At 42.3% G+C, this 57,671-nt stretch carries 52 protein-coding genes and 4 tRNA genes (1 of these 56 running past the window's edge); 39 read left to right on the top strand and 17 right to left on the bottom strand.

All coding sequences use genetic code 11. The features are described from left to right. From nadA to F988_RS10730, 5 genes are all read left to right on the top strand, one after another. A protein-coding gene (nadA, locus tag F988_RS10750; protein WP_004682970.1) for a quinolinate synthase NadA crosses the window boundary here: on the top strand, positions 1 to 333 show its final stretch. The gene continues 732 nt to the left of window position 1, outside the view; 333 of the gene's 1,065 nt are visible here — the last part of the coding sequence; its start codon lies off the left edge, out of view; it ends in the stop codon at positions 331 to 333. 130 nt (positions 334 to 463) lie between these two features. Then, positions 464 to 540 (top strand) — tRNA-Pro (locus tag F988_RS10745). A 69-nt stretch (positions 541 to 609) separates the two neighbouring features. Next, positions 610 to 686, top strand: a tRNA-Arg gene (locus tag F988_RS10740). A gap of 38 nt (positions 687 to 724) precedes the next feature. Further along, positions 725 to 800: transfer RNA gene (locus tag F988_RS10735), tRNA-His, on the top strand. Between the two features lie 4 nt (positions 801 to 804). Beyond that, positions 805 to 881, top strand: a tRNA-Pro gene (locus F988_RS10730). A gap of 453 nt (positions 882 to 1,334) precedes the next feature. On the opposite strand, the gene F988_RS10725 is transcribed toward F988_RS10730, so the two are convergent. The 4 genes from F988_RS10725 to F988_RS10715 all read right to left on the bottom strand — a co-directional run bounded on the left by F988_RS10725 (position 1,335) and on the right by F988_RS10715 (position 6,183). Next, a complete protein-coding gene (locus tag F988_RS10725) occupies positions 1,335 to 2,618 on the bottom strand; it encodes a ribonucleotide-diphosphate reductase subunit beta (protein ID WP_004682968.1) in 1,284 nt (427 codons plus the stop codon). A gap of 41 nt (positions 2,619 to 2,659) precedes the next feature. Further along, positions 2,660 to 3,124 (bottom strand): hypothetical protein, encoded by a 465-nt coding sequence (locus tag F988_RS10720; protein ID WP_004682967.1) that lies wholly within the window; start codon positions 3,122 to 3,124, stop codon positions 2,660 to 2,662. A gap of 24 nt (positions 3,125 to 3,148) precedes the next feature. Continuing rightward, positions 3,149 to 3,277 carry a hypothetical protein gene (locus F988_RS14765; RefSeq protein ID WP_004682965.1) on the bottom strand — a complete coding sequence of 43 codons (129 nt, stop codon included), beginning with the start codon at positions 3,275 to 3,277 and terminating at the stop codon, positions 3,149 to 3,151. Positions 3,278 to 3,348: 71 nt separating this feature from the next. Continuing rightward, entirely contained in the window at positions 3,349 to 6,183 is a 2,835-nt protein-coding gene (locus tag F988_RS10715) for a ribonucleoside-diphosphate reductase subunit alpha (protein WP_004682964.1), read from the bottom strand. Positions 6,184 to 6,705: 522 nt separating this feature from the next. On the opposite strand from F988_RS10715, the gene bfmR reads away from it, so the two are divergent. Continuing rightward, entirely contained in the window at positions 6,706 to 7,422 is a 717-nt protein-coding gene (bfmR, locus tag F988_RS10710) for a response regulator transcription factor BfmR (RefSeq protein ID WP_004682962.1), read from the top strand. A gap of 100 nt (positions 7,423 to 7,522) precedes the next feature. Continuing rightward, positions 7,523 to 9,169: a sensor histidine kinase BfmS gene (gene bfmS, locus F988_RS10705; RefSeq protein ID WP_004682960.1), complete on the top strand. Its 1,647-nt coding sequence runs from the start codon at positions 7,523 to 7,525 to the stop codon at positions 9,167 to 9,169. Positions 9,170 to 9,259: 90 nt separating this feature from the next. Here bfmS and F988_RS10700 read toward each other — a convergent pair whose 3' ends face one another. Further along, a complete protein-coding gene (locus tag F988_RS10700; protein ID WP_004682958.1) occupies positions 9,260 to 9,616 on the bottom strand; it encodes a hypothetical protein in 357 nt (118 codons plus the stop codon). A gap of 92 nt (positions 9,617 to 9,708) precedes the next feature. After that, positions 9,709 to 10,107 (bottom strand): GGDEF domain-containing protein, encoded by a 399-nt coding sequence (locus F988_RS10695; protein ID WP_228127130.1) that lies wholly within the window; start codon positions 10,105 to 10,107, stop codon positions 9,709 to 9,711. A 448-nt stretch (positions 10,108 to 10,555) separates the two neighbouring features. Between F988_RS10695 and ndhC the strand changes: the two genes are divergently transcribed. The 16 genes from ndhC to F988_RS10615 all read left to right on the top strand — a co-directional run bounded on the left by ndhC (position 10,556) and on the right by F988_RS10615 (position 27,626). Further along, complete coding sequence (ndhC, locus tag F988_RS10690) at positions 10,556 to 11,107, top strand: NADH-quinone oxidoreductase subunit A (protein ID WP_004638048.1); 552 nt, start codon at positions 10,556 to 10,558, stop codon at positions 11,105 to 11,107. Positions 11,108 to 11,113: 6 nt separating this feature from the next. Further along, positions 11,114 to 11,791 carry a NuoB/complex I 20 kDa subunit family protein gene (locus tag F988_RS10685; RefSeq protein ID WP_004638049.1) on the top strand — a complete coding sequence of 226 codons (678 nt, stop codon included), beginning with the start codon at positions 11,114 to 11,116 and terminating at the stop codon, positions 11,789 to 11,791. A gap of 88 nt (positions 11,792 to 11,879) precedes the next feature. After that, positions 11,880 to 13,667: an NADH-quinone oxidoreductase subunit C/D gene (gene nuoC / locus F988_RS10680; RefSeq protein ID WP_004682955.1), complete on the top strand. Its 1,788-nt coding sequence runs from the start codon at positions 11,880 to 11,882 to the stop codon at positions 13,665 to 13,667. A gap of 12 nt (positions 13,668 to 13,679) precedes the next feature. Continuing rightward, positions 13,680 to 14,189, top strand: coding sequence for an NADH-quinone oxidoreductase subunit NuoE (gene nuoE, locus F988_RS10675; protein ID WP_004682954.1), 510 nt, complete (start codon positions 13,680 to 13,682; stop codon positions 14,187 to 14,189). Then, on the top strand, positions 14,186 to 15,511 hold the full coding sequence (gene nuoF, locus F988_RS10670; protein ID WP_004682953.1) for an NADH-quinone oxidoreductase subunit NuoF: 1,326 nt from the start codon (positions 14,186 to 14,188) through the stop codon (positions 15,509 to 15,511). Before nuoE ends, nuoF begins: the two co-directional genes overlap by 4 nt. Before the next feature lie 11 nt (positions 15,512 to 15,522). After that, positions 15,523 to 18,207 carry an NADH-quinone oxidoreductase subunit NuoG gene (gene nuoG / locus F988_RS10665; RefSeq protein ID WP_004682952.1) on the top strand — a complete coding sequence of 895 codons (2,685 nt, stop codon included), beginning with the start codon at positions 15,523 to 15,525 and terminating at the stop codon, positions 18,205 to 18,207. A gap of 3 nt (positions 18,208 to 18,210) precedes the next feature. Beyond that, positions 18,211 to 19,227: an NADH-quinone oxidoreductase subunit NuoH gene (nuoH, locus tag F988_RS10660; RefSeq protein WP_004663752.1), complete on the top strand. Its 1,017-nt coding sequence runs from the start codon at positions 18,211 to 18,213 to the stop codon at positions 19,225 to 19,227. Between the two features lie 18 nt (positions 19,228 to 19,245). After that, entirely contained in the window at positions 19,246 to 19,788 is a 543-nt protein-coding gene (gene nuoI / locus F988_RS10655) for an NADH-quinone oxidoreductase subunit NuoI (RefSeq protein WP_004663751.1), read from the top strand. Beyond that, complete coding sequence (gene nuoJ / locus F988_RS10650; RefSeq protein WP_171055684.1) at positions 19,788 to 20,306, top strand: NADH-quinone oxidoreductase subunit J; 519 nt, start codon at positions 19,788 to 19,790, stop codon at positions 20,304 to 20,306. The genes nuoI and nuoJ overlap by 1 nt, the downstream gene beginning before the upstream one ends. Continuing rightward, positions 20,306 to 20,614 (top strand): NADH-quinone oxidoreductase subunit NuoK, encoded by a 309-nt coding sequence (nuoK, locus tag F988_RS10645; RefSeq protein WP_004638057.1) that lies wholly within the window; start codon positions 20,306 to 20,308, stop codon positions 20,612 to 20,614. The genes nuoJ and nuoK overlap by 1 nt, the downstream gene beginning before the upstream one ends. Beyond that, positions 20,611 to 22,506, top strand: coding sequence for an NADH-quinone oxidoreductase subunit L (nuoL, locus tag F988_RS10640; RefSeq protein ID WP_004663747.1), 1,896 nt, complete (start codon positions 20,611 to 20,613; stop codon positions 22,504 to 22,506). Before nuoK ends, nuoL begins: the two co-directional genes overlap by 4 nt. 1 nt (position 22,507) lies before the next feature. After that, the gene (gene nuoM / locus F988_RS10635) at positions 22,508 to 24,106 is read left to right on the top strand and encodes an NADH-quinone oxidoreductase subunit M (RefSeq protein ID WP_004682949.1); all 1,599 of its coding nucleotides are present in this window, start codon (positions 22,508 to 22,510) and stop codon (positions 24,104 to 24,106) included. Between the two features lie 3 nt (positions 24,107 to 24,109). After that, complete coding sequence (nuoN, locus tag F988_RS10630) at positions 24,110 to 25,606, top strand: NADH-quinone oxidoreductase subunit NuoN (protein ID WP_004682948.1); 1,497 nt, start codon at positions 24,110 to 24,112, stop codon at positions 25,604 to 25,606. 107 nt (positions 25,607 to 25,713) lie between these two features. Beyond that, positions 25,714 to 26,349, top strand: a complete 636-nt coding sequence (gene upp / locus F988_RS10625) for a uracil phosphoribosyltransferase (protein ID WP_004663741.1) — start codon at positions 25,714 to 25,716, stop codon at positions 26,347 to 26,349. A 117-nt stretch (positions 26,350 to 26,466) separates the two neighbouring features. After that, entirely contained in the window at positions 26,467 to 26,760 is a 294-nt protein-coding gene (locus F988_RS10620) for a cold shock domain-containing protein (RefSeq protein WP_004663739.1), read from the top strand. Between the two features lie 188 nt (positions 26,761 to 26,948). Then, positions 26,949 to 27,626, top strand: a complete 678-nt coding sequence (locus tag F988_RS10615) for an excalibur calcium-binding domain-containing protein (RefSeq protein WP_004682946.1) — start codon at positions 26,949 to 26,951, stop codon at positions 27,624 to 27,626. Positions 27,627 to 27,639: 13 nt separating this feature from the next. Here F988_RS10615 and gigC read toward each other — a convergent pair whose 3' ends face one another. Further along, positions 27,640 to 28,524, bottom strand: a complete 885-nt coding sequence (gene gigC, locus F988_RS10610) for a LysR family transcriptional regulator GigC (RefSeq protein WP_004675077.1) — start codon at positions 28,522 to 28,524, stop codon at positions 27,640 to 27,642. Between the two features lie 90 nt (positions 28,525 to 28,614). Between gigC and F988_RS10605 the strand changes: the two genes are divergently transcribed. Continuing rightward, a complete protein-coding gene (locus F988_RS10605; protein ID WP_004682945.1) occupies positions 28,615 to 29,376 on the top strand; it encodes a ferredoxin--NADP reductase in 762 nt (253 codons plus the stop codon). 22 nt (positions 29,377 to 29,398) lie between these two features. Here the strand turns inward: F988_RS10605 and F988_RS10600 are convergent, their stop codons facing one another. Then, entirely contained in the window at positions 29,399 to 29,821 is a 423-nt protein-coding gene (locus tag F988_RS10600; protein ID WP_004682944.1) for a hypothetical protein, read from the bottom strand. 207 nt (positions 29,822 to 30,028) lie between these two features. Here F988_RS10600 and F988_RS10595 point away from each other — a divergent pair, with 207 nt between their 5' ends. The 3 genes from F988_RS10595 to F988_RS10585 all read left to right on the top strand — a co-directional run bounded on the left by F988_RS10595 (position 30,029) and on the right by F988_RS10585 (position 32,488). Further along, positions 30,029 to 30,229, top strand: coding sequence for a hypothetical protein (locus F988_RS10595; RefSeq protein WP_004682941.1), 201 nt, complete (start codon positions 30,029 to 30,031; stop codon positions 30,227 to 30,229). Positions 30,230 to 30,457: 228 nt separating this feature from the next. Further along, the gene (locus F988_RS10590) at positions 30,458 to 32,086 is read left to right on the top strand and encodes a mechanosensitive ion channel (RefSeq protein ID WP_004682939.1); all 1,629 of its coding nucleotides are present in this window, start codon (positions 30,458 to 30,460) and stop codon (positions 32,084 to 32,086) included. Between the two features lie 222 nt (positions 32,087 to 32,308). Further along, positions 32,309 to 32,488: a hypothetical protein gene (locus tag F988_RS10585; RefSeq protein ID WP_004675071.1), complete on the top strand. Its 180-nt coding sequence runs from the start codon at positions 32,309 to 32,311 to the stop codon at positions 32,486 to 32,488. Between the two features lie 46 nt (positions 32,489 to 32,534). Here the strand turns inward: F988_RS10585 and F988_RS10580 are convergent, their stop codons facing one another. The 3 genes from F988_RS10580 to metG all read right to left on the bottom strand — a co-directional run bounded on the left by F988_RS10580 (position 32,535) and on the right by metG (position 36,806). Continuing rightward, positions 32,535 to 33,731, bottom strand: a complete 1,197-nt coding sequence (locus tag F988_RS10580) for a BaiN/RdsA family NAD(P)/FAD-dependent oxidoreductase (RefSeq protein ID WP_004682937.1) — start codon at positions 33,729 to 33,731, stop codon at positions 32,535 to 32,537. A gap of 53 nt (positions 33,732 to 33,784) precedes the next feature. Continuing rightward, entirely contained in the window at positions 33,785 to 34,657 is an 873-nt protein-coding gene (locus tag F988_RS10575; RefSeq protein ID WP_004682936.1) for a 1-aminocyclopropane-1-carboxylate deaminase/D-cysteine desulfhydrase, read from the bottom strand. A gap of 91 nt (positions 34,658 to 34,748) precedes the next feature. Beyond that, a complete protein-coding gene (metG, locus tag F988_RS10570; RefSeq protein ID WP_004682934.1) occupies positions 34,749 to 36,806 on the bottom strand; it encodes a methionine--tRNA ligase in 2,058 nt (685 codons plus the stop codon). A 476-nt stretch (positions 36,807 to 37,282) separates the two neighbouring features. On the opposite strand from metG, the gene F988_RS10565 reads away from it, so the two are divergent. From F988_RS10565 to F988_RS10520, 10 genes are all read left to right on the top strand, one after another. Beyond that, positions 37,283 to 37,819, top strand: a complete 537-nt coding sequence (locus F988_RS10565; protein WP_004682932.1) for a hypothetical protein — start codon at positions 37,283 to 37,285, stop codon at positions 37,817 to 37,819. A gap of 158 nt (positions 37,820 to 37,977) precedes the next feature. Next, entirely contained in the window at positions 37,978 to 39,207 is a 1,230-nt protein-coding gene (gene apbC / locus F988_RS10560) for an iron-sulfur cluster carrier protein ApbC (RefSeq protein ID WP_004682931.1), read from the top strand. 263 nt (positions 39,208 to 39,470) lie between these two features. Next, complete coding sequence (locus F988_RS10555; RefSeq protein WP_004682930.1) at positions 39,471 to 40,064, top strand: LysE family translocator; 594 nt, start codon at positions 39,471 to 39,473, stop codon at positions 40,062 to 40,064. A gap of 115 nt (positions 40,065 to 40,179) precedes the next feature. Then, positions 40,180 to 40,749, top strand: coding sequence for a dCTP deaminase (dcd, locus tag F988_RS10550; protein ID WP_004682928.1), 570 nt, complete (start codon positions 40,180 to 40,182; stop codon positions 40,747 to 40,749). Positions 40,750 to 41,078: 329 nt separating this feature from the next. After that, entirely contained in the window at positions 41,079 to 42,458 is a 1,380-nt protein-coding gene (locus tag F988_RS10545) for a hypothetical protein (protein ID WP_004682926.1), read from the top strand. 178 nt (positions 42,459 to 42,636) lie between these two features. Further along, positions 42,637 to 44,913 carry a hypothetical protein gene (locus tag F988_RS10540; protein WP_004682924.1) on the top strand — a complete coding sequence of 759 codons (2,277 nt, stop codon included), beginning with the start codon at positions 42,637 to 42,639 and terminating at the stop codon, positions 44,911 to 44,913. A gap of 10 nt (positions 44,914 to 44,923) precedes the next feature. Then, the gene (locus F988_RS10535) at positions 44,924 to 45,667 is read left to right on the top strand and encodes a hypothetical protein (protein WP_004682923.1); all 744 of its coding nucleotides are present in this window, start codon (positions 44,924 to 44,926) and stop codon (positions 45,665 to 45,667) included. 26 nt (positions 45,668 to 45,693) lie between these two features. Next, positions 45,694 to 48,060, top strand: coding sequence for a DUF6160 family protein (locus F988_RS10530; RefSeq protein WP_004682922.1), 2,367 nt, complete (start codon positions 45,694 to 45,696; stop codon positions 48,058 to 48,060). A 159-nt stretch (positions 48,061 to 48,219) separates the two neighbouring features. After that, on the top strand, positions 48,220 to 49,269 hold the full coding sequence (locus tag F988_RS10525) for a DUF6160 family protein (RefSeq protein ID WP_004682920.1): 1,050 nt from the start codon (positions 48,220 to 48,222) through the stop codon (positions 49,267 to 49,269). 101 nt (positions 49,270 to 49,370) lie between these two features. Further along, positions 49,371 to 49,973 (top strand): Uma2 family endonuclease, encoded by a 603-nt coding sequence (locus tag F988_RS10520; RefSeq protein WP_004682918.1) that lies wholly within the window; start codon positions 49,371 to 49,373, stop codon positions 49,971 to 49,973. Positions 49,974 to 49,975: 2 nt separating this feature from the next. On the opposite strand, the gene F988_RS10515 is transcribed toward F988_RS10520, so the two are convergent. Together F988_RS10515 and F988_RS10510 are read right to left on the bottom strand one after the other, a co-directional pair. Beyond that, a complete protein-coding gene (locus tag F988_RS10515; RefSeq protein ID WP_010589208.1) occupies positions 49,976 to 50,902 on the bottom strand; it encodes a tRNA dihydrouridine synthase in 927 nt (308 codons plus the stop codon). Positions 50,903 to 50,979: 77 nt separating this feature from the next. Then, positions 50,980 to 51,789 (bottom strand): cytochrome C assembly family protein, encoded by an 810-nt coding sequence (locus F988_RS10510; protein ID WP_004682914.1) that lies wholly within the window; start codon positions 51,787 to 51,789, stop codon positions 50,980 to 50,982. 146 nt (positions 51,790 to 51,935) lie between these two features. Between F988_RS10510 and ffh the strand changes: the two genes are divergently transcribed. Beyond that, on the top strand, positions 51,936 to 53,342 hold the full coding sequence (ffh, locus tag F988_RS10505; protein WP_004682913.1) for a signal recognition particle protein: 1,407 nt from the start codon (positions 51,936 to 51,938) through the stop codon (positions 53,340 to 53,342). Positions 53,343 to 53,636: 294 nt separating this feature from the next. On the opposite strand, the gene F988_RS10500 is transcribed toward ffh, so the two are convergent. Further along, a complete protein-coding gene (locus F988_RS10500) occupies positions 53,637 to 54,380 on the bottom strand; it encodes a pantothenate kinase (protein WP_004682911.1) in 744 nt (247 codons plus the stop codon). A 14-nt stretch (positions 54,381 to 54,394) separates the two neighbouring features. Continuing rightward, positions 54,395 to 55,171 carry a biotin--[acetyl-CoA-carboxylase] ligase gene (locus tag F988_RS10495; RefSeq protein ID WP_004682910.1) on the bottom strand — a complete coding sequence of 259 codons (777 nt, stop codon included), beginning with the start codon at positions 55,169 to 55,171 and terminating at the stop codon, positions 54,395 to 54,397. A gap of 6 nt (positions 55,172 to 55,177) precedes the next feature. Between F988_RS10495 and F988_RS10490 the strand changes: the two genes are divergently transcribed. Further along, positions 55,178 to 55,978: a sulfite exporter TauE/SafE family protein gene (locus tag F988_RS10490; protein ID WP_004682908.1), complete on the top strand. Its 801-nt coding sequence runs from the start codon at positions 55,178 to 55,180 to the stop codon at positions 55,976 to 55,978. Between the two features lie 5 nt (positions 55,979 to 55,983). On the opposite strand, the gene F988_RS10485 is transcribed toward F988_RS10490, so the two are convergent. Beyond that, a complete protein-coding gene (locus tag F988_RS10485; protein WP_004682907.1) occupies positions 55,984 to 56,526 on the bottom strand; it encodes a GTP-binding protein in 543 nt (180 codons plus the stop codon). Positions 56,527 to 56,540: 14 nt separating this feature from the next. Further along, complete coding sequence (locus F988_RS10480) at positions 56,541 to 57,506, bottom strand: hypothetical protein (RefSeq protein WP_004682906.1); 966 nt, start codon at positions 57,504 to 57,506, stop codon at positions 56,541 to 56,543. Positions 57,507 to 57,671 lie beyond the last annotated feature (165 nt).

Below are 57,671 nucleotides of genomic sequence, written 5' to 3'. Positions count from 1 at the left end.
ATTGCCGATGCTGTTGGGAGTACCTCGCAATTGATCAAGGCTGCGCAGACACTTCCACATAAACAAATGATCGTGGCAACTGACCGTGGCATTTTCTATAAGATGCAGCAGGCCGCACCTGATAAGGAATTATTTGAAGCACCGACCGCAGGCGAGGGTGCAACCTGCCGTTCATGTGCACATTGTCCGTGGATGGCAATGAACGAACTGGATGGGATTTTGCATGTGTTACAGCATGGTGATCAGGAAATACACGTTGATCCAGCCCTGGCTGAACGTGCCAAATTACCTTTAGATCGAATGTTGAACTTTAGCGCTTCGCTAAAGCGTTAAAATGCTTGTTAAATATACATTTGATAAGGAAAAATCATTTTTTTTAAAACTAGGTGTTGACGTGATGCAACGTCAAGCCTAGAATGCACACCGTACCGCACGATGTGCGATACAATAAAAGCTGAGAAATCGGAGCATAGCACAGCCTGGTAGTGCACCTGGTTTGGGACCAGGGGGTCGTAGGTTCGAATCCTACTGCTCCGACCATTTAAAAGATGTTGAAAAACATTATTTTAATATCGGCGAAGTATCGCTTGATAATATTATCATCGTTATGCGCCTGTAGCTCAGTTGGATAGAGCATCCGCCTTCTAAGCGGATGGTCACAGGTTCGAATCCTGTCAGGCGCGCCATTTGGCAGCTTGGTATATAGAATCAAAAATATGTTATGGTGGATGTAGCTCAGTTGGTAGAGCCCTGGATTGTGATTCCAGTTGTCGCGGGTTCGAATCCCGTCATTCACCCCACATTCGGAGCATAGCACAGCCTGGTAGTGCACCTGGTTTGGGACCAGGGGGTCGTAGGTTCGAATCCTACTGCTCCGACCATCATCCTAGAGATGAGATAAAATACCGCTAATAAAGCGGTTTTTTTACGTCTGAATTTTAATATAGCTGAATACGTAATTTATCATTACACCTAAAACCATAGGAAATCAGGTTTTACAGATGTTTCCATGTACTAATATTTTTAGAATTTAGCTATACATCGCAGAGCATGACAAGTTTGGTGTAGTGGAAAGGTTGGGAGAGGTGTCGTGAAGTTTGAGTTTATGAGCTATTCGGTGATTGCCATGAGGCTTCAAGCAGACTAAGAAAAATGGCAGAAAACTCAATAGGAATTGATGGTGATATTTTGCTTGAATGCGACCAAAATTAAAAAATAGGCATGGGGTTCAGTGGACGCTTACAATGCACTTGTGTTTATTAAACAAGAAAACCGCCACTAATGGCGGTTTTCTTATCAATGACAACTTATGTGTCGCGTGGTGTAGATTAAACTTACCAGCTTAACGCACCACCAGTCTGATAATCCGTTACCCGCGTTTCAAAGAAGTTCTTCTCTTTACGCAAGTCCATCATCTCAGACATCCACGCAAATGGATTGTTCACGCCAGCAAACTGCTCTGGTAAACCAAGCTGAGATAAACGACGGTTACAGATGAACTTCAAGTATTCTTCCATCATGCTGGCATTCATGCCCAATACACCACGCGGCATAGTGTCACGCGCATACTCGATTTCAAGCATGGTACCCTCAAGAATCATTTGAATCACTTCCTGTTGGAACTCATTTGTCCAAAGGTGAGGGTTCTCAATCTTAATCTGGTTGATCATGTCGATACCAAAGTTCAGGTGCATTGACTCATCACGCAAAATGTACTGGAACTGTTCAGCAACACCGTTCATCTTGTTACGGCGGCCCATACTCAAAATCTGGGTAAAGCCACAGTAGAAGAAAATGCCTTCAAGCACGCAGTAGAATGCGATCAGGTTACGCAATAAACGCTGGTCGTTTTCAGGTGTGCCTGTGTGGAAATTAGGATCAGTCAATGATTGTGTATATTTCAAGCCCCATGATGCTTTACGTGCAACACTTGGAATCTCACGATACATGTTGAAGACTTCACCTTCGTCCATACCTAAAGATTCGATACAGTATTGGTAAGCATGCGTGTGAATCGCTTCTTCAAATGCTTGACGCAAAATGTATTGGCGGCATTCAGGATTTGTAATATGACGATAAATCGCCAAAACTAAGTTGTTCGCAACCAATGAATCTGCTGTTGAGAAGAAACCTAAAGAACGCATAACAATCGTACGCTCATCTTCGGTCAAGCCATTTTCAGACTTCCAAAGTGCGATATCGTGGTTCATGTTCACTTCTTGAGGCATCCAGTGGTTGGCACACCCGTCCAAGTATTTCTGCCAAGCCCACTCATATTTGAATGGCACAAGCTGGTTTAAATCCGCACGGCAGTTGATCATGGCCTTGTCATCAACCTGTACACGCTGTGCGCCCATTTCCAGTTCTTCCAGACCTGGCGCAACGTCAAGATGTTCTAGGGCTTCAGATGCTCTAGCCAGCGAATCGGTTGGATTTGTTGATCGCACGGTACTGGTTCCAGCGGATTGTGGAGCTGCCATACGCGGTGATGATGGCTCTGCATCAGGTACCACTTGCGTATCAACCGTTTTTTGCGATTCGAGGGACGCAGACTTGTGTTCAGGTGCAGTCGGTTTTTGCGTATCATCTTCAAAATCGTCCCAACTTAGGATAGACATATTTAATCTCACTATAATCTTAATTTATTTACATTGCAGTTTTAAAAAATGAAAATGGCGCATAAGAAACACAGCAAAACAAAAAGGGTAATAATCAATCCCATCATCGCTAAACGTTTGAGATTGATAGTTGCAGGAAGTGAGTTTGGCGTTAATAATTTGCCTGTTTCATCATAAATGGCAATCGCTCTTGCCCCGCTACTTAGCCCTAGCTCTTGTAATGCTCGTATTTCTACTTGTGTTAAACCAAATTCCATTCGCTCCATTGCTTGAATAAACATATAAGGAGCTAAATACTTAAAACCGCCACCACCACGTTTGAGTAACTGCGTTAATGTAGTTTCAGCGATACTAAAATCACCTAATAACGAACGTGGATGTGAAAACTGTGCACATTCAGTTAGATATTCTGTAGAAGATGGATAATGAAGTACTATCCGATCGACATAAATCTGTACTAAAACAGCAGGAGCATTAGCATATCGTTCTAAATCAGTTTGAAGCATAGTTCTACTTCCCAATAAAGCACTTTATTGACCTTGCTTTTGCTGCTGTTTCCGAATGGCTAAAAATGCATACACCATTGGTACATAAAAGAAAATAAAGGCAAAGATTAAAACACCTAGGCCTAACATGTAGTTATGGCTAATATTCAACATAATCTTTGCCTCTTTCCTTTAAATCTTAAATAAACCCTACTTTATTTAAGAAGGGTTTTTCCAGGATCTAATTACTGACAAGCTTCACAATCTGGATTGTCGATTGAACACGCCAATGGTACAGGTGCAGCCGTAGCAAAATCCTCTTCAACTTGTACGTCAGGTTTTTTCTCTACAACCACTGCCTGTGCCGCAACAACAGGTGCTTCAACCGATGCTGGTTTAACTGCGTTCAATGCACCTGTATTGATTGTTGATTTCTCCGCAGAGGTCGCACCCAAAGCACGGAGGTAATAAGTCGTTTTAAGACCACGTAACCATGCCATCTTATAGGTAATGTCCAGTTTCTTACCATTTGCACCAGCAATGTAAAGATTAAGCGACTGCGCCTGATCAATCCATTTTTGACGGCGTGATGCAGCATCAACGATCCAACGTGTATCTACTTCAAACGCAGTTGCGAAGATTGCTTTCAATTCCTCAGGAATACGTGCAATCTTTTGTACTGAACCTTCAAAGTGTTTCAGGTCATTTACCATCACGGTATCCCACAGACCACGTTCTTTTAATGCACGAACAAGGTAAGGGTTGATTACTGTGAATTCACCTGAAAGGTTAGATTTTACATACAAGTTTTGGAATGTCGGCTCAATCGACTGAGACACACCACAAATGTTTGAAATGGTTGCGGTTGGTGCAATCGCCATTACATTTGAGTTACGCATACCATCTTTTTGAACTTTGGCACGTAAGCTATCCCAATCCAAACGTTGAGTACGATCAACTTCGAACATACGTTCAGGACGTGATTTAGCAACTAACTCTAAAGAGTCGATTGGTAGGATGCCTTGATCCCACAATGAACCTTTAAATGTTGAGTAAGCACCACGTTCAAGCGCAAGATCGCTTGATGTTTGAATTGCGTAGTAACTGATCACTTCCATAGATTCATCGGCAAAGTCAACTGCTGCATCTGAACCGTAGGCGATGCCCATTTCATAAAGTGCATCCTGGAAGCCCATGATACCCATACCGACAGGGCGATGCTTTAAATTCGAGTTTTTCGCTTGTGGTACAGCGTAGTAGTTAATGTCGATTACGTTATCGAGCATGCGTACCGCAGTTTTAATCGTGCGAGCTAATTTCTCACGATCTAACACTCCACCTTGAACGTGTTGTACTAGGTTAATCGAACCCAAGTTACAAACAGCGATTTCATCTTGGCTTGTGTTCAATGTAATTTCAGTACACAAGTTTGATGAGTGCACCACGCCAACATGTTGTTGTGGTGAACGTAAGTTACATACGTCTTTGAATGTGATCCACGGATGGCCTGTTTCAAATAACATGGAAAGCATTTTGCGCCACAAATCTTTTGCACGGATTTTCTTGTGCAACATGTTTTGTTCTTTTGCTACTGCTTCGTAATGCGTATAACGTTCAGCAAACTCAGCACCTGTTAGATCGTGTAGATCAGGTGTTTCTGAAGGTGTAAATAATGTCCATTCAGCATCTTCAAATACACGTTGCATGAATAAATCAGGAACCCAGTTCGCTGTATTCATGTCGTGAGTACGACGGCGGTCATCCCCTGTGTTTTTACGTAACTCTAGGAATTCTTCAATGTCTAAGTGCCAGGTTTCTAAGTACGCACAAACCGCACCTTTACGCTTACCACCTTGGTTGACCGCAACAGCGGTATCATTCGCTACTTTAAGGAATGGAACAACACCTTGAGACTTACCATTTGTGCCCTTGATATAAGAGTTCAAAGCACGTACAGGTGTCCAGTCATTACCTAAACCGCCTGCCCATTTAGACAGCATGGCGTTGTCACGCATCGCACCATAAATGTCATATAGGTCATCACCAATTGTTGTTAAATAACAGCTGGATAATTGTGGGCGTAATGTACCAGAGTTAAATAGCGTTGGCGTAGAGGCCATGTAATCGAAGCTAGATAATAAGTTATAGAACTCGATTGCACGGTCTTCTTTGTTTTCTTCATTGAGTGCGAGACCCATTGACACACGCATAAAGAATAATTGTGGTAATTCAAAACGTACGCCATTTGAATGAATGAAGTAACGATCGAATAAAGTTTGTAGACCTAGATAGGTAAATTGATTTGAGCGTTCAGGTTGAATCGCTGCTGACAATTTAGCAAGGTCAAAATTAAGAAGATCAGGAGATAAAAGATCAAGCTCGATCCCTTTCTTCAAGAAAGGTTCTAAAGCATCGCTTTCCAGGGTATCTGTTGATAAACCTAAGAATTCTAATCCAGTACCAACAAGCTCATTACACAACAAACGTGCAGTCACATAAGTATAGTTTGGCTCTTGTTCAATACGGGTACGGGTTGCCATCATCATGGTGGTAGCAATGTCGCTTTCCTTTACACCGTTATAGAGGTTCTTAACGGTTTCATCGACAATGGCCTGAACATCAATCCCTTCAAGACCCGCACTTGCAGTTTCAATGGTGGCTGTAAGCGCACTCAGGTCCAATGGCTGGAGCTGACCATTAGCATCAGTAATCTGTAGGGTAGGATGATGGTTCGCACCTGCCTGCTGACGGGCGGTGGCACGCTGTTCACGGTAAATCACGTAGGCACGGGCAACCTTTTGCTCGCCTGTGCGCATCAACGCCAATTCAACCTGGTCCTGAATCTCTTCAATATGAATTGTGCCGCCTGACGGTAAACGGCGATTAAAGGTATTCAGCACCATCTCTGTGAGTTGCTCAATACGGTCATGGATACGACTTGAGTCGGCTCCCTGCTGACCTTCAACAGCTAAAAAGGCTTTTCCAATCGCAACAGAAATCTTCTCGGCATTAAATGTCGCGATTTCTCCAGTGCGCTTAATAACCTGAATTTGGCCAGGTGTGGAAGTGATGATGCTCATGTCAGCATAGCTCCATTATCATCTATTTTTATGTTCATAGACCGTTTGAATCGTGCACAAAATATGCCACGATGTTTGAGGGATAAACACAATACTTAGTGGTTAAAGATTATTTTCAACACAAGATACGGGATTTTTAACAGCATATCAATCTTGACATTTTACTAAAGTTTTTTTTGTGTTTTAACTGCTGTATTCACAGACACATAGCATAGCAAAGGGCTTTAAAAAGACGTATAGATAACTCTGTGGATAACTCAAAAAACAGACACTTAAATTATTTCGGAAGCGCAAAGAAACAAATTGTTTAATACTGGTACAAAATTTATACTCAATATCTATGTTGTTTATAACAAGCATGCAATTCTGAAAAAGACATTAAAATTCATAATATTAATAAAAATATAACAAAACTGGGTGGACGTGTATCAGTTTGGTGAACGACCACTTGTTTACAATGTAAACGTGTGTATATTGCAAATCATAAACCAATGTATCTGTAAAATTATTAGGGGCAAATAAATGAGCCAAGAAGAAAAGTTACCAAAGATTTTGATCGTTGAAGATGACGAACGTTTAGCACGCTTAACCCAGGAGTATTTAATCCGTAACGGTTTGGAAGTTGGGGTTGAAACTGATGGTAATCGTGCCATTCGTCGTATTACCAGTGAGCAGCCTGATTTAGTGGTATTGGATGTGATGTTGCCTGGGGCGGATGGTCTAACCGTTTGTCGTGAAGTGCGTCCACATTATCATCAACCGATCCTGATGCTGACTGCGCGTACTGAAGATATGGATCAGGTGCTAGGTCTGGAAATGGGTGCAGATGACTATGTTGCCAAGCCTGTGCAGCCACGTGTCTTGCTTGCACGTATCCGTGCGTTATTACGCCGTACCGACAAGACGGTTGAGGATGAAGTGGCGCAACGTATCGAGTTTGATGATCTGGTGATTGATAACGGTGGTCGTTCTGTGACCCTGAATGGTGAACTGGTTGATTTCACCAGCGCGGAATATGACCTGTTATGGTTGTTGGCTTCAAATGCGGGCCGTATCCTTTCCCGTGAAGACATCTTTGAGCGTTTACGTGGCATTGAATACGATGGTCAGGACCGTTCAATTGATGTGCGTATCTCCCGTATCCGTCCAAAAATTGGTGATGATCCAGAAAATCCAAAGCGTATCAAGACCGTTCGTAGCAAGGGTTATTTGTTCGTCAAGCAAACCCATGGTATGTAATTCCATTCATCATTGAAACTTGGGTAGGGGCGAACTGTGTTCGCCTAATATTCATTTTGATATTGAGTCAGCGCATTAATTCACTCGGGCTATTTTCTTTATGGTAAGTCGAGTACTGAAAAACAGCATATTCTTGCGTATTTATGCTGGACTGGTGGTTTTGGTCGTTGTTGTGGCGGTATTCTGTTATTTGCTGGTGCAGATCATCAACTACCAACGGGCGCAGGAATATCGTGAATCCCTGACAGATGGTATTTCCTATGTCATCAGTGAGGGCGTGGCTCGCCAACCAGAAAAACAGCAAAAGCTGGACTGGATTTCAGATGCTTCGGATTTGCTGGAGCTTCCGATCTACTATGTTGATGCGGCGCGGGTGGAACTTTCCCGTACCGAGCGAAAGCGGATTGCCGAACAAAAGTCTGTGGTTCGTTACGATGCCAATAATGGTATTGGTTATGTGATTATTGGGCTGAAAGACGATCCCAAACATTTTCTCTACATTAAGGTGGATAAAATAGGTGAACGGCAGATGAAAGCGCTGCCGATTTTTGTGCTGGACTACCTGATCTTTTATCCAGGTCAAGAGCGCGAATATCTGGAAAAAATTAAAAAGCACTTCTATTATCCCATTGAAATTGCCGATATCCGAGACATTAACCTCGACTCTGAGCAGATTGGCCGTTTGCGTCAGGACCAGAGCGTGCTGCTTTATAAAGACAGCGCCAGTATACGTGGCACCACCATCTCGATTGTGTCTCCCATGCCTAACCACCCTGCACAGGTATTGGTTCTAGGCCCAGTGCCCATGTTCAACTGGATGCCTTTCCAGCTTGCGGCTGGTATCACCCTGTTCAGCCTGTTTTTATTGAGCTTGGGTGTTTATGGTTTGATTCTACCGCTTGAACGTAAAATCCGTCAGGTTCGTCATGCCCTGAATAAAATGAAGTCAGGCGACCTGTCATTGCGTGTCCCGATAGAGGGGACCGATGAAATGGCAAATCTGGCATCAAGTTATAACAATATGTCAGACCATATCCAGCGCCTGATTGAGGCACAGCGGGAATTGATGCGCGCGGTTTCGCATGAGCTGAGAACGCCTGTGGCCCGTATCCGCTTTGGTATGGAGATGCTGGCGGAAGAGGACGACTACAGTTACCGTATTCAGCAGGTGGAAATGATTGACAAGGATATTGAGGCGCTCAATACCCTGATTGATGAGATCATGACCTATGCCAAACTGGAGCAGGGCACACCATCGCTTGATTTTGAAGACCTTGTGTTGGTCGAGGTGCTGGATCAGGTGGTAATGGAGACTGAGGCACTCAAAACCCAGAAAGAAATTGAACTGATTGCGCCGCCTTTGACATTGCGTGTTGATGCCGAGCGCCGTTACCTGCACCGTGTGGTACAGAACCTTGTGGGCAATGCAGTGCGCTACTGTGACAACAAGGTGCGTATCAGTGGTGGTGTGCGTGCTGATGGCAAGGCTTATGTGTGTGTGGAGGATGATGGTCCAGGGATTCCAGAGCAGGAGCGCTCTCGCATTTTTGAGGCGTTTGCGCGTCTGGACGATAGCCGTACCCGTGCATCGGGTGGCTATGGTTTAGGCCTTTCGATCGTAAGTCGTATCGCCTACTGGTTTGGTGGTGAGATTCAGGTTGACCAAAGCCCAAACTTGGGTGGGGCGCGTTTTGTCATGACCTGGCCAGCCAAACGTTATAAACAAAGCGGTAAAAATAAAATCTAGATTTCGGGCATTAGGATTTTATAAGAAACCAAAGCCATTATGGCTTTGGTAAAGTGTATGGCTTAAAACTTGGATAGATTGACTTACTCTTTATTCATGCACAGATGGGTCGGGTTCAATCAATGGCTGTCCTGAGCGTAAACCATTAAGCGCATCCGTATTAAAGTCAATCAACAGTGAATTGTTCTTAATATCAATTTTATAGCTTTTGATGAGTGCCTGATCTCCATTGAGGGTTTCTACCTTGTAACTATCGGCAATATTGAGAATACTTTCTAGATTGGTTGTGGTCGCCGCAAAATCCTCTCTAAATACTTCGTATATGTCTCTTAAATCAAAAATCGCGTTGTCAGCATCTGGATGTTTTCGAACATAATTTTCTATATGGCGCATCAGTAGTTGTGAAAAAAAGAAATAATCCGAGTCGTGGGTGTATTCTAGATGCATATTTTTCTCCTTGTTTGCTTCTTTTAGAATACTCATCTATTGCGTCGGCTGTGTATAAAGATAATTAAAGTATTTTGCTGAATTGCAACATATTATGTCGAAATGACCACCCAATTTCGGCCCTGTCTTTTTGCCTGATAAAATGCATCATCCGCTTGATTGAATAAATGCTTCATCGCTTGATGGTTCTTAGGCATGCAAATACACAGGCTAATGCTGAGCTGGATGAAAAAATGCCGTTGTTGATCAATTGAAATAGCGGTTTGGCTCATGTGTTGGCGAATCTGTTCAGCACAGGCGTAGGCAGCCTTAAGGCTGGTGTCTGCCATAAAAATGGTGAGCTCCTCGCCACCCAAACGTCCGAGCAGGTTATTCGGTCTAAGCTGTACCTGAATGGTTTGGGGTTTAAACGCTTTAAGTCGTTGCCTGAACGCTGCAAAGGCGGGTACGCTTAGCCAACAATCGCACCGATAAAGCTGGTGGGGCGTCATGTTTGTGGAGGACGCTTCAGTAACTCTAGCAAAACCGAGTTGGCAGGTTTAAATGAAGCCAGAAAAGTTAAGTGTGGTGTGGCACTATTATATAAAATTTGTTTAAATTTTCATCATAAATTTATCGCAATGCAATGATTTAGTTCATGCTGCAATATTTTTGCGCATAGGGTGCGAAAGGCGGATGTTTTTGGCGCACGAGTAAAGAAAAAAATGATTAACTTCTGGTGTTTGATTAGTTAATTCGATTTTTGAGGGTGAATTAACCATGTTATTGGATATATTTGTAAATTTAAGGACAAAATCATCCGAAAGACTAAAGCGCTTCAACTAGCATGAGAAATTAGAAATCAGGTACAATTGGCGGAATTAATTTTGTGTTTGGTGTATTTGAAGGCCAATACATACATTCTTTGTTAAAAATAGGCCTGCCAGGAGTTATCCCCGCATGAGTGCCATTACTCCATACGATTGGGCGATTATTGCCTTCGTGATCGGCGTTACATTTCTTTGCGTTTTTATGCTGACCGTTCCTTTACTCCTTGGGGGTAAAGCATGGGGACGTGCCAAGCAAGAACAGTTTGAATCAGGTGTAGTGAGTGCGGGTGGTGCCCGTATTCGCTTGTCAGCCAAATTCTATTTAGTTGCAATTTTCTTTGTCGTTTTTGATTTAGAAGCACTTTACCTCTACGCGTGGGCAACTTCTGTGCGTGAAGTAGGTTGGGTTGGCTTTGCAGCTGCTGCAATTTTTATTTTGATTTTATTGATTGGTTTGATTTACGAACTTTCAACTGGTGGACTGAATTGGGCACCTTCGGATCGTCGTAAAGCAGCAGGGATCAAAACAAAAATTGGTTCACCAAATATGAATATCGCTGACATTACTCGATTCAATAATATCGAAGAACTCGTTGTCGATCCTACTGGTCAAATTCCAGCACAGTCTTCTGGTCGTGTTAAATCTAAAACACCGACTACATCATCATTTGAACAGGAGTAAGTCGGGATGAAATATACTTTAACCCGTGCGAATCCGGATGCCGATCAATATCCATTACAAGATCGTCAAATCGTCACTGATCCACTTGAGGAAGAAGTGAATAAAAGTGTGATGATGACACGTCTTGAAGATGTGTTGCATACCGCAGTCAACTGGGGACGTAAAAACTCATTATGGCCATTTAACTTTGGTACATCATGCTGCTACGTTGAATATGCAACAACTTTGACAGGCGTACATGACTTATCACGTTTTGGTGCTGAGGTTATTCGTGCTTCACCACGTCAGGCTGACTTGATGATTGTTGCAGGGACTTGCTTCGTTAAAATGGCACCTGTTATTCAGCGTTTGTACGAACAAATGTTGGAACCAAAATGGGTGATCTCAATGGGTGCTTGTGCTAACTCAGGTGGTATGTACGACATCTATTCAGTGGTTCAAGGTGTAGACAAAATTATTCCTGTTGATGTGTACATCCCAGGTTGCCCACCACGTCCAGAAGCATTGATTCAAGCATTGATGTTACTTCAAGACCAAATTCAACTAGAGCGCCGTCCACTTTCAGCGGTTATTGGTGATGATCTTCAGCCTGTGTATAAGCCAAAGATGATGCCAGAACGTGACCGTAAAAATGCTGAACGTATTGCGGTGAAAAACTTACGCTCTATGGATGAAATTAAATAATTTTAACGATGAGTTTTTGACATATCCCTGATGGATATGGTCATCGGAAAGAATTGCCAGAATTTGTATTAAATAGGAAGCCAAGCCAATGGCTGAAACTGACATTGCTATGCCAGAATCGACTCAAGTCGATTCACGCCCAGCATTTGCAATTGTAGAAGAGCTCAAAACCAAATTTGGTGAGAACTTTTACGTGCAGACGACTTGTGAAGAGTTTCCAACAGTCTGGGTTGAGCGCGCACGCGTGCAAGAAGTCCTTATGTTCCTCCGTAAAGTGGAACGTCCTTATGTGATGTTGTTTGACTTATCTGCGGTAGATGAGCGTTTGCGTGTTCACCGTGATGGTTTACCAGCATCAGACTTTACTGTGTTCTATCATTTGTTATCGCTTGAGCGTAATAGTGATATCCGTATCAAAGTTGCATTAAATGAAAGTGATTTAAGCATCCCAACCGCAACCAATATTTGGCCAAATGCCAACTGGTACGAGCGTGAAGCTTACGATATGTTTGGTATCGATTTCGCAGGGCATCCGATGCTCCGTCGTATCTTGCTGCCGACTTATTGGGAAGGTCATCCGTTGCGTAAAGAATATTCTGCGCGTGCGACAGAATATACGCCATATATGCAAGATCAAGCGAAACAAGATTTCGAACAAGAACACTTACGCTTTGTCCCTGAAGACTGGGGTCTAAAACGCGGTAACGCTGATGAAGACTTCATGTTCCTCAACTTAGGTCCTAACCACCCATCTGCACATGGTGCGTTCCGTGTCGTATTGCAATTGGACGGTGAAGAAGTGAAAGACTGTGTGCCTGATATTGGTTATCACCACCGTGGTGTGGAAAAGATGGCTGAACGTCAGACATGGCATTCATTTATTCCTTATACCGATCGTGTTGACTACTTAGGCGGTTGTGCGCAAAACATGCCTTATGTGATGGCGGTTGAACAGCTTGCTGGTATTAAAGTACCTGAGCGTGCGCAAGTCATTCGTGTGATGTTAAACGAATTATTCCGAATCAATAACCACTTATTATTCTGTGGTACAGCGATTCAGGATGCGGGTGGTATGACTCCTGTATTCTATATGTTCGCAGACCGTCAAAAAGTCTATGACATCGTTGAAGCGATCACGGGTTACCGTATGCATCCAGCATGGTTCCGTATCGGTGGTACGGCGCATGACCTTCCAAACAATTGGCAAAAACTTGTTAAAGAGTTGCTAGAGTGGATGCCAAAACGTTTGAACGAGTACTATACTGCGGCACTTAAAAACTCAGTATTTATCGGTCGTACCCGCAATGTTGCGCAATACGATGCTAAATCTGCGTTGGCGTGGGGTGTGACGGGTACTGGTTTACGTGCGACGGGTATTGACTTTGATGTTCGAAAATATCGTCCATACAGTGGTTATGAAAACTTCGACTTTGATATTCCAGTGGAATATGAAGGCGATGCATATGCACGTGTCTTGGTTCACTTCCGTGAAATTACTGAGTCGTTGAAAATTATTCAACAGTGCTTGGACAACATGCCATCTGGTCCTTATAAAGCGGATCATCCACTGGCTGTCCCACCACCAAAAGATAAGACATTACAAGATATTGAAACCTTGATTACGCACTTCTTGAGCGTGTCTTGGGGTCCTGTCATGCCTGCAGGTGAGTCATCATTTATGACTGAAGTAGTGAAAGGTGCGAGTACTTATTACTTGACTTCAGACAAGTCAACCATGAGTTACCGTACTCGTATTCGTACACCGACTTTCACGCATTTGCAGCAAATGCCTTCTGTGATTAATGGCAGTTTGGTTTCTGACTTGATCATTTATTTGGCGACCATTGACGTGGTTATGGCTGACGTGGATCGCTAGAGGTAAACGATTATGATGATTTTGACTGATAAAAAACCTCGTGTGAATGTTGAAGGGATTTTGACCGCTGAAGAAATCCATGACATTGAACATCATATTGATCACTATCCATATCCACGTGCGGCATCATTGGATGCATTAAAATGCGTACAACGTCGTAATGGCTGGGTAGATGACGCTCAAATGAATGCGATTGCGCAATTGTTGACAATCAGTGTGGCGGATTTAGAGGGTGTAGCAACGTTCTATAACCGTATTTATCGCCAACCTGTAGGTCGTCATGTGATTTTGTTATGTGACTCGATTGCATGCTTCTTGATGGGTGCAGAAACTTTAGCAGAAGCATTTCAGCGAGAGTTAGGCATCCAGTATGGACAAACCACTCCAGATGGTCGTTTCACCTTGCTCCCAATTTGCTGTTTAGGCAATTGTGATAAAGGCCCAACGTTAATGATTGATGAAGATACTCACGGTTTAGTGGATGTGTCATCAGTTAAACAGTTATTGGAGAAGTATGTATGAATACTGAACCAAAACCAATTTATGGCGACGGTAATCCAGAAACTCATCCACTCACTTGGCGTTTGAGTAAGCAAGATGCTGTACGCAATGCTGATGAATACGAAGCTTTAGAAGGTTATGCAGGCTTCAAAAAAGCGCTCAGCATGCCACCAAAAGATGTACTTGACGTGATTAAAGCTGCGACGGTTAAAGGTCGTGGTGGTGCAGGTTTCCCAGCTGGAATTAAATGGTCGTTGATGGCGCCAAATGATGGTGGTCCACGCTATTTAATTTGTAATGCTGATGAAATGGAACCAGGGACCTTTAAAGACCGTTTGTTGATGGAAAAACTTCCACATCAATTGATCGAAGGGATGTTGATTGCAGGTTATACCCTTGAAGCAACGCATGGTTATATCTTCATTCGTGGTGAATATATCGAAGCTGCTCAATACTTGAATGAAGCATTAGAGCAAGTTCGTGCCAAAGGTTACTTGGGTGAAAACATCCTCGGTACTGGTTGGAACTTTGAGATGTATGTTCACACGGGTGCAGGGCGTTATATCTGTGGTGAAGAAACTGCATTAATCAACTCGCTTGAAGGCCGTCGTGCCAATCCGCGTACCAAGCCACCATTTCCACAGGTGGCAGGGGCATGGGGTCGTCCAACGATTGTCAACAACGTTGAAACCTACAACAACCTGCCTGCAATTATGCTGCGTGGTCCTGAATGGTACATCAACCTGTCAGCGCACAAGTCCAAAGACCCAGGCACCAAGATTTATGGTGCGTCAGGCAAGGTCAAGTTCCCAGGTCTTTGGGAATTGCCATTTGGTACAACTGCGCGTGAAGTGATTGAAGACCATGCAGGTGGTATGCGTGACGGTCTAACACTGAAAGCATGGTTACCGGGTGGCGCATCAACAGATTTCTTGGCGGCTGAACATATTGACTTGCCAATGGACGCTGAAAGCATCATGAAAGCAGGTTCACGTTTAGGAACCTGTTTGTTGATGGTGGTTGATGAAACCCAATGTATGGTCTCTGCAACGCGTAACTTAGAAGAGTTCTTTGCACGTGAATCATGTGGTTTCTGTACACCGTGCCGTGATGGTTTACCTTGGGCAGTCAAAGCGCTGAAAGCACTCGAAACAGGTACAGGTAAGAAAGAAGATATCGATCATTTACAAGAACTGACGCGTAAATTATGGATCGGTAAAACTTTCTGTGCTCACGCACCGGGTGCGATGGAGCCGCTTATGGGCGCATTAAAATATTTCCGCCATGAGTTTGAAGCAAAGGTTAAAACCCATGCTGCTGCTCTTGACGTAGAACAAGCTTAAGGAATTCGACTATGGCTACAATTCATGTCGATGGAAAATCGTATGAAGTCAATGGCTCTGAAAACTTGCTGCAAGCATGTCTCAGCCTTGGTATCGACATCCCGTATTTTTGTTGGCACCCATCCTTAGGTTCTGTTGGTTCTTGTCGTCAATGTGCTGTTACGCAATATAATAATGCGGAAGATACACGTGGGCGCTTAGTCATGTCTTGTATGACACCAGCTGCTGACAATACCTTTATTTCCATTGAAGACAAAGAAGCAACGGATTTTCGTGCATCAATCGTTGAATTCTTGATGACCAATCACCCACATGACTGTCCAGTCTGTGAAGAAGGTGGTCACTGTCATTTACAAGATATGACGGTGATGACACAACACGATCGTCGTCGCTATCGCTTCACGAAGCGTACCCATCATAATCAAGAGTTGGGTTCGTTTATTGCACACGAAATGAACCGCTGTATCGCGTGCTATCGTTGTGTGCGTTACTACAAAGATTATGCTGGTGGTACCGACTTTGGTGTTTATGCGAATGCATCACGTGTTTATTTCGGTCGTCCAGAATCAGGAACTCTAGAGTCTGAATTTTCTGGTAACTTGACTGAAGTCTGCCCGACTGGTGTGTTTACTGATAAGACGCATTCAGCACGTTATAACCGTAAGTGGGACATGCAATATGCACCAAGCGTATGCCAAGGCTGTTCTTCAGGTTGTAACATCTCACCAGGTGAGCGTTATGGCGAAATCCGTCGTGTTGAAAACCGTTTCAATGGTTCAGTCAATCAATACTTCTTGTGTGATAAAGGTCGTTTCGGTACAGGTTATGTGAATCGTGCAGATCGTCCACGTCAACCACAGTTCCGTAATGGTGACGCTGTTACAACCGTGAGTGTGGATCAAGCACTTGATCAAGTCATTGCTCAACTAAAAGGCAAAAAAGTATTAGGTATTGGTTCACCACGCGCAAGCTTGGAATCAAACTATGTGCTACGTCAATTGGTTGGACAAGACAACTATTCAACTGGATTGTCTCAAAAAGAGCAAAATCTGGTTGAATTGGCTGCTTCAATCATGCAAACACAGGGTATTTACAACCCGAATATGCGTGAAATTGAAAGTTACGATGCGGTGTTGATCTTGGGTGAAGACTTAACTCAAACTGCGCCACGTATGGCTTTATCGGTTCGCCAAGCAGCGAAAAATAAAGCCAAAGAAATGGCTGCTGCTACTCGTACACCAGACTGGTTAGCAGAACCTGTACAACGTATTGGTCAAGAAGCAAAATCACCGATTTATATTCTTGCTGCAACACAAACGCGTTTAGCGGATGTTGCAACAGGTGAAGTTGTTGCATCGCCAAATGACATCGCACGTTTAGGTTTTGCTGTCGCTGCTGCTGTAAAAGGTGAAACAGTATCTGGTCTTGACGATGATGCAAAAGCATTTGCACAAACCATTGCTGACACTTTAAAAGCGGCGAAAAAACCATTGATTATCTCTGGTACAAGCTTGCAAGACTCAGCGATTATGGAAGCTGCTGCACAAGTTGCACAGAATCTTGGTGAAAATGCTGGTTTATCTTTGACGGTTCCTGAAGTGAACTCAATGGGTCTAGCATTATTCGGTGGTTTAAGCTTAGAACAGGCATTTGCTCAAGAGTATGATGCTGTTGTTGTGGTTGAAAATGACTTAACTCGTCGTTTACCAGTTGCACAAGTCAAAGCTGCACTTGAGAAAGCTGAGGCTGTAATTGTATTGGATCATAGTGAAACAGAAACTCTGAAACTAGCAGATATCGTTCTTTCTGCTGCAAGTTTTGCTGAAGGTGATGGCACTGTAGTGAGTCAAGAAGGCCGTGCACAACGTTTCTATCAAGTGTATGACCCAAGCTACTACAAGCCTGAATATGCGATCAAAGAATCATGGCGTTGGTTACATGCTGTTGAGACAGGTCTTAAAGGTAAAGCAGTCGATTGGACATTGCTTGATGATGTAATTGATGACATCGTGAAGAATGTACCAGTACTTGAAGCGATTCAAGATGTTGCACCAGATGCAGGTTATCGTGTTCATGGTTTGAAAATTGCACGTGAGCCACGTCGTTACTCAGGTCGTACTGCAATGCGTGCACCATTATCTGTTCATGAACCTAAACAGCCAACTGATCTAGATTCAGCATTAACGTTCTCGATGGAAGGTTATGTCGGTAATCAGACAGCTTCTTCGCTAGTACCTTTCGCATGGGCTGCCGGTTGGAACTCGCCACAAGCTTGGAATAAATACCAAGATGAAGTGGGTGGTCACTTAAAAGGCGGTGATTCAGGTGTGCGTCTATTTGATCGTTTAGCTAAACGTCCTGCACGTAGCTATGTTGCACCGACTGCCGTGGTTGTGAATCCTGAAAGCTTCCGTCTTGTGCCAATGCACCATATCTTTGGTTCAGGTGAATTCACCATTAAAACACCAGCAATGGAATCACGTATTCCTGAAGCGATGTTTGCCGTGGGTGAACAAGATGCGACGCGCTTAAATGTTCAAGATGGTCAACGTATTACCGTGAAAGCAGGCGAAACGAGCATCAGCTTACCTGTACAGGTCATCGAATATTTACCAACAGGCTATATTGGTTATCCAATTGGTCTAGCACCAACCGTTTCATTGGCAGAGCCTGTGTCTGTGGCAGTAGGAGTGTAATTCATGAATCAAGAAATTATACGTCAAACGCCACTTTGGGCTGAGAACTGGCCAATCGCTTATTCAGTGATTCAAGCAGTTGTGATCCTGTTGGTGGTGGTTTTGGTTGCTGCGTTAATGTCATTTATTGAGCGTCGTCTCCTGGCATTATGGCAAGACCGTTATGGTCCAAACCGTGTTGGCCCAGGTGGTATGTTCCAGATCGTTGCCGACATGCTCAAGATCATGTTTAAAGAAGACTGGACACCAAAGTTTGCCGACAAGCTGACTTTTCGTTTAGCACCAGCAGTTGCCATGGCAACTGCGGTACTTTCGTTTATGGTCATCCCAGTAAGTCCTACACTGGGCGTTGCGGATATGAGTATCGGTCTATTGTTCTTTATGGCAATGGCAGGTATCGCAGTTTATGCAGTGCTATTTGGTGGTTGGGCGTCTAACAACAAATACTCATTACTCGGTGGTCTTCGTTCTGCTGCTCAAACTATTTCTTATGAAGTGTTCTTGGGTATCTCATTGATGGGTGTAGTTGCGATTGCAGGCTCATTCAACCTACGTGAAATCGTTGAAGCTCAACGTGATGTTTGGTTTGTTATTCCACAATTCATTGGTTTCATTATCTTTGTTATTGCTGGTGTTGCAGTGACGCATCGTCATCCATTTGACCAACCAGAAGCTGAGCAAGAATTGGCGGAAGGTTATCACGTTGAATATGGTGGGATGAAGTGGGGGATGTTCTTCGTTGCGGAATATGTGAACGTGGTTTTAATCTCTGCACTGATCGTAACGTTATTCTTCGGCGGATGGCTTGCACCATTTAACTTAGAAATTCCATTTGTTCCACCCGTTTTTTGGTTCGTGATTAAAACAGCATTCTTTGTAATGATGTTTGTATTGGCGCGTGGTTCTTTAATGCGTCCACGTTATGACCAAGTGATGAATTTTGGTTGGAAAGTTTGTTTGCCATTGGCGTTGGTCAACTTGTTAGTGACTGGTGCTGTGATTCTGATGAATCAGGCCTAGGACAGCAGGGAGTACAAAATGTATAAAATTCTAGCTGGATTTGGATCGATTGTCCGTTCGTTGTGGATGGTGTTTAGCCATGTAACACGTAAACGTGACACGATTTTATATCCAGAAGTACCAGCTGAACAAATTGTGCCTCCACGCTTTCGTGGTCGTATCATCTTGACGCGTGATCCAGATGGTGAAGAGCGTTGTGTGGCATGTAACCTGTGTGCGGTTGCATGTCCTGTTGGCTGTATTTCATTACAAAAAGCGGAAAAAGAAGATGGACGTTGGTATCCAGAATTTTTCCGTATTAACTTTTCACGCTGCATTTTCTGCGGTATGTGTGAAGAAGCTTGTCCTACAACTGCAATTCAGATGACTCCAGATTTTGAACTTGCTGAATATGTACGCCAAGACTTGGTTTATGAAAAAGAAAACTTATTGATTTCTGGCCCAGGCAAATATCCTGACTATAACTTCTACCGTGTCACTGGTATGGCAGTAAATGGTAAGGAAAAAGGTCAAGCACAAAAAGAAAGTGCACCAGTTGATGTACGGAGCTTATTACCATGATGTGGCCATTTTATTTGATGGCACTTGTGGCCATCGTATCGACAATTCGTGTTGTGACAAATGCGAATCCCGTACATGCTCTTTTAAGTTTAATCGTTTCTTTACTTGCTGTTGCTGGTATTTTCATGATCGTAGGTGCGCCTTTTGCGGGTGCACTTGAGATTATTGTTTATGCTGGTGCAATCATGGTGTTGTTCGTCTTCGTGGTCATGATGTTGAACCTTGGACAAGATACCATTGAACAAGAACGTAAATGGTTAACCTCTGATGCATGGGCATATCCTGCATTAATGAGTTTCTTATTGGGCTTGGTTCTGGTTTGGATGTTGGGTGGAGAATACACCACGATTTCTGCACCATTAGGTACAGAAATTGTAGGTCCTAAAGCAGTCGGTCAAGCATTATTTACGCATTATCTATTATTGGTAGAAGTTGCCGCGATGTTATTGCTTGCAGCCTTAGTTGCTGCATATCACCTTGGCAAACGTGAACCAAGTGCAGAAGAGGATAAAGAATAATGGGACACATCCCTTTAGAACATGGTTTGATTGTTGCAACCATCCTTTTTGCACTCGGTTTTTACGGTGTAATGGTGCGACGCAACCTATTATTTATGCTAATGAGCCTTGAAGTCATGATGAATGCTGCTGCATTGGCATTTGTTTTGGCAGGTAGTGTTTGGGCTCAACCAGATGGACAAGTGATGTTCATTTTGATCCTAACGCTTGCTGCTGCCGAGGCGTGTATTGGTCTTGCGATCGTCCTTCAGTTTTATCATCGCTTCCATCACTTGGATGTGGATGCTGCTAGTGAGATGCGCGGATGAGTACATTATATTTAACCGTTTTATTCCCGCTCATTGGTTTTATCCTGTTAGCGGCAGGGCGTAACAAACTGTCTGAAAATGTCGCTGCCATTATTGGTGTCGGTTCAGTGGGTTTATCTGCCTTATTTGCTTTAATCGCAGGCCTTGCATTTACTAGCAGTGGCCAAACTGTTTTTGTTCAACACTTATGGACGTGGTTCAGTGTTGGCGGTTTTGAGCCAGGCATCAGCTTGCACCTCGATGGTTTGTCATTATTGATGACAGGTATGATCACAGGTGTTGGTTTCCTGATTCACATCTTTGCATCATGGTATATGCGTGGTGAAGAAGATTACGCACGTTTCTTCTCTTATTTCAACCTGTTCGTTGCCAGCATGTTGTTGTTGGTACTCGGCGATAACTTGGCGTTATTGTTCTTGGGTTGGGAAGGCGTAGGTCTGTGTTCATACCTCTTGATTGGTTTCTACTACTCAAACCCTGCAAATGGTTGGGCAGCAATCAAAGCATTCACCGTAACCCGTGTGGGTGATGTTTTCTTACTCATCGCATTGTTCTTGCTCTATCAACAGTTTGGTACGTTGAATACACAGTACATTGTTGAGCATGCAGCGACTGTGATGACGCAAAGCTCATCATTGTCGATTTGGACAGCATTGATGTTGTTCTTAGGTGCAGCAGGTAAATCAGCGCAAATTCCATTACAAACTTGGTTAGCTGATGCGATGGCTGGTCCTACGCCAGTATCTGCATTGATCCACGCTGCAACGATGGTGACAGCGGGTGTGTACTTATGTTGCCGTATGTTCTCTGTGATGGAAATGGCACCAGAAGTAATGCAGTTCATCTCGATTACAGGTGCAGTAACCTTACTTGTAGCTGGTTTTGCCGCATTGGTTCAAACCGATATCAAACGTATTTTGGCTTACTCAACTATGAGTCAGCTCGGTTATATGTTTATGGCGGTGGGTGCTGAGGCGTATCAAGCTGGTTTGTTCCATATGCTTGCTCACGCATTCTTCAAAGCGTTATTGTTCCTTTCTTCGGGTGCCGTAATTCTTGCATGTCATCACGAACAAAACATTTTCAAAATGGGTGGATTACGTAAAAAGATTCCATTTGTATTCTGGTGTTTCGTCATCGGTGGTGGTGCGTTAGCTGCACTTCCAATCGTAACAGTTGGCTTCTTCTCTAAAGATGCCATCTTAGGTGCAGTATATGCACAGTCTACGATCGCAAACCTTCCACTTTATAATACGTTGTATTGGGTGGGTGTAGCGGGTGCATTCTTAACGTCTATCTATACGTTCCGTTTAATCTGGGTGGTATTCTTTGGCGAAGAAAAAACCCATGCACATGCCATTCATGGTGTGACTTACTGGGCACCGCTTGCAATTCTTGCGACCTTATCAACAGGTGTTGGTTATTTCTTGCAAGCACCTGTTGCAAAATTATTGACTGCTGCAAGTATTCCAAGCTTTGTTGTTCCTGAAGCTTTAGAAGAAGCGGTTGCACATGCAGAACATTTAGCAAGTGGTGTTGCCCTTGTTGGTTTGGTTGTTGGTATTTTCTTATTTGCCTTTGCGTATGGTGCGGTTAAATCATTTGCTCAAACATCTTTGGGTTCTGGTTTAGCACATATTTGCCGTACCGCATTTGGTTTTGATGCTTTGTATGACATCGTTTTTGTAAAACCATATTTATTGATTGCGAAAATCTTAGGTCGTGATCCAATTGATGGTTTATGGTTAGTGCTACCTGCACTTGTGAAAGGTGGGAATAGCTTTACAAGTTCGCGTCAAACAGGTTCATTGCGTGAATACGCATCAAGTATGTCACTCGGTGTAGTGGTATTATTGATGATCTTGATCGTGATTCAGGTTGTGGGGAAATAAAATGGAAAATAATTTAATTTTACCCGCACTGATTTTAGTTCCTTTCATTGCTGGTTTTATTTGTTGGTTGGTTGATAAATTTGACCAACATTTGCCACGCTGGATTGCCTTGATTGGTATGCTCATTACCTTTGGTTTGGGTATTGCACTATGGCAAACTGGTACATATAGCTATGAGTTGGGCGGAAAGGTTCCAACCTGGGCAGCTGAATTCCATCTTCCATGGATTCAGACTTTAGGGATTAGTATTCACTTGGCTGTGGATGGCTTATCTTTACTCATGGTTTTACTGACTGCATTACTAGGTGTGATTGCTGTTGGTTGTTCATGGGGTGAAATTCAAAAGAATGTTGGTTTCTTCCACTTAAACCTCCTTTGGAGTTTAGGTGGGGTCATCGGTGTATTCCTTGCAATTGACTTATTCTTGTTCTTCTTCTTCTGGGAGATGATGCTTGTACCAGTCTATTTCTTGATTGCGTTATGGGGACATTCAGGTTCGAATGGTCGTTCACGTGTTTACGCTGCAACCAAGTTCTTCCTGTATACGCAAATTGCTGGCTTGATCATGTTGATCGGTATCTTAGGCTTGGTGGTCTATGGATACATGATGACAGGTATGATTGGTTTCGATTACAACTATTTATTGGCTGTTGCGAACCACTTGCCGCCTGAAGTTGCCTATGCATTCATGCTGTGTTTCTTCATTGGTTTTGCGGTGAAATTACCAGTATTCCCATTACACGGTTGGTTACCTGATGCGCATGCACAAGCACCAACAGCGGGTTCTGTGGACTTGGCGGGTATTTTGATTAAAACCGCAGCGTATGGTCTGCTTCGTTTTGTGATTCCATTCTTCCCAGCAGCATCAGCACAGTTTGCTGATATTGCAATCATTTTGGGTCTGATTGGTATTTTCTACGGTGCATTCTTAGCCTACCAACAAACAGACATGAAACGTCTGCTTGCGTATACGTCTATTTCACACATGGGTTTCATTTTACTTGCAATCTATGCAGGTAATATTCTGACTTTCCAAGGTCTGATGATCATGATGTTGGCACATGGCTTGTCATCTGCTGCATTGTTCATTATGTCTGGTCAGGTCTATGAACGTTTACATACCCGTGATTTACGTTTAATGGGTGGTCTTCGTGGCCAACTGCAATACTTGCCATTCTTCCTGATGTTCTTTGTTGCAGCGCTTGTCGGTGTACCAGGTCTAGGTAACTTTATTGGTGAATTCCTGATTCTTATGGGTTCATTTAAAGCTTTTCCAGCCTTTACCATCATTGCTGCAGTAAGTTTAGTATTTGCAGGTCTTTACGGTCTGATTCTGATTCACAAAGCACTTTTCGGCGAACCAAATGCTGAACAAAAGCAACACTATACGAGCCCACTGAAAGATTTGTCATTACGTGAAGTGAGCATTTTGATGATCTGTGTGATTGGTTTACTTTGGTTAGGACTTTACCCACAGACATTCTTGGATATGTCACATTCAAGTATGCAGTGGTTAGTCAATAGTTATATGCCAGTACAAGAAGTTGTCGAAACTGTTCAACAGACTGCGACTCAACTTGAACAAGTGGAGATGCGATAAACCATGAACTTCACACTTTCTTTTTCTGAGCTTATGCCACTTGCCCCAGCGATGATTGTGGCATTGACTGCAGTTGTTGTGATGTTATTGATTGCGATTAAACGTAATCATAATCTGATTGCAACAACGACAGTTGTGGGTCTAAACCTTTCTGTAATTCTAATTGCATATACCATGTTTAGCGGGCACTTTGTCCCTGCGAACGTGATGGGCATGTTTATGGTTGATTCATTTACCATGCTCTACCAATTCCTGATTTTGATTGCTGCTTTGGCTTGTAGCACACTTTCACATGCCTACATTGAAACGTATAAAGATAATCGTGAAGAACTTTATATCTTGTTACTTTGTTCTGTAGCAGGTGCAATGCTATTGGTTGCAAGTTCTCATTACGCTGCTTTCTTCATTAGCTTAGAGTTAATGTCAATTCCTGTGTATGGTATGTTGGCTTACACGCATCAACGTAGCCAATCTTTAGAAGCGGGAATTAAGTATCTTGTACTCTCAGCAACTGCATCTGCGATGTTGTTGATGGGTATGGCATATATCTATGCGTATACAGGTTCATTGTCATTCTATGATTCTGTTCAAACTTTGATGACTGCGATCAAGCAACCAATGGTGCTATTAGGTCTAGGTCTCATTATCTTTGCTGTTGCATTTAAGCTTTCACTTGCACCATTCCATAAATGGACGCCTGATGTGTATGCGGGTGCACCAGCACCTATGGCGACATTCCTGGCAACGGCTGCCAAAGTTGCAACGATTGGTTTATTTGTACGTTACTTATTAAGTTCTGGTGCAATCTTAGTTGAACCAATAGTGACTGTTTTGACAGTTATTGCTGTGTTATCAATTTTGGTCGGTAACTTACTTGCAGTACGTCAAGTTAACTTAAAACGCATCCTTGGTTATTCATCAATTGCACACTTTGGTTATTTGTTGATTGCTTTGATTAGTATGACGTATGCAAGTTTAGGCAGTGTAACGGTTTATGTGATTACTTATGTATTTACAACAATCGGTGCATTTGGTGCAGTTGCGTTAATGTCTAGTCCATATAACAACGTTGATGAAGCACAAAGTCTTGCAGACTACCGTGGTTTGTTCTGGCGTCGTCCGATCTTGACTGCAACATTGACCGTGATGATGTTGTCATTAGCAGGGATTCCATTAACTGCAGGTTTTATTGGTAAATTCCTTGTGATAATGGCTGCTGTAACAACTCAACATTGGTTCTTAGCTGCAATGGTCGTTGTAGGAAGTGGTATAGGCTTATACTACTACTTACGTGTCATGGTGGTGATGTATATGACACCGCCAGATGTTCCACGTATTGATGCTGATGCACATTGGGGAACCAAGGTCGGTGGTATCATGGTACTCGGTGCCGCATTACTTGTACTAATTCTGGGCATCTATCCAGACCCAATGATCAATTTGGCATTGAAATCAGAGATTCTTTCTCCATTACATTTCATGTTATCTCAGCAACAATAATGATTTGATTTGTACAAAAAAGCCTCCAAAAATTGGGGGCTTTTTTATTGAAGAGTAAAAAAACGCTTTATAATAGGCAAAGATTAATATTAGTTAGGTACTTACTCGTGTCTATTCAGGAAATTCGCCATCCGTTGATTCGCCATAAACTTGGTCTGCTCCGTCGTTCAGACATCAGCACAAAGAACTTCCGTGAATTGGCGCAAGAAGTCACGATGTTACTGACTTATGAAGCAACTAAGGACCTTCCTGTTGTCGATCATGAAATTGATGGTTGGGCAGGTAAAGTTTCGACTCAACGTATCGCAGGTAAGAAGATTACCATTGTACCGATTCTACGTGCTGGAATTGGTATGCTTGAAGGCGTACTGAGCTTGATTCCAAGTGCCAAAGTGAGTGTCTTGGGTTTAGAGCGTGATGAGGCGACTTTAGAAGTTCGTACTTACTATAAAAAATTAGTACCTGATGTTGCGAATCGCTTAGCGATGATTATTGATCCAATGCTGGCAACGGGTAATTCACTTATTGCGGCAATTGATGTGCTTAAAGCAAGTGGTTGTAAAGATATACGTGTTATGGTTTTGGTTGCTGCACCTGAAGGTGTTGCAAAAGTAGAAGCTGCGCACCCTGATGTGCGTATCTATACGGCATCGATTGACCAAGGTTTGAATGAGGATGGCTATATCGTTCCAGGTCTTGGTGATGCGGGTGATAAGATTTTTGGTAGTGTTCAAAAAGATTAATTTTTGAAAATATGCTTAAAACAGAGACTTAATCCAACCGTATGGTTTTCAGGGGAGGATTTAAAGTCTCTTTTTTTATATACTGAAATACATTACTTGCAAAATTAGGTGAATGTCATGAAAAAAGAATTTTATCAGGGAAAAGTTAAACAATATAATCCAGACAAAGGGTTTGGTTTTATTGCAACTGCTGAAGGCGAAATCTTTTTTCATATTTCAGATTTTCCTGCATCGGAAGGTGAGCCGAAACGAAATGAAAAAGTAAAATTTGTAGCCCTAGAAAATAATGGAAAATTTAAAGCAGTACAAATTGAACGAGTAGATCCGAATCCTGCAAAAACTAAAAAAAATAAAATATTGGCTCATAATGAATCGATTACATCAGAATTGTTATCAAACTTTCGGCGTTAGGAGAATGCATGATGAATCGCTCATCAGCAAATAAAAATACTTGCTTTGGCTTTATCGCTGTCCAACAGCGCAGCATTATTTTTTGTGATGATGTCAAATTTGATATATTACGTTGTGAATTTTTTAGGGTAATGTGATGCTAAAAACTGGAACAATTAAAAAATCTAATAAAGAGTGGGGTTTCCGTTATGCAAAGTGATATTGATATTGTAGTTACTCAAAGTAAGACTTTGGAAGCATTGCTAGAGCAAAAATTTGGTGCTACTGGGCGTGGGTTGCATGAAAAATTAAGTAGTATTGAATATCAGCTTGAAGCTGGGCTGGTGAAGAATATACGTTGGATAGCCACTATGCGTAATAAAGTGGTACATGAAAATTTCCAATTGACCAATCAAAATGACTTTTTAAGAAGTTGTCAGCGTGCTTTAGAGGGCTTACAAAACTCGCAGCATACAACGTCGGAACGTGTAAATTCCTCATCACGAAATTCATATAACACAACACCCAAACGTATCGTATCTCATTCAAGAAGAAAAACTAAACGAAAGAGTGAATCAGGTGGTTTTTTTGGGACAATCATTACAGTCATTATTTTTGGCATAATCGGCTATTTTGTGTATGGTTTTATTCAAGACTTTTTGCATCGTAATGAATTGACAAATCAACCTGTAATACAGGAAACCTTAAAAATAGCAAATACTCAAGCAGTAAGTAGCAATCCCAATCATTTTCAATGTGATGGGCGAACTCACTGTTCTCAAATGCGATCACTTGAAGAGGCACGTTGGTTTGTAAGAAATTGTCCAAATACACAAATGGATGGAAATAATGATGGTGAACCATGTGAAAATGATTCACGTTGGTAAAAAAAGATCAGGCTTAAACCTGATCTTCACAAAACTGCAAGAATGCCTTTAAACCAGGTCCCTGATACTTCTGACGATGTACCAGCATAAACAGGGGACGGGTGAGTTCCCAGAAAGGTGTATCCAGAATGACCAATTGACCCTTTTCCTGAAGCGGTTCAATCGCAAGCCGTGATACACAGGTTATCCCCAGACCATTGGCAACAATTTTCAGGATGGCTTCATTGTGACCTAGGGTAAGGCGAATGTTGGCATCAGGTAGGTCTTTTAATATAGCGTTGTCAAAGACTTCACGTGTGCCTGAACCCTCTTCACGTAAAATCCATTCCACATCATTAAAGTCTGCTGGAGTGAGGGGATGGTTTAACTGGGTTAAGGGATGTTGTGGAGCGCAACACACCGCGAGTTCATCATCACGCCAATGGATGCACTGTAACTGGGGCAAATGGCATGAGCCCTCAATCAGGGCCAGATCAAGCTGAAACTGGTTTACCGCCTCAATCATTTGACGGGTATTGCCCACCTGTAACTGTAAATGTGCCTGTGGATGACGTTGTAAAAAATCTGCCATAAGGTCAGGCATCAGGTAGTCGCTTATAGTCAGGGTTGCACCTAGACGGAGATCGATACTTTGTAATTCACCCTTGGCGGCCTGTTCAAACGATTCGCAACGACCTAAAATTTCCAGGGCCTGCGGCAACAAAAAACGGCCCAGATCATTTAACTGCAAGCGCTTGCCCAAGCGGTCAAATAACGGTGCGCCAAGACCATCTTCCAAATCGGCCAGGGCCATGCTTGCCGCACTTTGGGTGAGTCGGACAGCATCACTCGCCTTGGTTACAGTTCCCTCTTGAGCGACCGCCACGAAAACAGCCAATTGGCGTAATGTCATGCGCATGTTAAAAGCCTTACCGTTCGAGTTTAAAAGTATTCATGAATTATCTGATCATGCTAACATGAGCTCACTGTTTCGTGCCACGTTCAAATCATGTCAATTGAAAAATTTAGCGTAGAAAAGGTTTTATCTGTACATCGCTGGGCCCACAATCTGTTTAGCTTCACCATGACCCGACCAGCGCATTTTAAATTTACTGCAGGGCAGTTTGCCCGTATTGGTTTAATGGTTGGTGATGAACTGGTGGTGCGTGCTTACTCAGTGGTGTCTTCGCCATTTGATGAAACGCTGGAATTCTTTTCAATTGTCGTTCCCGATGGGGCTTTTACCTCAAACCTGCAACATTTAAAGGTGGGTGATGAGCTGTATCTTGAAAAAATATCTTATGGCTATTTAACGCTGGCACGTTATCAGCAGCCTTTACCACAGGATTTATGGCTGTTGGCAACGGGAACGGGTTTGGCACCATTTTTATCAATGCTGCAAGACTTTGAGACCTGGAATAAATATCAACAAATCAATTTGGTCTACAGTGTTCGTACCGCATCCGAACTGGCCTATGTTGACCGTATTCAGGAAATCGCCAAGCTATTTGGTGAGGGGCATTCAGGCTTTAGATTTATTCCAATTATCACCCGTGATCCAAATGCGGCTTTACATGACCGTTTACCAGTTCTGATTGCAAATGGTGAGCTGGAAAAGGCGGCAGGATCAGAATTGAGTCCAGCAAGCAGCCATGTCATGTTGTGTGGCAATCCACAAATGGTGGAAGATACCAAGGAAGCATTAAAACAGCGTGGCTTGACCATGAACCGCCGTGGTGAGGGGAATATTGCGGTGGAGAATTATTGGTAATATTGGGTGGACTGGATATGTTTTAGTGTACGAACATATCCATAAATTCACGGATTTCCTGAATCGCGGTATCAACATCGGTGGTGAGCCATGTGGGTTCAAACAGTCCTGCATAGTGTTCCAGACGTTCCTGTGGAACAACAAGGCGAACAGGGCATTCTTCCTCAAGCAAACGCCACGGCAGAATCGGAACCTCATTGTCCAGAAAAGCCTGAACATCGCGGATATCCACAATCATCGCATTGATGCATTCAGGAAAAGGCATCACTGAAAGTTCTTCGGTACGGCGGCGGAAATATTCAAGATCGCCCCATTTCAGGGTATAGCTGGGTTTGTTGAACTCAATCAGTCCAATCAAATGCTCATCTCGTGTGTAATGTAGAAAACACTGATGGGTTACATCCGTATCTAGATCAAGTGAGACACTTTGCTGTTGGTAGGACATAAAGCAGAACATTTAGGAATTGAGGGCGCGTAGTATAGCCTATTTTTAGTGTTTTCTAAACCGCGTATATTTTAAACAAAAAATAAGGAAGAAACAGTAGAGTTTTGCAACAGAAACAACGATAGTGCGAAGCTTTTTCACACAATGCAACATAAGCAGTTGCTAAGATAAGAGCCTGAGAAATAAAAATTATGAGGGCTAGCTATCATGCATGATTTTAGTAAGCCACAGCCTCATGTGGCAAGTCAGGAGGAAGTTGCAAAGAAAAGGAAATTACCCATTTACATATTGGTCATTGTGGGGATTTTCCTGATTGCACTTCTTGTTTATATGGTCGCGGATCATTCAGCGAATCCAACTGCACAGGCAATGTTGTCTCATATGCAGTCGGTACTTTTGGATGCCTAGATCATTTATTTTTAGACCAAAACCTGTTGAATTGAAAAAGCTCATTGGTGTGAATCAATGAGCTTTTTTGCAAAATTATGCGGACTTTTTGTTGTATTAGTGCTGCCGTTTATTGATTGTAAAATAGACAAAAATTAAGGTTGAGACATCCATAAGTTATGTTCTTGGTTATAGAGCGATCATGGGTGGTTTGATTAATTTTAAAACACAACATAAGGATAACAACACATGAATGAATATTTTACTGATCCCTCCCTCAGAGGAGGATTCGATGCAATGTATTATTGGGACCAGTTTCACCCAATTTTAGCGGCAATTGTTATCTTACTTTTAGGTTGGATTATTGCATTGATTGTTGCTGCTGGCGTGAAAAAGTTACTCCAGAAACTGAACACCAATCATAGATTGTCTTCTGCCACTGGTCATAAACCAAATATTGAAAACCTGCTTTCCAAACTGGTTTTCTGGTTTGTGATTATCCTTGCCGTTGTCGGGGCATTGAATGTGCTGAACATCAGTGGCGTGAGTGATCCATTCAGCAATATGGTTGGTCGGATTCTGGCCTTTATTCCAAACCTGCTGGCGGCCGTTGCAGTCGGTTTTATTGGCTGGATATTGGCAGGGCTGGTCAAGGCAGGACTAACCAATGTGCTTGCCAGAACGGAAATGGACGAGAAGCTCAGCAATGAGGTGGGTGTAGGCTCACTCAGCAGTAATATTGGTGAAATTTTCTACTGGCTGGTGTTGTTGCTGTTCCTGCCGATTGTGCTGTCTATTCTGGGGCTAACAGGCCTGTTGATTCCTGTACAGAATATGGTGAATGAGGCGGTTGCTTATTTGCCGAACCTGTTTATTGCGGGCGTCATCATTTTTGTGGGCTACATTTTGGCAAAAATTGTGCGTGGCATTGTCGAAGGGTTGAGTAACAGCCTTGGCTTACAGACACAGGCAGAAAAAATAGGTTTGTTTAAGAACTCCAATGTATCCAAATTTCTGGGTTCGTTTGTTTTTGCCATCATTATTATCACCGCCTTGATTGTGGCATTTGAGGCACTGGGTATAGAAGCAATTTCTCAACCTGCCACAGCAATGCTCAATCAAATCATGTATGCAATTCCACAAATTATTGCTGCTGGTCTGATCTTGATTGTGGCGTATGTAGTTTCCCGTTTTGTTGGACGTTTGGTGGCCGAACTGGTTTCAGGAGCGGGTGTTGATGAAATTCCAATGAAGCTGGATATGCAACGCTTCCTTGGAAAAACCCGTGTTTCAGATATCATCGGTTGCTTGATTGTGTTCTTTACCATGTTGTTTGCGGTTTCAGAGGCTGCTGACCGACTTGGATTGGAACAGATCAGTGTGCTGATTGCAATGTTTATCCAGTTTGGTGCCAGTATCCTGCTTGGTGCAGTAATCCTGGTTGTCGGTTTCTGGCTGGCCAATGTGGTTGCCAATGTGATTCAACGTGGTGAATACAATAGCTCACGCTGGTTGGGCAATCTGGTTCGTATTTTAATTATGGGCTTGGTGATTGCGATGGGATTAAGGGCAATGGGTATTGCTGACTCTATTGTGAACCTCGCATTTGGCTTAACCCTCGGTTCAGTTGCTGTCGCGTTTGCTCTGGCTTTTGGTCTAGGTGGTCGTCAACCTGCGGAACGTTTACTTAGTGATCTGTTGGATAAAGCAAAAACTGAGGCAAAACAGCCAAATCCGTTGCGTCAAAATGAGATGATGCCAAACAATCCAGTGAGTCCAGCAACTCCTGCGCCAGCCAATCCAGTGAATCCGATAGCGCCAACACCAATCAATCCAGAGAATCCAAAACCACCGACTCCTCCATATTCGGATGAATAGTAAAAATAATCTTTGATTTTTTTGGTCAATTCGACCACTCTAGGCAGGGTGGTCGTTTTGTTTGTATAGTGGCTAAAATCCCCTCATACTTCGTTATGAAACTTGCCAATAGATTTGCTATTACCTACGTTTCATGCCTAGTCTGATGAAATTTTAGCCTACAACGCAATTCATTTATAAAATATCAACCGCCCCAAAATAAAAAGTCTATAGGAGGATAAAATGAAGAGGCCAAATCGTGTATTCGCACCCATTATTATTGCAGGCATCACTGTAGGCTTTTTGGCCAGTGCGTATAAGTTTGTGGTTGCCAAGTCGGGTTCAGTGAAAGAGAAACCGATTGAAAATACTCAGCAGGCACTTTCCTCAGAGGCAGCAAACTCTTCAGATGAACGAAGTTAAAATATTTCAAGGGTAGTGCAAAACACTATTCTGTACTGCAAAACAGCTAGACAAACTGGGCTGCGGCTTGGGCAGATGACCATGCCCACTGGAAATTATATCCCCCTAGATGACCTGTCACATCGAGCACTTCACCAATAAAATACAAGCCTTTCTGTTTCTTGCTTTCCATTGTTTTTGAGGATACTTCGCTGGTATCCACTCCTCCAAGCGTGACCTCGGCAGTACGATAACCCTCCGTTCCCGATGGCTTCACTGTAAATGCATGCAGTTGCGCTGCAATCTGTTCAAGTTGAAGATCGCTGATATTTCCAATCGCTGTCTCACTTAGCTCCGCCCAAATCAGTTGCTGTAGTTCCAGCACGATACTTTTTGCAGTGAATTCATTTAACAGGGTACGCAGTAATACCTTAGGCTGTGCTTTTTTCTTTTCCTTAAAAAATTGCACGAAATCCTGACCTGGAAAGAAATCAATGTTGAAGCTTTCCCCTACATGCCAGTAATTTGAAAGCTGCAATGAGCTTGGGCCACTTAAACCACGATGGGTAAATAGCAGGGCCTCGGTAAATTGATGGCGGTCATTGATTAAGGTGGCATCTAGGGCATTGCCGCTTAGTCGTGTCGTGACTTCCTTAAAATGGTCTGAAAAGGTAAAGGGGACCAGACCTGCACGGGTAGGGAAAACATGATGGCCAAACTGCTCTGCAAGTTCATAGCCAAATCCTGAACCGCCTAGGGTTGGAATGGATAAGCCACCTGTTGCTACAACCAGTGATTCACAATGATAAGTTCCTTGGCTGGTTTCAATGACAAAACCTGAATCAGTCTGGGATCTTATCTGCTGAACTTCGCAGTGGGTTTGAATTTTGACCTGTTTGGCCTTGTCACATTCTGAGAGTAACATTTCCAGAATTTCCTTGGCCCCGTTCAGGGTAAACAGTTGTCCGTGCTTGCGTTCTTCGTATTCAATGCCATATTCACAGACCAAGCCAATAAAGTCCCAGTTGGTATAACGGCTAAGGGCCGAAATCACGAAATGTGGATTTTCGGAAATATAGTTGGAGGGCTCAACATCCAGATTGGTAAAGTTGCATTTACCTCCCCCTGACATCAGAATTTTTTTACCGATCTTATTGGCCTTTTCCAGTACCACAACCGAACGCCCACGTTTGCCTGCTTCAGCAGCCAACATCAGGCCTGATGCACCCGCACCTAAAACAATAACATCAACCTGATGAACCATGAGTATTACTCGGTAGACGAAAAGCGGGCAATTATAAAAGATTTAAACAGCTTTTAGTATGTTTTGAGTTTCCCTTGCAACCCACCTGTATGAATGACCAGGATTCGAGTGTGGGCAGGGAAATGACTGTGCTGGATTAAATCAAGAAGTCCCATCATCATTTTAGCGGTGTACACCTGTTCCAAGGGGATATCATATTGTTGTTCAAATTGCTGCATAAATTGCAGCAGTTCAAGCGTGGTTTTGGCATAACCACCACAACAATAGGCATCAGTTAAAGACCAATTGCTTTTATCAGTCCATTGTTGAATGTCATGTTTGAGAAAATCACCTTTTAATGCAGAAAAGCCTAAAACATGCTGTAGCTCTGAGCTGCTTTCAATAATGCCTGCAAGGGTTCCACCTGTACCCACAGCACAACAAATTACGTCATAATTTTCTAAATCATCAGGGGAGAGGATTTCCTGTGTCCCTTGAATGGCAAGGGCATTGCTTCCGCCCTCTGGAATAATAAAGGCTTGAGGGTATTGTTGCTGCAACTGTTGTAGATACTCAGCTTGATGGCGTAAACGATATTCGAAACGACTGAGAAAATGTAGTTGCATCCCTAAATCCTGCGCTGTTTGTAGCGTTGGATTGAATGGTTGCGAAGCCAGTTCTTCACCACGAATCATGCCAATACTTTGAAAACCAAAATGCTGTGCTGCAAAGGCTGTTGCGGCAATATGATTGGAAAATGCACCACCAAAAGTGAGGACTTGAGAAAAACCTTGCTGTTGTGCTGCCAAGAGGTTGTATTTCAGTTTAAAAAACTTGTTGCCCGAAATCTGGGGATGAATCAGATCAAGGCGTTTGATGGTCAGTTGAACAGGCTGGGGAAGCTGCAATGTTTGATAAGGAATGGGAAAGGCAATGTGATCAAACATTTTTTGCGAACGAGAAATGAATTTGACCACATTGTAAATGTATTTGATTGAGAATGTCAGTAGAGGTTTTTTCTCATCTCAGATCTAAATCTTAAGACACTTTATCACCCGCTTTAGCCCCAGATTCAGGTGAAATCACCCAAACACCTTCACCATTACCCGCCGCAAGTACCATGCCGTTAGAAATACCAAAACGCATTTTACGCGGTGCAAGGTTAGCCACCATCACCACTAATTTGCCTTTTAAATCTTCTGGCTGATAAAACTCACGAATACCACTGAATACGTTGCGTGGTTCAGCTTCACCGACGTTTAAAGTGAGTTGAAGTAATTTATCAGAACCCTCAACGGTTGCTGCTTCTAAAACTTCTGCCACACGAAGATCAATTTTCATAAAATCTTCGATACCAATAATTTCAGCTTCACCCACTTTTGGCTCAGGCTTTTTCTCGGATTTCTTCTCTTTTTTCTTCTCGGCTTTTGGCGCTTCTGCCGCAGCAGCCAAAGAATCTTTAGACGCATCTACCATTGCTGCAACTGCTTTAGGATCCACACGCTGCATAAGCGGTTGGAATTGAGTAATTTCATGTGCCACTAAAATCTGCTTGCGAGATTCAAAATCAAAGCTTTCAAGCTGCAAGAATGCCTGAACTTGAGCCGCAAGTGTAGGAAGCACTGGAGCCAAGTAAATCGCAAGTTGACGGAATAAGTTAATACCGACTGAGCAAACATCATGAACTTGTTGTTCTTGACCTTCTTGTTTTGCAAGTGCCCACGGTTTTTTCTCATCAATATATTGATTCGCTTTGTCCGCAAGTGCCATGATCTCACGAACTGCCGCAGAAAACTCGCGTGCCTCGTATGCCTTGGCAATCGAATCACCCGCATCAATAAAGCTTTGAACCAGCTCAGGTTCAGCACAGGTACTGGATAAAGTATTATTGAAATTGCTATTAATGAATTTTGCACAACGGCTAGCAATATTCACTACTTTACCAACCAGGTCCGAATTTACTTTCTGAACGAAGTCATCCAAATTCAAATCTGAATCTTCAACTTTGTCAGAAAGCTTAGACGCAAAGTAATAGCGTAAATATTCAGGATTTAAATGCTGTAAATAGGTCTCAGCTTTAATGAATGTACCACGAGACTTTGACATCTTCTGACCATTCACCGTTAAGAAGCCATTTACGAATAAACCTGATGGCGTGCGGTAGTTCGCACCTTCAAGCATTGCAGGCCAGAACAATGCATGGAAGTAAACGATGTCTTTACCAATGAAGTGATAGACTTCTTTGTCAGAGTCTTTTTTCCAGAAATCATCAAAACTTAAATCTGGACGTTTAGTTTTGATGTAGTTTTCAAAACTCGACATATAACCAATCGGTGCGTCTACCCAAACATAGAAATATTTGTTTGGTGCATCTGGAATTTCAAAACCAAAATAAGGTGCATCACGGGAAATATCCCAATCAGATAAACCAGCATCGAACCATTCATCCAGCTTATTGGCAATCGAAACAGGTAAACGACCTTGATCACGCGTCCATTTCTGTAAGTATTCTGAGAAATTCGGAAGTTTAAAGAAATAGTGATCTGACGATTTCTCAACAGGCGTCGCACCACTCAAAGTTGAGCGTGGGTTTAATAACTCAGTCGCGTTATAGGTTGTACCGCAGACTTCGCAAGCATCGCCGTATTGATCTTCGGCTTTACATTTCGGGCACGTGCCTTTAATGAAACGGTCAGACAAGAACATGCCTTTTTCAGGATCGAATAATTGTGTGACAGGCCGAACAGCGATATTGCCTGCTTCACGGTTTTTAATATAAATCTCAGATGCACGTGCTTTGTTTGCATCGCTATGAGTTGAATCATAATGATCGAAATGCACACCAAAACCATCAAAATCACGAATGTGTTCTTTCTGAACATTGGCAATTTGCGCTTCAGGACTGATGCCATTGGCTTCAGCACGTAACATGATCGCTGTACCGTGAGCATCATCCGCACAAACGTAAGTCACGTCATGACCCATTGCACGCATCGCACGAACCCAAATATCTGCCTGGATATAACCGAGTAAGTGTCCCATATGGATTGGACCATTGGCATAAGGGAGGGCATTGGTGACTAAAATTTTACGCACGGATATTGTTCTCTCATTCGTATTTACAAGGTGGATGATTTTACATGACTTAAGACAGACTTGCACAAGGGAATCGGTGAAATCTTTTTAATCGGATTAGACTGCCTATGTTAGTTTTAAACTTCATCAAAACTTCACTTTGGCTTCAATCAAAGTACGTCTATTTAAATGAAAATAAACACGGCATCAAATCGCTGGAGAGAAAAATGCGATCTTGGAATTTAGTCTCTGCATCGTTATTGGCATGTTTTATATGAAATCTTCAAAAAAGAGTTTCCAGCCTAAAATTGACTTGATTCATTGATAGGATTTTTATATCCAAAAATTCAAAAAGTTATCCATCAGCAATGATTTGAAGCTTACTGTATTCCAATTGTTTCAATTTGCAGCAATTTCGCCACGCTTTGCCAGAACGTTGTATAAGTATAGCCAGAAAAAAATTGTAGCTTTCACGACATAACAAGAGGAATAACACCATGAGTAATGACAAAATTGATCAGTTAAAAGATTTTGCCGCGAAAGACTTGGCACAGACCAAGGCAGACTTCCAGCAGGCAAAAGATAAGGTCAGTGAGGTGGGCAAAGACATTAAACAAAAAGGTCAGGAAACTGTCGAAGATGTTAAAAACTTTGCATCAAAAGACCATGAGCAAACCAAAACTGACTTGCAGCAGGCAAAAGACAAAGCGAGTGAATTGAAACAAAAAGGGGAACAAACTCTGGATGACTTAAAGAGCAATGCAAGTGAAAAGTATGATGAAACTAAGGCAGCTTTATCAAGCAAGGCGGATGAACTAAAAGATAAATTAGCCGATACTCAACAAGCAGCAAAAGAGAAGTTTGATCACTTTAAGGAAGAGGCCAGCCATAAACTTGATGATGCAAAGGCAAAAGCTGCTGAGTTAAAAGATGAGGCTGCTGCAAAACTTGATGAAATGAAAGCTCAGGCGAGTACTAAGCTGGATGATTTAAAGAAAGCGGCAACCGATGCTGTAAATAAACTCAAAGGTTAATCGTTGCTAAAATTCTAAATCATGGACGTTCATATTGAGAGAAGAAAATACGCTATAAAAAATGAGCAATTATCTTCGTAGATGTGAGCGTCTATTCTGCAATACTGCTAAACTAGCCAAACTCAGTGATATGTTGATCTGTTTTTGGAGTAAACAAAATGTCGTGGCTTTCTTCCTTAAAATCTGTTTTTTCACCAGCGCAAGAAGTCAAGGAAGATGACATCCAAACCGTTCTACAAAACTATAACCTGCCCTATTCAGAGAATCGCTTAAAAGACCGTATTAGTCAGGTCAACGTACAAGAGCATGTTTTACAACTGACCATCAATACCTTTCCACAAGAAAAAGACCATTTACAACAGATTCACGATGAGCTTGCCGAAGCCTTGGAAAAGTGTGGGATTCAGGAACTCAATCTTCATATCATCCAGCAAAAACATGCAGCACATGGCGAAGCTGCGCATAGCTGCTCACCCAAGCCTAAAGCGGAAAATAGCAATTTACCGCCAGTCATGGATGCCTCAGCTAAAGCTGAAACTGATCCGAATAATCCACCAATTCAAAAAGCTGCGCCGCAGCAACGCGATGTGGCAGCCCATCCACGTATCCAGAATGTGATTCTGGTATCGTCGGGTAAAGGTGGGGTGGGTAAATCCACCACTACGGTCAACCTTGCGCTTGCCTTGCAGCAATTGGGTTTAAAAGTTGGGGTCTTGGATGCAGACATTTATGGCCCAAGTATTCCAACCATGCTGGGTAATGCGGGTAGAACCCCCCTGATTGAAAATGAACACTTTGTTCCACTGGATGCTTACGGCATGGCGGTACTTTCGATTGGGCACCTGATTGGGGCGAACAATACCCCAGTGGCTTGGCGAGGACCAAAAGCAACAGGCGCACTCATGCAATTGTTTAATCAAACCTTGTGGCCTGATCTGGATGTGTTGGTGATTGATATGCCACCAGGCACTGGAGACATTCAACTTACGTTGGCACAGCGTATTCCAGTCACAGGTGCCGTCATTGTGACCACACCGCAAAATGTTGCGCTCATGGATGCGGTAAAAGGCATTGAATTATTTAATAAAGTGAACATCCCTGTATTGGGTGTGATTGAAAATATGTCCACCCATATCTGCTCTAACTGTGGACATGAAGAGCAGATTTTTGGTACAGGAGGTGGCGATCAGTTATCTGGGCAATACCATATTCCATTGCTTGGACGCTTGCCTCTGGATGCTAAAATTCGTGAGCATGCAGATAACGGTAAGCCGAGCGTGATTGCACAGGATAGCGCGGCGCAAAGCTATATCAATATTGCCCAAGCTGTAATACAACACATGGAAAAGCTGCCTAAACGCCAAAGAGATGACAAACGAATCTTCTAAAGTAAAAGACCTCTAAATTTAGAGGTCTTTTTTTATAAACCAGAGCTGTTTTACAAACATGATTTAAGCAATACGTTATATTTAACCTATTTAAAATTACCAATTTTTATGCAGTGACTTTAGAGTAAAGTGGACTTGAAATTATAAAAATATAAATAAAACATGTGCTTAAATAATATGCCGTCATAAGTGCTTACAGTTAAAATTTTGCTATGGATGAGCAATTGGATTAATGTAAAAACATCTTTTAGTGAGGTCATTCAATGATTTCATGGTTTTTTATTGGTTTAGTCATCACCATTTTGCTTACTCCTGGCCCAACCAACACCCTGCTTGCATCTTCAGGTATTCAGGTGGGGTTGCGTAAATCATTATTACTCATTCCAGCAGAGGCAATTGGTTATATCATTGCAATCAGTGCATGGGGAATGCTGATCGGCAAAGTTTCTACTACACTACCTTTATTACCCACTTTTCTTAAATTATTGAGCGCAGGCTATATTGTTTTTCTGGCTGTAAAATTATGGCGTACTGCCGATCAGAAAGTGGCGTTAAACCAACCGACCATTCGCCCGCGTGAGTTATTGTGTGCGACTTTACTCAATCCTAAAGCGTTATTATTTGCCTCAGCTATTTTTCCAGCAGTGGCATGGAACAGTCAGCAAATCTACATGGCGCATATGGGTACATTTGTTGCACTGATTCTCCCGATTGCATTGTTCTGGATTTCTGTTGGTGCAGCGCTCGCCACCAATAAAGTAAAATGGCTGTCGCAATCCAAATTACAACGTACCGCATCAGTTGTCTTGGTCAGCTTCTCAATTCCAATTAGCTACTCAGCTCTGATCAATCTCTAATTCTAATTTTCTGCTGCTTTGAACAATCTAGGTAGCAGGGTTCTGTTATTTCCATTGATGTCATTTTGCGTTAAAGTACCTGCCAATCATTCACTTCGTCTTTGGATAAAAAGTCATGGCAATAAAATCTGATCGTTGGATTCGTGAAATGAGCGAAAAACACGGCATGATTGAACCTTATGCAGAGAATCAAGTTCGTTTCGATGCAAACGGAGAAAAACTGATTTCCTATGGGGTATCCAGCTATGGCTATGATGTCCGCTGCGCACGTGAATTTAAAGTTTTTACCAATGTTCACTCTGCCATTGTCGATCCAAAAAACTTTGATGACAGAAGTTTTATTGATATTGAGTCTGATGTTTGCATTATTCCACCAAACTCCTTTGCGCTAGCACGTACTATTGAATACTTCCGTATCCCACGCAATGTATTGACAGTTTGCCTTGGTAAATCGACTTATGCGCGTTGTGGCATTATTGTGAATGTAACGCCACTAGAACCTGAGTGGGAAGGTCATGTGACGCTTGAGTTTTCCAATACAACCAATTTGCCAGCACGTATTTATGCAGGCGAAGGTGTTGCACAAATGCTGTTCTTTGAAAGTGATGAAGTGTGTGAAATATCCTATAAAGACCGTGGCGGAAAATATCAGGGGCAAACGGGTGTGACCTTGCCGAAAACATGATTTGTAAATTACATTTTGCAACAATCATAAAGTTTTTTGGTTGTTGCAATACAAACCTTATATTTAAGGAATAAAAATATAATATTCAGACATATATTTAAAAGAAATTATTTAAGAACAATAATTCATTCATCGGAAAATAAAACGTTTACCTAATATATTTTGCATTTGTGTAAATATTCGGCATAATGGAGAATAGAATTGTCTGCTAAAAACGCCTGAAATTTAAGTGTGCGTGTCCACACAATGGTCAGTGCGAGATGGTGGGCATTAGGCAAAAGTTGCAATAAAAATAAACATAGATGGATGTTTTAAACAAGGAGGTCGTTATGCGACGGTTTAAGTCTCTTCATTTGGCAATGCTGACATTGGGTAGCCTATGCTTAAATTCGGCGTATGCCTCTGATACTTTACACAGTCTTACGGATAGTGAAATGTCTGCGACGACAGGTCAGTCATTATTTACCCTGCAATACCTTGCCCCTAGCGATACTGGTAATTCCTATAACAGCACCAATGGCAATATTGGCTTCTATAAATTTGGTATGGAGGCTGAACTTCAGCTCAACGCAAATATTAAAAAGTTGCAACTGGGTTGTGGTGGTGTAAATGGTGCAAATGCCTGTGATATTGATATTGATAACGTGAGTCTAAGTGGTCTTGGAAATTCATCGACATCAAACACAGATTCCGATGCTGATAGGGCTGCTCGTGTGGGTTCCTCAGCTATTCTGAACAACCCATTTATGCAGCTTGCAATCAAGAATCCTGACAGTGCATCGACTCGACAGCTTGTGGGGGTGAATTTCAGTGCTGAATCCATTCAAGGTTTGTTAACCTTTGGTGAGGAAAACTCTAGTACTAAAAATGGGATTAATTCATTAAGTGGTTATATGGTCACAGCTGCCACCAAAGGTGAGTCAAATGTTAATGGTTTTGGCACGAGCTTGGTGTCTGGTGAGGCAGCAAGAGGTACCCTCAATCAGTCTGACGGTTACGATCCGATTACGGGGAAGGTGTGTTGTTTGCTCTTTGGTGCTGGAACATTAGACTTTGAGACCGAGTCTTATGCATTGAATTTGCGTGACAAGGCGACTGGAAGTAATATTTTAAAAGCTGATTTAACACTACCAGAGCAGGTGATTACGGGTAAGCGAATTACCAGTGCGGCACTGACGGCCAATGCAAAAGTGAGAGATATTGATTTGACTGGTAATATTGTTGCAGTGGCGGGTGGGCTTATAACGTTAGATAGAGAGCTTACGGGCACCTTGCAAAACCTAAACGTAGATGTTGCTATTAATGAGAATCTAGGATTTTTCCATAAAGCGAACTTAAATGGTACAGCGGCTTCTCTTTCAGTGCAGTCACAAAAACTACAATGGCCAGGTAATAAGTCGCTTGCACAAACAGGTTGGTGGTTGGAATTATCTAATCCGATAGACATTGGTTATATTAAAACATCTCAGTCTGTAGATATTCCTAAGTCGACACTGAACCAGACTTTCGGGCAGGTGGGTAGTTACTTAACAGATAATCCAATTTTTTGTGGTAATAACTTGGCTTCAGAATGTTTAACAGGTACTACTATTGCTTCGGGAAATCTTAACCTGATCAATGCAACACGTCCACAAATGACGCTAACGGATTTGCAATTGGCGACACAAAATTTTACTCCTAACTGCTACGGTACCTTAAAATTTTGCTAGACACCGTTGTGGTTTTTTGTTTGTGTAATTATCTTGCAGGCATGATTGATAAAGGTTGTAACTGGCATGCTTATAGCAAAGCTAGCATGATAAAGAAACTATTTGAATTCTGTTTGTTTGATAAAAAATGTCTAAGTTAAATGGATTTTTACGGATAGCAGGAGCAGGAAGAAAGACTATGGAATATAATCATAAAATAACCACGCTAGCACGTTCGATAAGCCTGATTGTGGTTTCTTCAATCTGTATGCCTGCTTATGCCTTGCAGCCTTTAGATGATAGTAGCCTCACAGAAGTTACGGGTGAGGGTATAGCATTTACGCTCAATGACTTTAGTATGCAGTTTAACGGTGCAAATGATAATGCAGGTATAGGTTATACCCGAATTATTCCAGTGGGACCATTAAGCTCAACGATTGACACTTACAACACGAACAATCCAACAACTAAAATTGGCAAAGCTGACTTATGGTTATATGGGCTTTCCATTTCAGGAAATGACGGCGATTCCACAAAACAGTTTAGTGGCAATACTGTCAATATAGGCACAGCAGATAATCCGTGGTTAATCAGTGTGAACACTGTGACCACACCTAACTTTGCAGGTGTTGATAGCTCATTAAGTATCTTAAATATTGAAGCACCTTTATTGACCAATTTACTCACAAGTGATGGCACATTACTGGGAACTGACCCGAATAGCTATGACCTTAAGCTGGGTACATGGGCAGACGCATTTGTTCGTGACCTGAGTAAAACAGAAAATCTTACCGCCACTGACAATCAATTTGGGCTGAATAGTATCGATGCAAATGGGAATCGTTATGTGAATGGCGCGAGTGGGGCAACTACACTACGTGAAAACCGTTTGCGTTTACAGGCGATTATGAATGGAGTGAGTTTAAACGGCACTAATCTTAAACTGTTCCAAACGCTAGATGGGGCGGAAACTGCGACTGGTTTAGGTTCAGCCTACTCAAGTTATAACAATACACTCGGGTTGGCGGCAACTGCCCGTATCAATAGTGGTGCTGCAACGAGTGCTCGTGCGCCGACCTTTACTGTAGGTGCAACTACTTCAGATGTTATAACCCCTGTAAATGGAGCTGTTTCGGCTTGGACACTGCTGCATGGTGGTTGGGAAACATCACTTAGCCCTTCTCAAAGTGGTACGAGTAGTTGTGGAAATAATGGTAGTGTTACCGATAGTCCAAGCTTTAATCAAACTGGCTGTCAATATATGGTACGTAGTCGTACTCGTACAGATAGTAAAACCCGTGTAGTCACCAAAAATATTACATGGGCAAATAGTGGTTTGATCAATAATAAAGTTATTCGTTTAAGTACACAAGAAAAAGGTACAACACAGGGTTTATTATCTACGCCTGCAATTAATGGTGGGACCATGCCAACCTTTGCAGATACTGAAGGTTTATTTTTATATAACCCGAACATCAATCTTGTGTTGGGTACGCAATGGCAACCATTGATCTTCGGGGTAAATGGCAACAATTTGGTCATAGAACTGACCCGTATCCCGAATCAAGAAAATGTCTATAAGCAAATTTATACCGACTATACAGGTGCAGATGCAGCATATAAAGGCGGAACCTGTAGTGTTTATTGGTGCGGGGGAGCAGGTAATGGAAACAGTGTAAATGCTACCCATAGTAGCATTACCATCGGTTCAACGGTATACACCGCCCCTGTAAATACTGGAACAAATAAAACACCATTATTGGTGACCGCCTATAAAGGAGCTGATGCAATTGGGGTGTCATTTGGTGATCTGGCAGCGGCGCAGGGAACGACCACTACAGGTACAGCGACAAATATTACTTATGCCACTACGACACAGGCGGACTATGTAAAGAGAATGAATAATAGTGATAAAACATGGCGGTATTATTGTGATACGCCTGCTGTGACTTTTACTTGTGGTTTGGGTGGAAATAATGCGACTGGTACTTTAAATCAGTGGCAATATGGTGCGACTGTTGTGAATGAGATTGTTACTCAAGATGCTTCTGCTGGTACGAACTACCCTTCTTCTAGTACGAACTACGATTACCCCGTGGCGAATGGAACTGGATACACATGGAGACACAATCAAACTGCTGCTGGGCTGTGTGGGGCTGATACTGACTGTACTTATTATAGTGCAACCAATAACCGTAACTGGGTATACAATCCTGCTACTGGACAAGTAAATATAGGTTCAACAACCCTGCCGTTTGTCACAACAACTGACAATAATTTAGATACTTGGTTAGGTACTCAGGGTAGCACAGCAAGAACAACCAATATTTTATCGGGTACTAGTGCATTGGCCAATCAGGCAGCAACACCAACAGTCCCAACTAATTTTGTACCACTCAATGCGGTAAACCTCGGGTCTGCCGTGATTGATGGTGTGCTGATTCAGCACATGAAAATCACCACCAAAGGACTATAAGGAGAAAACCATGAAAAAAAATATATTGTTTTCTGCTTTGTTGTTGGTGTTTGGTGCTGCCCATGCAGACTTGCAAAGTTTAAATAATCAGCAGTTACAACAGGTTGAAGGGCAGGCGAGTGCGGCCACTATTGATTGGACTTTGCGGCTGAATCAAAAAGAAACCACTGCTGGTTCTGGTGTTTATACATTTGATACCGACACCTGTGCAGACTTGCGCTTTTGTCGTTTTGCCGTTTCTTCTAATAACCGTTATGACAACGGTTCGTATATAGATGCCACTGGTACTATTCGTAAACCAGATGGTAGTGCGGGTACTGCGGCAGATTTGGGTAAAAAACAATGGCTTGTTTTTAAAGGCATACAGGGGAGTATTCAACTGCAAAAAGTCGATATCGATGGTACAGACTTATTGTATAGTTCCGATGCAAATATGACGGGTACACCCGACCAAATTAAAGCGGCCTTGCAAGTGTCATTTAAAGCGGCTAACCCAATTAAAATTCGCAACTTTGGGTTTAATGCTCTGTCGATTGAAACCGATACGGTTGCAAATGAAGGGACAGGAAATGTTCCAGGTTATTTAAATGCCGATAAGTACGGTGCTACAGCAGGTACAAATATTAAGGTCACAACTTCGGTTTATGACCAAGGACGTGAAACAGGTTTTATGGGAATGATGATGAATGGCAATTTGGCATTACAAGGTAACTTAAAAGTGTTTAGTTGTGATGGATCAATGAAACGTTGCTAATTCAATTCGATTCATGGAGGATAGAAATGAAAAATAACAAAAACCGCCAACTGCCTGTATTTCGCCTGACTGCTTTGGCGATGAGTTTATGTGCAGCACAAAGCTCCGTTTATGCCATGCAGGCACTGAACGAGCAAGACTTACGTGCGGTCAATGCGCAAGACGGTATTATGTTGGATACTCAATACGACAGTCTAAACATCGACCACCTGTATTGGGAAGACAATGTTGGTGGGTCAAATACTCCATTGCGTGCCTATGCCGATGGCATCTCGATTACCAAAAATAGTCCAACAGATCATATTGGCACAACGTTTAAAATCAATGCAGGTTCAGACACAGGCACAGGAAAAGCAGGTGTGGACTTAAGCATTGTGTCTCGTTATGGCACCATTGCCGCAGATGCCTTTAAAATTTGTGATGCTGCGGGTAATAACTGTGGTCAAAGCCCATTTGGTTTAACTGTCCAATCGACTAAAGACGCAACTCTGCATTTTATTACCCAAGATGGTTTATTTAGCTCGACCAGTTTATCCACCGCTGAAATTTCATGGGTAGATGTCAATATTTACTTAAGTAATTTGGAAAATACTGCCCAGCCGCTTTCTTCAACCATTAACCAACTTATTTTGAAAGGCTTTAACTTCAATGTGAAAGGTCAGGGTTATATGTATGTTGACCCAATCAAAGGCCTTGTTTTAAGTACAGAGCCAGGTTCAGGTACGGGTACATCAGGTTATTTTGATTTAAATCGCGTTTGTACAGATGCCGCATCATGTGCGACCGATGGATTGAAAGCATGGAACTCAAAACCAGGTCTAAACATTGACTTTGTTGCAAAGAAAAACTCAGGCAATATCAACGGTAAAACGACTTATAACGTAGATAACACTTCGGGTATGATTCGTGTTGGTGCATCGGGTCGCTTAAAAAATGCCAGTTTAACCATTCGAGGGACTAACGGTGCTACAGATACCAATGGTGCCATTTTAGGTAAAGCATATTCGGCTGCAGATGTTGCAAGTACGGCAAATATTATGGGCAGTTCGGGCATTGCCATGCGAGTAAAAGCCGACTTTACCAATGACGGCAGTAACCCAACTACGTTAGAGCTTGGTCATGGCGGTGACAATGCCTATGCATTACAATTTAGCAATTTTAGTCCGTTGCTGATTCGTAAACAGAATAATGGTGGGGCTTTCAACCCAGATGCTGCTTATTTCGATTCGGGCAATGTGTATGTCAACCTTGCCAACACCAAACGCTTGGCTTTGCCAGAAAACTCGGCGTTAAATGCAGCACCATTTCTAGCTGGAAAGCTGACAATATCGGATGATTATAAGCAGCTTGTGCATAGTGCCACAGGGGCTAACCCGAATGCTGTGGTTGTTGCGACACGAGGAACAGACTTTCAGGCTTTATCACGCCATACTGAGTTTATTGCCGATCAAAAGATTTATAATGATGGCGACACGAGCAATGACCCATCAAGCACTCAGGCAACAACGGGAACATGGGGCTTGGGACTGCCGTTTTATAACCTCAACAGTAATCTCGCAATTTATGGCACAACCTTCACAGGTAAGCCTTACGGTTCAGCAGCGGTTGAAAATGCACAACGTTTAGGTTTTTCACTTGGTATGACGACTCAAGGCGTCAGTGCAGATGGTAGTAAAACAACTTCAATTTTATTGATTGATGGTAAAAAGTATAGTCCTACGAGTTTTGATGCAACAACAAAAGTCAGAAATGCTGACCCTGCGGGTGACCCAATTAACTATTATATTGGCGTGCGTAATATTGATATGTTGTTGAAAGGCTACGGTAGTATTGGTATGGAAAACGGGTCGTTAAACCTAAACATTCCAGACTTTATGTTTGCTGCGGCAGGTCAGGTTGCGGTGGGTTATTTACCAGGGTCGCAATATAAAACTTCACTGGGTGGTACTGCAAAATATGCACCTATTGATGGTTTTTTAACAACTAAAGATGTCTTATTTGGCTTGCGTTTACGCATGGCAGGCAGTGTTGACATGACCATGGTGCCAGGTGGCACAACCGCTGAAAGCAACTTTATTAGTTTCGATGGTAATTTAAATTTAACCAGCGGCGCGGTGCAAATAGTAGAGCCTGTTGACGGTTCTATTATTGGTTTAGACAATATTACAGGGAAGCTTGGTTTTAGCAACCAAATTAAAATCCACAAGGACAATGTCGATTTTAATACTGCCTTTACTATTAACCCAAATAAAGATGCCGCAGGTGTGTTGCGAATTAAAGATTTTAATTTATACCCAGCGACAGGAGGGGTTCCAGGCAATGCACAACGGTTGGGTGAAATGGTCTTTACAGGTGGTAAAATTACCAGTAACTTTAATATTACCCCACACTAAATTGCTTTTCCATGCGTGGGGATTTTCAAATGCATGGAATATAAAGAGTGAGGGTGTTTGAACTAAACTTAAAGCCATTTATCTTTTTAAAGTTGCCATCGACTTGAACTATGCTAGACTACAGGTCATATTTTAAACATTTGTCTATGGATTAGGGCAATGCTAAAAAACAAAAAACTAGGATGTTTATCGCTTTTATTGCTCTCCCCTATGGCGATGGCAATGCAACCCCTTGACGATCAAAGTCTTTCTGCTATGACAGGTCAAGACGGTCTGACCGTAAGTGTAAATATTTCTAAGATTGACTTTAAACAAGCTGCAATTATTGATAATGACGGCTTTAGCAATCCAGATGCAACTTTACCAGGGAAAGCGGCTTTAGTGATGGCTACTAGTCCAGGTGGGCCTGCTAATATTGGTATTGATTTTGTGCAAACATTTAATGCAAATGGTTCCATTCAAAATAGTTCGTCTGAATTATTTAAAGCCGTCATAGACTCTGATGCAGGCACAGGCACAAATGGTGCATTCGCCAATGTTGCCTTGACTTTGGGAAGTGATGTAAATGGTCTACGAATCCGTCCATTCTCGGTTTATTTGACACCAGATCAATATGATCCTGGCGATTCTACCAAACACGCGATCTCTACTTTAGTGGGGTCAGACTACACACAACACTCTATTTTTAGTACAGGTACAACACTTAAGTCTGCCAACATTAAAGAGTTATTGCGTGTGAGCAATAATATTGATGTTAAATTTATTACCACCAATAAACCACGTATGAATATTCAACTTGGAGCTTCTCCACAGGGTCATTTAGTAATGTTGGATGGCGCAATTGATTCAGTTTGTGCCCCAACCACCACACAGCCGAATGGTTGTTCATTTAACCTTGTTTCTGAAACAACAGGTTTGAAGTTTGATTTACAAATGTCTGGCAAAGATGCTAACGGTTTCTCTTTGAATGGCTTCTATGCAGGTATTGAAGCTGGCGCAGGTAGTATTCCTGGCGCTGTGGTATTTGGTAATACAGGCACTTCAGATAAACTCAATCTATCCTTAAATAATATAAAGATGGGAGATGAAATTCCTGTAGGGAATTTAAATTCCAATATTTTTAATGGTTTGCAAAATGGCTCACTTGGCAATATTGGTGCAGTAGGTGTTTCTGCAACTAATTTAAAAATGCGTGTCAGTGGTATGTAAATTAAATGCGCAGTTTTCCAAAGCGGCTTCGGTCGCTTTTTTTTATGCTTAAAAAGTGGTAAATGTTTGAGGTCAATCTATTTTGATGAACGGAAATACGCATGCCAGTTGCAAAAAAATATGATCTGATCAGTGAACAGGATTACCTAGAGGCTGAGTTGCTGTCGGATATTCGTCATGAATATATTGATGGTGAAATCTATGCCTTGGGTGGAGCACATAAATATCACAATCTAATTACAGGCGAAATGTTTAGAATATTGGCAAATCATTTACTGGGAAAGCCTTGCCAAACCTATGCATCAGACATGAAAGTTAAAATTGATCAAAAATACTTTTATCCAGATGTCATGGTGGATTGTAGCAATGAAGAGACGGACTACTTTGTTGAAAAACCAAGTATTATCGTTGAAGTTTTATCAAAATCCACTCGTCAGCGTGACAAGACCGACAAACGCCTAGCCTATTTTCAGATTTCGACTTTAAAAGAATATGTCATGATTGAACAGGACTTTGTTGAAATTGAGTTTTGGTCACGAGATCAGGACAATCGCTGGCAACAGTCAGTTTATTATTTAGGCGATGATATTACGTTTCATTCAATTGATTTAACTGCTTCAGTTGAAGATATTTATCGCCAAGTTAAGAATGAAGATATGTTGGCATGGTGGGGAAAAAAACAACAGCAACAGCTTGATTTATAAAACTAACGGTGTAATTGTTGTAGAATATCTTCTAGCTGTTTCATTTTTTTCACCTGATTCCAAAGCGCTTGCGCTTCTGGATAGGCTTTGCTCATCATACCCAGCCATTGTTTATAACGCCCAATCATTCCGACTTCGGTTTTAAATTGACCATTTAAAAAGCGTTGTTGCAACTCAACCAAATCCTGCCATGACAAAACAGCTCGATCCTTATTCTGACGGATACATAAGGTTAAATCTGGCGTGGTGACTGCACCACGTCCCAACATGATGTCTTGGCAATGTGATTGTTGCAAGCATGCTTTGGCATCTGCATTATTCCAGATTTCACCATTGGCAATGACATTGATTTTTAGTGCTGCAGTAATCGGCTGAATTTTTTCCCAGTAGGCGGGTGGGGTATAACCATCGGCTTTGGTCCGTGCATGCACTGTAAGCCAACTTGCGCCAGCATCTTCTATGGCATGCGCATTATCGAGGGTGTGGTTCTCGTCTAAATAACCAAGGCGCATTTTTGCTGAAACGGGAATATGTGCAGGAACAGCATCACGAACAGCTTTTACCAGTTGGTGTACTGTTTCTGGCTCATCCAGTAAGACAGAACCACCACGATGACGGTTGACCGTTTTGGCAGGACAGCCAAAATTTAAATCAATGGCTGGTGCGCCCAATTCCACAACTTTCGCGGCATTGGCGGCCAACATCTCTGGATTGTTTCCAAGAAACTGCACATGCACAGGTGTACCCGCTGCGGTTTTACCATCAGTTTTTAATTCTGGGCAGAAGCCATAATACACATGCTCTGGCAGAATGCTTTCGGTAATACGAATAAACTCGGTCACGCACCAATCAAAACTGCCAACATGGGTGAGCACATCACGCATGATTGGATCAGTCAGACCTTCCATTGGGGCGAGGATAAGTTTCACGGTCATTACCTAGTAAAGCAAAAACAGCGTTATACGCATTTTAAGATAGGCTGTCCAGTGTTTTAGGATGTCTGAATTTAGCGGCCTAAAATCATTTCTAAAACAAATTTACTGCCGATAAAACCAATTGCAAGCAGGACAAAACCTGTAATGGTAAAGCGAATTGCTTTACGTCCGCGCCAACCAAATTTGTAATGCCCAATTAAAAGTGCACCATATAAAAACCATGAAATAATACTAAAAGCGGTTTTATGTGCAAGGTGCTGGGCAAAGAAGTTATCAATTGTAAAAAAGCCAAAGAGAAGTGCAGCAGTGAGTAAACCAAAACCTGTGATGATCAAGTCGAACAGCAGGGATTCCATGATTTGAAAAGGAGGTAAGAGGTTGACCCAAATGCGTTTTTTTTGTTTCTTTTTCAGTTCCCTGTCCTGAAACCAGAGCAATACCGCCTGAATGGTTGCCATTAACAAAACAGCATAGGCGGAAAGGGATAAGATAATGTGTAAATCCAGTCCAACGGAATGTCGTTCAATCACTTGATTCGGTTGACTAAAAGCATATCCTAAAATTAAACCAATTGCGGCAACAGGAGTGCCAATTAAATTTAATGGTAAGATTGGTCGAATTAAACTTAAAATTAAACTGAGTGCCAGCATTAGTCCCGAAGTAAAAGAAATCAGGTTAAACACATCATAATTTACTCCCATTGGTGTCATCATGTCCCGATACAGTATAGCGCCGTGCAGGACCACTCCAAAGCTGACAACAAGACCATAGCACCAGAGATTTGGGGTACGTTTTGACATTAGGTGGATAAACAAATACCAAAAGGAACTGGTATATGCAACAAGTGCCAAAATTGTGTAAACCAAGGGGAGACTGATCATGTCAAACCTTTTTGAGGAGGATGAATAATATTCACCATATAAGATATAAATTCGCTTCGAACTACAGTATCCTATAGCATTCTATGCATAAATTTTCTATTTTAAGAAAGATTTTTTGCAACTAGCCATTTTAAGCGGATTTCGCAATGTTTGATACCTTAACAGAACGACTCACACAGAGTTTAAGAAATGTTACTGGCTCAGGGCAGCTGACCGAAGACAATATTAAAGATACCTTACGTGAAGTACGTATGGCACTTCTTGAAGCCGATGTGGCGTTACCTGTAACTCGTGAGTTTATTGCGAAAGTTAAGGAAGAGGCGCTTGGGCAGGAAGTGATGACTCAGCTTTCCCCAGGTCAGGCATTTGTCAAGATTGTCTATGATGAACTCACCAAGATGATGGGTGAGGCCAACGAGACTTTAGATTTAAGCGCAAAGCCGCCTGTGGTGGTGTTACTTGCAGGTTTGCAAGGTGCAGGTAAAACAACAACTGCCGCAAAATTAGCGCGTTTTCTGAAAGAGCGCCAAAAGAAAAAAGTAATGACGGTTTCTGCTGATGTCTATCGTCCAGCGGCAATTAAGCAGTTAGAAACAGTATCGAATGAAGTTGGAGTGGGTTTCATTCCATCAGAAGCATCTGAAAAGCCAATTGATATTGTGAATCGTGCCATTGAACAAGCTAAAATCCAGTTTGCTGATGTTTTAATTGTCGATACCGCAGGACGTCTGCATGTCGATGAAGACATGATGGATGAGATTAAAGAATTACATGCTGCGGTGAAACCGACCGAAACTTTATTCGTTGTCGATGCAATGACAGGTCAGGATGCGGCTAACACAGCAAAAGCGTTTAACGATGCTCTGGCTTTAACGGGCGTGATTCTTACCAAAACGGATGGTGATGCACGTGGTGGTGCTGCACTTTCTGTTCGTGCGATTACAGGTAAACCGATCAAGTTCTTAGGTATCGGTGAAAAACTAGATGCACTTGAGCCATTCCATCCAGATCGTGTTGCACAACGTATCTTGGGTATGGGTGACGTACTTTCTTTGGTCGAAGAAGTTGAACGCAAAATCGACAAAGAAAAAGCCGAAAAAATGGCGAAAAAACTGCAAAAAGGCGGAACTTTCAATTTTGAAGATATGCTGATGCAGTTTGAGCAAATGAGCAAGATGGGCGGTATGATGAGCTTTCTGGACAAGCTACCAGGTATGAGCAATTCGGGCATTCAGGATGCGATTGCACAAGCAAACCCTGAAAAGCAGGTCAAGCGTATGGAAGCCATTATCCAGTCCATGACCGTCAAAGAGCGCCGTAATCCAGACCTAATCAATGCCAGCCGTAAAAAGCGTATTGCCGCAGGTTGCGGTATGGATGTTGCCGAAGTGAATAAACTGATGAAGCAACAGGCGCAAATGGCAAAAATGATGAAGAAGTTTGCCAATCCATCGGGTATGAGCAAAATGTTGAAATCACTTGGCAATATGCAGAAACAGTTTGGTGGTGGCAATATGGGACCATTATTTGGCAACAATGAACCAAAGAAATAATCGTTTTCAGTTTTGAAAAGGCGCTTAATGCGCCTTTTTATTTTTTAGTTTAAATCAATAAGTGTATAAATTTAATACAAAAAATCAACATTAGATAAAATCCCAACATAAGAGTATTGATGCTAAATATTTGTTTTATATTTGGAAATATTATTAATTATGTCGCATTTTTCTAAAAATAAAGTGTTTATCATACATTGTGAACATGCCGATCCAGACCAGCATTGGTATGGCTGGCTGGAAGAATAACTTAAAAATCTGAATGTGGCTTAAGCGGCATATATTACAGACGCTTCAAAGCCTACTTAAAGTGGAACTGAGCTGAACATAGTGTTTTAAACCCTTTAGCAATAAATCAGGTTCAATCTGCGGCTGGTAATGTCCCAAAAATTTGGCAAACAAGTTGGCATCACCGCCTGTTAAGATCAGGTGTTTAGGAGAGTGATGCATAATCTGGTCAATGGTGCTGATCAGGCCCAACAGAATCCCATGATGGACAGCATCAACTGTGTTGTGTCCAGGCTTTAGATTATCAAAAGCGGAATCAGGAATTTTAATACCTTTGGTATTTTGAATGAGTGAATCTCGTTGCAAATACAGGTTTGGCAAAATATAGCCACCTAAATGTTGTAACCCCTCAACCAGATCAATGGTTAATGCTGTACCACAGCCGATCACACAAAAACTTTCGTTCGGTTTTGCCACCGCCAAGACCTGTAACCAGCGATCAATCCCAAGTTGGCTTGGCACATCATAGCCGCATTGCAAGCCAGCATATTCTGCATGAACCTTTGCAAAGATAATCGGAATGTCCAGAACAGCCAGAATCATTTGAATACGCTGGTTGTTTTCTGCATCCAGTACTGAGGAAATACCCACCCGACTGAACTGTTGATGGCGAAAATGCTGGATCAGGCCTAAGAGTAAATCTGCGGGAGACTGTAGATGAAGTTCAGCCGCGTGCTCAAGCACCTGGTCATTTTCAGTGACCCAGTATTTTAGCCGTGTATTGCCAATATCAAGCCATAAACTTTTCATAGGATAACGATTTCTCAAATTTCAGCCAAGCGTAAGCGACCTTGATAAAACTGCTGTGCTTGATCAGTTTTAATGATGACAGCACCGTCATTGGAGATACCCTGAAAACGTCCCTGAAGCTTGCCTTGGGCATGTTCAAATTCCACCTGCTGATTTAGCCAAATGGCATGATGGTTAAAACGTTCAGCCAGATTGTAGCTGCCATGTTCAAACCATTGTGCTGCCTGCTGGATGGCAGTATACAGTTCGGCAATCAAGTTCAGACGCTCGATTTGATGCAAACCCAGCCTATGCAATGAGGTGATGGGCTGGTCTGCATTCTCAACAGGTGGCGTATTCAGATTGATGCCAACCCCAACAATGGCTTGATTCACGCAGAGTGACTCTACCAAAATCCCACCCCATTTGCCTTGGGGGCTATACAAGTCATTTGGCCATTTAACCTGTAGGTTTAAGCCTTGCAAGCTTGGTATTTGTAGAATATTCAATGCAACTTCAAGAGCGAGGCGACCATCCAGTGCTGTCTTGCTTTGAATCAGTGTGCTTAAATAAACGTTTCCTTCAGGAGAGACCCATTGTCGCTGGTGCTGACCACGACCCTGAGTCTGCTGTGCGCTGCATACCAATCCTGTGCTAATGCCTTTTTGTGCAATTTCACGCATATCATCATTGGTCGATGTGGTGGTGGTTTTTAATAAAACCACTTCGGGAAACTGATTTTTTGCGTTGAGTAATTGCTGTAACTGGCAGATTGCGAAATCATCCATCATTTTTACAAGTAGAGTGGTCATGTGTTTATGGAGTTAATCATATATTTGCTGATTGGTGCAATTGCTGGATTTACTGCAGGTTTGTTTGGGGTGGGTGGTGGCCTAATTATTGTGCCAATTTTATATATCGTCTTTACTCAAATGAATTATGACGCGAATGTGATTATGCATGTTGCCGTGGGGACATCCCTAGCCACCATTATTGTGACCTCAATCAGCTCAGTGATGGCACATCATAAAAAAGGTGCGGTGTTGTGGCAGGTGTTCCGTAATTTGGCGCCAGGATTGGTGCTGGGCTCATTTATGGGGGCTGGAATTGCCGATCTTATGTCAGGCCAGCATTTGCAACTAGTGATCGGTGTTTTTGCGGTATGGATGGCGTATAAGATGTTTAGAGGCGCACATGCGCTTGTTGATGCAAATCGTCATTTGCCATCAGCACCCTTGCAGTTTGCTGCGGGTGGGGGAATTGGGGTGGCTTCTGCTATTTTTGGGATTGGCGGTGGCAGTTTAACCGTGCCTTACCTGAACCGTCATGGCGTGGTGATGCAAAAGGCGGTGGCTACTTCAGCAGCCTGTGGCCTTCCAATCGCTGTGGCTGGGGCCTTAGGTTTTATGTGGTTTGGTGCCAAAGAGCAGATTGATGTTCCAAATACCATTGGCTATGTGCATATCTATGCTTTTCTTGGGATTAGTGTGATGAGTTTTATCACGGCTAAATTTGGTGCCAAAGTCGCACATCGCCTATCTCCTGCGATGTTGAAAAAATGCTTTGCAGGTTTACTGGTAGTGGTTGGCTGTTATTTCATTTATAAAGGGCTGATGTAGGCCCTTTAATTCACCAGTCCATAATGCACTTCAACGCTTGCAATCAGGGTTTCAACCAGAAGCAAGACATCATCCTGTTGCCGTGCATCGACAAAGAACAGTGGATAATTCAGTTCCCTTGTTTTCAGCCAATCCCGATAGATGGACAGGGTGCGTTCTGGCTTACGGTCAATATGGGTAACGGCAATCACAATATTGTTGCCAAAAGGCTGGAATGCCTGCACATACTGCTCTAGGTCAATTAGTGGATTTTCTGCGGTGTGGTCAATCATGACAATGGTTCCAATCGCACCCTTACAAATCACCGCCCAGATAAAATCAAAACGGTCCTGTCCTGGCGTGCCGTATAAACCGACCTTGACTCTATCTTCCAGTGTCAGCTCGCCATAATCAATTCCCACCGTGGTGAGTAGCTTTTCATGGGATTCGGTATCGGTATTCAATGCTTCAGTGCTCAGCACCTCAATTTCTGATAACGTTTGGATGGCGGTTGACTTCCCTGAACCCATGGTTCCGCCAAAGACAATTTTATATTGATGTAAAATCATAAGTTTGTCCCTAATCAAAAGCCTAAACGGTTACGCAAGCGGCCAAACAGCTTTTGCATAAAATGTTGTTCAGTCTCATTTTTCTGGATTTGAGGGCTATATTTTGCTTCCCGATCCTTGATGAGTTTTCCGAAATTTGTACCCAGACAGGCAGCAACGAAATGTCTTACTCTCTGTTCAGGTAGCTTGAGCTGGGCTGCAACGGTATCAATCTTTGCACCTTGGGCAAAACAGGCTGACATTCGCAAAATGTCCTGACGATCAATCCTGTTTTTTGGCTGTGGCCAAATTTCTAAATAGAAACTTGATGCAGAGGGGGGGCAAAGTTCATTAAAATCTTTTGATGCCCAAAGTAAATTCCACAACCATTGTTTTAAATCTTGTTGTGGTGTCTCTGTGATCCAAAGTTGGTCATTTTGTGTGGCGTAGGTGTAATTTAAGCTTGGATCTGTATGTAATGTTTGTAGCATCGGATTTTGCCAAACCCATTCGTTACGAGGGTCTGCAATTGCAACTAAACCATTGTGATCAAATAACTGAATTTTGCCATTTTTAGGTTTGAGGATTTCTTGTAGAACTTCCGTGATTTGTTTCCGATGAATTGTAGTATTGGTTGCTTGAGGTGGGGAAACTTTCTCTATCGCAGCATTTTTAGCTAAGCGCTCATTTAGCCATTGATGTAGTGAGTGAAGATGATTCAATGGTAGATATAGAATGTCATCTTCGATTGAACCATTTTTATCAGCATTATTGGCAATTTGTAGAACATTAATATGGTTATTTTTGATTAAGCTTTTGATATTCGGTGAATCAAAAAAGATATGATTGATCATCAAAATATCGAGATGTGGTTCAGCAATATTGCTCCAATTGAGTTGGATATGACTAGGAATAGCAGTTTGTATATGTTCTTTTAATTCATTTAATGTTCTGAGACTGAGCCCAAAAATTGCGATATTGACAGCCTGATGAACACCCATGATACTACTCATATAGAATTACTGAACACTTTAGTAAAATGAAAAATGTTTTTAGTTTAATAAAAATATTCTCTGTACACGACAAATTTCACAGAACCCTTATCCTATCAGGATTCTGCTTTCTTAAAATTGCCAAAATTTCCTTAAACTCTTCTTTTTTCCCAA

This window comes from Acinetobacter parvus DSM 16617 = CIP 108168, assembly GCF_000368025.1.
Classification (GTDB): Bacteria; Pseudomonadota; Gammaproteobacteria; order Pseudomonadales; family Moraxellaceae; genus Acinetobacter; species Acinetobacter parvus.
This window is presented reverse-complemented; position numbering and strand designations above follow the sequence as displayed.

Coding starts and splice junctions, on each gene's coding strand:
- F988_RS10520 (WP_004682918.1), top strand. CDS start 49,371: ATGCCAGTTGCAAAAAAATATGATCTGATCAGTGAACAGGATTACCTA.
- F988_RS10715 (WP_004682964.1), bottom strand. CDS start 6,183: ATGAGCATCATCACTTCCACACCTGGCCAAATTCAGGTTATTAAGCGC.
- F988_RS10555 (WP_004682930.1), top strand. CDS start 39,471: ATGATTTCATGGTTTTTTATTGGTTTAGTCATCACCATTTTGCTTACT.
- F988_RS10485 (WP_004682907.1), bottom strand. CDS start 56,526: ATGATTTTACATCAATATAAAATTGTCTTTGGCGGAACCATGGGTTCA.
- nuoN (WP_004682948.1), top strand. CDS start 24,110: ATGAACTTCACACTTTCTTTTTCTGAGCTTATGCCACTTGCCCCAGCG.
- F988_RS10540 (WP_004682924.1), top strand. CDS start 42,637: ATGGAATATAATCATAAAATAACCACGCTAGCACGTTCGATAAGCCTG.
- nuoE (WP_004682954.1), top strand. CDS start 13,680: ATGATGATTTTGACTGATAAAAAACCTCGTGTGAATGTTGAAGGGATT.
- ndhC (WP_004638048.1), top strand. CDS start 10,556: ATGAGTGCCATTACTCCATACGATTGGGCGATTATTGCCTTCGTGATC.
- nuoK (WP_004638057.1), top strand. CDS start 20,306: ATGGGACACATCCCTTTAGAACATGGTTTGATTGTTGCAACCATCCTT.
- F988_RS10480 (WP_004682906.1), bottom strand. CDS start 57,506: ATGGGTGTTCATCAGGCTGTCAATATCGCAATTTTTGGGCTCAGTCTC.
- F988_RS10490 (WP_004682908.1), top strand. CDS start 55,178: ATGGAGTTAATCATATATTTGCTGATTGGTGCAATTGCTGGATTTACT.
- nuoC (WP_004682955.1), top strand. CDS start 11,880: ATGGCTGAAACTGACATTGCTATGCCAGAATCGACTCAAGTCGATTCA.
- nuoI (WP_004663751.1), top strand. CDS start 19,246: ATGTATAAAATTCTAGCTGGATTTGGATCGATTGTCCGTTCGTTGTGG.
- F988_RS10615 (WP_004682946.1), top strand. CDS start 26,949: ATGCAAAGTGATATTGATATTGTAGTTACTCAAAGTAAGACTTTGGAA.
- F988_RS10545 (WP_004682926.1), top strand. CDS start 41,079: ATGCGACGGTTTAAGTCTCTTCATTTGGCAATGCTGACATTGGGTAGC.
- apbC (WP_004682931.1), top strand. CDS start 37,978: ATGTCGTGGCTTTCTTCCTTAAAATCTGTTTTTTCACCAGCGCAAGAA.
- F988_RS10720 (WP_004682967.1), bottom strand. CDS start 3,124: ATGCTTCAAACTGATTTAGAACGATATGCTAATGCTCCTGCTGTTTTA.
- F988_RS10565 (WP_004682932.1), top strand. CDS start 37,283: ATGAGTAATGACAAAATTGATCAGTTAAAAGATTTTGCCGCGAAAGAC.
- nuoG (WP_004682952.1), top strand. CDS start 15,523: ATGGCTACAATTCATGTCGATGGAAAATCGTATGAAGTCAATGGCTCT.
- nuoM (WP_004682949.1), top strand. CDS start 22,508: ATGGAAAATAATTTAATTTTACCCGCACTGATTTTAGTTCCTTTCATT.
- F988_RS10580 (WP_004682937.1), bottom strand. CDS start 33,731: ATGGTTCATCAGGTTGATGTTATTGTTTTAGGTGCGGGTGCATCAGGC.
- F988_RS10620 (WP_004663739.1), top strand. CDS start 26,467: ATGAAAAAAGAATTTTATCAGGGAAAAGTTAAACAATATAATCCAGAC.
- F988_RS10530 (WP_004682922.1), top strand. CDS start 45,694: ATGAAAAATAACAAAAACCGCCAACTGCCTGTATTTCGCCTGACTGCT.
- F988_RS10605 (WP_004682945.1), top strand. CDS start 28,615: ATGTCAATTGAAAAATTTAGCGTAGAAAAGGTTTTATCTGTACATCGC.
- nuoH (WP_004663752.1), top strand. CDS start 18,211: ATGAATCAAGAAATTATACGTCAAACGCCACTTTGGGCTGAGAACTGG.
- F988_RS10725 (WP_004682968.1), bottom strand. CDS start 2,618: ATGTCTATCCTAAGTTGGGACGATTTTGAAGATGATACGCAAAAACCG.
- F988_RS10590 (WP_004682939.1), top strand. CDS start 30,458: ATGAATGAATATTTTACTGATCCCTCCCTCAGAGGAGGATTCGATGCA.
- F988_RS10535 (WP_004682923.1), top strand. CDS start 44,924: ATGAAAAAAAATATATTGTTTTCTGCTTTGTTGTTGGTGTTTGGTGCT.
- nuoF (WP_004682953.1), top strand. CDS start 14,186: ATGAATACTGAACCAAAACCAATTTATGGCGACGGTAATCCAGAAACT.
- nuoL (WP_004663747.1), top strand. CDS start 20,611: ATGAGTACATTATATTTAACCGTTTTATTCCCGCTCATTGGTTTTATC.
- F988_RS10510 (WP_004682914.1), bottom strand. CDS start 51,789: ATGATCAGTCTCCCCTTGGTTTACACAATTTTGGCACTTGTTGCATAT.
- F988_RS10700 (WP_004682958.1), bottom strand. CDS start 9,616: ATGCATCTAGAATACACCCACGACTCGGATTATTTCTTTTTTTCACAA.
- F988_RS10495 (WP_004682910.1), bottom strand. CDS start 55,171: ATGACCACTCTACTTGTAAAAATGATGGATGATTTCGCAATCTGCCAG.
- F988_RS10600 (WP_004682944.1), bottom strand. CDS start 29,821: ATGTCCTACCAACAGCAAAGTGTCTCACTTGATCTAGATACGGATGTA.
- F988_RS10585 (WP_004675071.1), top strand. CDS start 32,309: ATGAAGAGGCCAAATCGTGTATTCGCACCCATTATTATTGCAGGCATC.
- F988_RS10685 (WP_004638049.1), top strand. CDS start 11,114: ATGAAATATACTTTAACCCGTGCGAATCCGGATGCCGATCAATATCCA.
- ffh (WP_004682913.1), top strand. CDS start 51,936: ATGTTTGATACCTTAACAGAACGACTCACACAGAGTTTAAGAAATGTT.
- F988_RS10595 (WP_004682941.1), top strand. CDS start 30,029: ATGCATGATTTTAGTAAGCCACAGCCTCATGTGGCAAGTCAGGAGGAA.
- dcd (WP_004682928.1), top strand. CDS start 40,180: ATGGCAATAAAATCTGATCGTTGGATTCGTGAAATGAGCGAAAAACAC.
- gigC (WP_004675077.1), bottom strand. CDS start 28,524: ATGCGCATGACATTACGCCAATTGGCTGTTTTCGTGGCGGTCGCTCAA.
- F988_RS10575 (WP_004682936.1), bottom strand. CDS start 34,657: ATGTTTGATCACATTGCCTTTCCCATTCCTTATCAAACATTGCAGCTT.
- F988_RS10500 (WP_004682911.1), bottom strand. CDS start 54,380: ATGAAAAGTTTATGGCTTGATATTGGCAATACACGGCTAAAATACTGG.
- F988_RS10695 (WP_228127130.1), bottom strand. CDS start 10,107: ATGACGCCCCACCAGCTTTATCGGTGCGATTGTTGGCTAAGCGTACCC.
- F988_RS14765 (WP_004682965.1), bottom strand. CDS start 3,277: ATGTTGAATATTAGCCATAACTACATGTTAGGCCTAGGTGTTTTAATC.
- bfmS (WP_004682960.1), top strand. CDS start 7,523: ATGGTAAGTCGAGTACTGAAAAACAGCATATTCTTGCGTATTTATGCT.
- nuoJ (WP_171055684.1), top strand. CDS start 19,788: ATGTGGCCATTTTATTTGATGGCACTTGTGGCCATCGTATCGACAATT.
- bfmR (WP_004682962.1), top strand. CDS start 6,706: ATGAGCCAAGAAGAAAAGTTACCAAAGATTTTGATCGTTGAAGATGAC.
- F988_RS10525 (WP_004682920.1), top strand. CDS start 48,220: ATGCTAAAAAACAAAAAACTAGGATGTTTATCGCTTTTATTGCTCTCC.